The following is a 57,671-nucleotide window of genomic DNA, read 5'->3' on the forward strand; positions in this document are numbered from 1 at the left end:
GCCACGTCGCCGTTCCTGCCGCCCGGTACCGCGCCGCTCGTAGCGCTGCTGAGTATCGCAGTGACGATACCGTTCCGGGAGAAGGTTCGATGAATACCGCGTCGGTCTGGATCGGTATTGTCGTGTTCGCTTGCGGCTCTTACGCTTTGCGAGCAAGTGGCGTTCTGCTCCGCTCGCGGGTGAAGCTTTCGAGCTTTGCCGAGAAAACCCTCGATCGTGCTGTCGTGGTGCTGCTGCTTGCAGTGGTTGCGACATCGACGATCTTCACCGGGCATGACGTTGCGGGGCCGGCGCGGATGCTCGGCGTGGTGGCCGGAGGCATCTGCGCCTGGTTCAAGGCGCCGTTGGTACTAGTGGTGATTGTCGCGGCCGGCACTACTGCACTACTACGGCTGTCAGGAGTGTCGTAGAGCCGATTCTGTGCGCGTTGAATGTGTGGTCGAATTCAGGCGAGTGCGGATGCCGTCGATGAACAGGTCCAGGCCGAACTGGAAGCGCACTGTCGGATCGCCGTCGAGGAGGTCCTCGTCGGAACCGCCGCCGATCACCTCGGGGGAGTCGGGGGAAATGGGTGCTCGGGTAAGTGCCCCCATTTCTTCCATCTGCGCTCGGGACTGCTCGTCGACGGTGTGGCCGAGCACGTAGTACAGCAGGGCGTACGCCGCGAGTTGGGCATGCTCGCGTGATAGCCCGGATTCTTCGCCGGCGTGTACGAAGTGCTCGCGCACCTTGCTGCTTGTCATCCGCGAGGCGAAGGTGGCACTGACCAACTCGGCGCCGTCGCGGTGCGCCAGCAGGGCAGACCGAAGTCTGTGTGCCAGTTCGGAATACGCGTCTTGCCATGTCTCTGTGTCTACGGGAGTGTCGAGGTCTTCGAGGATCTTGTCGACGACCGCACCGAGCAAGGTCTGCTTGTTCGGGAAGTGCCAGTACAGGGCGCCGGGTTGGACACCCAGTGACGTTGCGAGCCTGCGCATCGTGAGGTCGGCAAGTCCGAACTCGTCGAGTATCGCCATGGCGCCGTCCAGCACGTCGCCGCGTCGCAACTGCACTTGTTGTTCCCCTCGTTTCGTCCCGCTGTGGGGCGCTCGCGATCGAATGTCGATCGGACCCGCCTTTGACAGTATTCCACCACGTCTCTAACGTGAACACCGTTCAACTTGTACGGTGTTCAATTTTGCTGGTTTCGAAGGAGACGTCTGTGACCCCGCCCCCGATTAGCACGGCCCCTGCGACGGTCGACATCCTCGACCAGGCGCGTGAGCAAGTTCTCGAAAGAGGAGTTGGCCTGACCGAAAGCCAGGTGCTCGACGTACTCCGACTCGACGACGACAGGCTCGAAGACCTGCTGGCTCTCGCCCACGATGTGCGTATGAAATGGTGTGGACCGGAGGTCGAGGTCGAGGGCATCATCAGCCTCAAGACGGGCGGTTGCCCCGAGGACTGCCATTTCTGCTCGCAGTCCGGACTCTTCCAGTCGCCGGTTCGCGCGGCCTGGTTGGACATCCCGAGCCTGGTGGAAGCTGCCAAGCAGACTGCGAAGTCGGGCGCTACCGAGTTCTGCATCGTGGCCGCCGTCCGCGGACCTGACGCCCGGTTGCTCGCTCAGGTAGCCGCAGGTATCGAGGCGATCCGCAATGAGGTCGACATCCAGATCGCCTGCTCGCTCGGCATGCTGACCCAGGAACAGGTCGACCAACTGGCCGCCATGGGTGTGCACCGGTACAACCACAACTTGGAGACCTCGAAGTCGCATTTCCCGAACGTCGTGACCACACACTCGTGGGAAGAGCGGTGGAACACGCTTCGGATGGTTCGCGAAGCAGGCATGGAAGTGTGCTGCGGCGGAATCCTCGGTATGGGTGAATCATTGGAGCAGCGCGCAGAATTTGCCGCGAACTTGGCTGAACTCGAGCCGGACGAGGTCCCGCTCAACTTCCTCAACCCGCGTCCCGGCACCCCCTTCGGGGATCTGGATGTGCTGCCCGCCAGCGAGGCGCTCAAGTCCGTGGCGGCATTCCGTCTCGCGCTGCCCCGCACGATCCTGCGCTTCGCGGGTGGACGCGAGATCACTCTCGGCGATCTGGGTGCCAAGCAGGGCATCCTCGGCGGAATCAACGCCGTCATCGTCGGCAACTACCTGACCACCCTCGGGCGTCCCGCCGAGAAGGATCTGGATTTGTTGGTGGATCTGCAGATGCCGATCAAAGCACTGAACGACACTCTGTGAGCACTCCGGTGACCGAGGAGCGGTACAACCCGTTCACCGGGCGTCGGATCGTCGACGGTGTCGACGATCCGACGCCGACTGCGGCGTCGATGGGGCTAGAGCCGCCTCGCTTCTGCGAGCAGTGCGGGCGCCGCATGATCGTTCAGGTCAGCCCTGACGGATGGTGGGCGAAATGCTCCCGACACGGTGTCGTCGACTCGATCGACGCCGCCCGCAGGTAGCGTCACTCTGTGTGATCTCTCTTCGGCAGACTCGTCTGCGCACCGCGATCGTGATCGCCGCAACCACTGCGGGCGTGAGCGTGCTCGTCGGTGTGGTGTGGGCGTTCTTGGCTCCGGCCGAGCATCTGTTGGTGGTGTCCGAGGGGCGCGGCGTCGCGTTGACGGGTGAGAGCCTCCATCAGTTCGACGCGAGTGCTGTGTTCATCTGGCTGGCACTGATCGTCGGTGTGCTGTCGGCAGTAGCGGCGTGGTTGGCGCGTCTGAGTCGAGGCCCGTATGCCCTGGGCGGGTTGATAGTCGGCTCGGCGGCAGGTGCCGGACTGATGGCACTCGTGGGTTCGGGCGTGACAAATCTGCGTTTCCCCACCGCCGACAATCCGGCGGTCGGGGAGATCATCGCGCGTGCACCGAACATCGGCACCTTGCTCGTGCTTCTGTTTCAGCCGCTTGCGGCGTGCGTCGTGACTTTGGTTCTGGCAGTGCTCAATCCGTACGACGACCTCGGTGTGGGGGACCACCCGGAATCTGGGGATCCGGAATCCGGGGATCCGGCCACCGAGGCCGAACAGACCGACGACGAGGTCCAGCCGAAACTCCCGTAGCCGTTGCTTCTATACAGCCGTTGCTTCTATACAGCCGACGCTTCTCTATACCGCCGACGTCGACGGGCGGTTCGCTGCGGACTTCATTCGCACGTCACCCAACAGTCGACCCGAAATCAACGCTCCCAACCGGCGGGTTGCGAACCGAGTGCTGATCGAGGACACCCAATTCGGCAAACCTGATACGACTGTCGGCGGTGCGTTGCGTCGATCCAGTGCCCGGAAAGCTGTATCCACCACCTGAGTTGCCGTCTGCATGCGCCCGACCGCAGCATCTTCGGAGCCGACGACGTCGAAGAACTCGGTTCGTGTCGGGCCGGGGCACACCGCCAATACGGTCAATCCGCTGCCGCGAGCTTCTGCCCAGAGTGCTTCGGTGAAGTTGAGTACAAAAGCCTTGGACGCGCCGTAGACGGCCATGCCAGGGGTCGGCTGGAACGACGCCGTGCTCGCGATGTTGACGAGCGCTCCGCGTCCGCCCAGGAGATCGGGCAGGAAGGTGTGCGTCAGTTCGACCAGTGTGGCGATGTTGAGCTGAATTTCGGACGTGACGCGCTCGAGATCTTCGTCCACGAATGCTCCGTGTGTTCCGAAACCGGCGTTGTTGATCAGCGAGGTGACGGTGATGCCACGGTTTGTCAGCTCCTGGTGCAGTGTTGCGCCGACGCCGGGCGCCGCCAGGTCGGCAGGCAGAACTGTGACTGTGATGCCGTGGGCGACGCGGAGTTCGGTAGCGAGGGCTTCGAGGCGATCTGCCCGCCTGGCGACGAGAACCAGATTTGCACCGCGAGCGGCGAAGCGGTGAGCGAATTCCACTCCGAGCCCAGCGCTGGCTCCGGTGATGAGGACGGTGGTTCCGGCTACGTCGATGGCCATGGTGGCTCCTTCGGTTCGGGTGATCCCAAATGTAGGCACTGACACCATAGTTGTCAATGACAACATTTTGATATGGTGCCACCATGCCCGCCCACGAACAGCCGTACCACCACGGCAGCCTGCGACAGGAACTCCTGGCGTCGGCTGAAGCGACCCTCGAGCGAGATGGCGTCGACAAGTTGTCGCTGCGGCAGCTTGCGCGCGAGGCGGGCGTGAGTCACGCGGCCCCTGGCAAGCATTTTCGCGACCGTCAGGCTTTGCTCGATGCCTTGGCTGAAAGCGGATTCCATCGGATGACCGGTGCACTCGAGCGAGCAGTTTCGGAGGCGCCGCCGACCGCGAGAGCCCGGTTCTCCTCGCTCGCCAACGCCTATGTGGATTATGCGCTCGAGCATCCGGGCCTGTTGTCTCTGATGTACAGCAACAAGCATGCACCCGGTGCGGCCGAGACTGTCGTGAACGCGGGGCACGCGACGATGGATCTGACCGTTCGGCTCGTATCGGAAGCGCAGGCTGCGGGTGACATTGCCGCCGGCGATCCGGAAAGTATTGCGCTGGTTGCCTTTGCGACGTTCCATGGCGTCGCGACGCTGGCCGCGGGCGGAATGTTGGGCGACGTGCCGGTCGGCGATGTGGTGAACGCGGCCTCGACGGTCTTCTGGGCGGGATTGTCTCGATCTGCCTGATGTGTGGGCGCGCGCGGAATCCCCAGAGTTCTCACAGAACCAACACAAGGGAGCCACAAGATTGCGGACTTACATGGGAGTCAAGAAGTTTGATTCCGAGTGGAGGTTTCGCAATGAGCGTTTCGGAGATCGCCCCGAACAGGGGAGTTGTACTTGTCACGGACATCGGATTCGAGCACGGTGCGCGTATCGCCACCGAGTTTCTCGACGCCGGTTGGAGCGTGGCGGTCACCGCGCGGACGGTGACAGAATTGGTGCGCATCATGGCGGGAAAACCGACCCATCGCTTCTTTGCGATAGTCGCTGATCCGACGGATCGTTGGCAGGCCGATCGGATTCTCGATCGGGTGACGACGCGGTTCGGCGCAATCAATCGGGTCATCGATCCGGCCGGCGCGGTGACCTCGGCGTGGCTGCAACGCGGAAGTTTCGAAGCCGTTGCCTGAGAACCTGATCGACGTCAGCTCGGGGGACGCAGTGCAGCGAATTCGTCGGTGACTCGCAAGGTGGAGTCGGTGAAGCGGTACAGGGCGGGTGGGCGTCCGCCCGACTTGCCGGACGGTGCGGTGTTGCCGGTGGGAGTCAGTACGCCTCGGCGACCCAGTACGCGTTGCAAGTTGGTTGCGTCGACTTGGTAACCGAGTGCAGCGCAGTAGATTTCACGCAGTGTCGACATCGCGAACTCTTCGGGAGCCAGCCCGAATGCGATGTTGGTGTAGGAGAGTTTTGCAGCCAGTCGATTACGCGCGTGCCGTACGACGGTTCCGTGGTCGAACGACATCTCCGGCAACTTCGAAACAGGGTGCCAGGCCGTGTCGGGTGGAAGTTGTGGGTCGGCGCTGAGGGGAACGAGTCCGAGGAAGGTCGACGCGATGCGGCGCGGGCCCGGCACTCGTTGTGGATCACTGAAGACGGAGAGTTGCTCGAGGTGGGCGACCTTTCGTAGGTCGACCTTCTCGGCGAGGAGTCGTCGAGCGGAGGTCGTCAGGTCCTCGTCGTCGCGCAAAGTGCCCCCGGGCAGTGACCATGTGCCTTTCTGTGGGTTGAGTGCGCGCTGCCACAGCAGCACGGCCAACTCTTCGCGCCCTTGTGGGCAGTGATCGCCGTCACCTGCGGCGATGCTTGCGGGGAAGGTGCGAACTTGGAACACCGCTGCAAGCACTTCGTGGGTGGTGTTACTATTGGGCACGTTTTCGATCCTAAGTCGAAAACCTCGAATACGGAAATCCGGGCCAGCCCGTCCGGATTTGAACTGGGTGACGAGCCCGGGTTCACGGTGAAGGAGAACGCCATGACGACCACGACGTTATGGGAGGGATCGGCCTCGCAGATTCACGACGGCCCCGGCGGATACAACGGAGTCGAAGCGACCCCCGAGTGGGCCGCTGAGATCAAACGTCTGGCTCGCGAACGCGGCGCGACGATTCTTGCGCACAACTACCAGCTGCCTGCGATTCAGGACGTCGCCGATCATGTCGGCGACTCCCTGGCGCTTTCGCGAATCGCTGCCGAGGCGCCCGAGGACACGATTGTCTTCTGCGGTGTGCACTTCATGGCCGAGACCGCGAAGATCCTGTCGCCGTCCAAGACGGTGCTGATCCCGGACGAGCGTGCCGGCTGCTCTCTGGCCGACTCGATCAATGCCGAGCAGCTTCGTGAGTGGAAGGCCGACAACCCGAACGCGCTGGTGGTCTCGTACGTGAACACGACGGCAGAGGTGAAGGGTCTCACCGACATCTGCTGCACGTCGTCCAATGCCGTCGACGTGGTCAACTCGATTGATCCCGACCGGGAAGTTCTCTTCCTCCCGGACCAGTTCCTCGGAGCTCACGTCAAGCGCGTCACAGGCCGCACCAACATGCAGATCTGGGCCGGTGAATGCCACGTTCACGCGGGTATCAACGGTGACGAGTTGACGGCGAAGTCCAAGGCTCACCCCGATGCCGAGCTTTTTGTGCACCCTGAATGCGGTTGCGCTACTTCGGCTCTGTACCTCGCCGGTGAAGGCGCGGTCCCCGCAGACAAGGTCAAGATCCTCTCCACCGGCGGAATGCTCGACGCTGCCCGCGTCACCAAGAGCAAGCAGGTTCTGGTCGCCACCGAGATCGGGATGCTGCACCAGTTGCGCAAGGCAGCGCCCGACGTCGATTTCCAGGCCGTCAACGACCGCGCGTCGTGCCCGTACATGAAGATGATCACGCCTGCCGCGTTGCTTCGCTGCCTTCTCGAGGGCAAGGACGAGGTCCACGTCGATCTCGAGATGGCCAAGCGTGCACAGAAATCGGTGCAGCGCATGATCGAGATCGGTAATCCGGGCGGCGGCGAGTGACCAGCCCTGCCGGGCGTTTCGCCTGGGAGGCTCATGCCGACCTGGTCGTCGTGGGAGGCGGTGTCGCGGGCCTCACCGCTGCGCGCACCGCTTCTCTGCGGGGGCTGAAAGTACTCACGGTCAGCAAGGGTGGTCCGACGGACACCTCGACTCAGTACGCGCAGGGCGGCATCGCAGTCGTCGACGATCTGAATACGGATTCCGTCGAGTCGCACGTTGCAGATACGTGTGAGGCCGGCGTCGGCTTGTGCGACGAGGAAGCCGTCTATTCCATCGTCGAAGCTGGTCACGACGCAGTTGCGGCGCTGGCCGCGTTGGGCGCGGTCTTCGATCGCGGGCGAGACGGCGAGGTGTCGCGCACCCGCGAGGGTGGGCACAGCACGCGTCGGATCATCCATGCGGGCGGCGACGCCACGGGCGCGGAAGTGCAGCGGGCTCTCAACGCTGCCGGCCTCCCCGTTCTGTTCGGTGCAGCGGCAGTCCAGGTGGTGACCAACCGGCGCGGGGTGTGTGGACTCATTGTCTCCTCGCCGGAAGGGCTCGGAGTGATCCATGCGCCCGCGGTACTGCTCGCTACCGGTGGACTCGGTCAGCTGTATGCCTGCAGTACAAATCCGCCCGGCGCAACTGCCGACGGAATCGCGTTGGCGCTCGAAGCAGGTGCGGCAATTGCGGATCTGGAATTCGTTCAGTTCCATCCGACGGTCCTCTTCACTCCGGGTGGAGTAGGTCGCCGGCCCTTGATCAGTGAGGCGGTCCGCGGCGAAGGTGCGATTCTTGTCGACACCAACGGCGATTCGGTCACCGCAGGTGTTCATCCGCTGGGTGATCTCGCCCCGCGTGACGTGGTCTCGCGCGCAATCGCAGCACGCCTACGAGATCTCGGCACCGATCACGTCTACCTCGACGCCCGCAAGCTCGACGGCTTCGATTCGCGGTTCCCGACGATCACCGCATCCTGTCTCGAAGCGGGCATCGATCCACGCACCCAACTCATTCCGGTCGCTCCGGCCGCGCACTACTCGTGCGGTGGAGTCGCCACCGACGTCCATGGACGAACGGGAGTGCCTGGACTCTACGCAGCCGGCGAAGTGGCTCGCACGGGATTGCACGGCGCGAATCGTCTTGCGTCCAACAGCCTTCTCGAGGGTTTGGTGGTCGGGGAGCGTGCCGGAATCGCAGCTGCCGAGCGTCGAGAGGTTCATGCCGAAGTGGTCAACGTGGTGCGCAAGCCGATGCCAATCCTCCCACGAGAGACTGTGCAGTCCGTCATGACAGCACACGCGTCGGTGGTTCGCGACGGAGGCGGTCTCCAGACTGCGCGAGCCGCGCTTGCCGACGCCGATCAGACAGTGGCGGTGGCTGCTGGGGACCTCGAAGACGCGGCGCTCACACTGACCGCGACAGCGTTGGTCGATGTAGCCGTGGCACGAACCGAGAGCCGAGGCTGTCACACCCGCACCGACTATCCTGAAACAGATCCGAATCAGCGTCGCAGCACTCGGATCAAGATGAGTGCCGATGGAGCGCTCGAAATACCAGACATGTTGTTGACAGGAGTTCATTGATGACCGAGCAGAAGATCCTGCCCGCGCCGCTCGACCGTGACGAACTGCTCACGTTGGTCAGGCTCGCTCTGGACGAGGATCTGCGCTATGGCCCCGATATCACTTCTACCGCAACGGTTCCCGCCGATGCGGTCGCGAAGGCCTCGGTCGTCTCACGCTCCTCGGGTACTGTCGCCGGCATCGACGTCGGACTGCTTGTTCTCGACGAGGTGATCGGCGCGGGTAACTACGAGGTCGTTGATCGGGTGGCCGACGGAACTCGGGTTGCGCCAGGTCAATCGGTGCTCACCGTCGTCGCGCCCACCCGCGGCCTTCTCACCGCAGAGCGGACGATGCTCAACCTCGTCTGCCATCTCTCGGGAATCGCCACGGCGACGTCGCAGTGGGTCGACGCCATCGCCGGCACTCATGCCAAAGTGCGGGACAGCCGAAAGACACTGCCCGGACTACGTTCTCTGCAGAAATATGCAGTCCACGTGGGCGGAGGCGTCAACCACCGCATGGGATTGGGTGACGCGGCGTTGATCAAGGACAACCACGTTGCCGCTGCCGGTTCGGTGGTCGCAGCACTTCGTGCGGTCCGTGAGCTCGCGCCGGACATCGAGTGCGAAGTCGAGGTCGACAACCTCACTCAGCTCGACCAGGTGCTGGCGGAGAACGTGGAACTTGTTCTGCTGGACAACTTCCCGCTGTGGCAGACGCAGATCGCGGTCCAACGCCGAGACGCTGTTGCCCCCGAAACCAAGCTCGAGTCATCCGGTGGTCTCACCATCGACGTTGCCGCAGAGTACGCCCGAACCGGCGTCGACTACCTCGCTGTAGGTGCCTTGACACACTCGGTGACAGTGCTCGACCTCGGGCTCGACATGTAGGTGCCGCTATTGCTCGGCGTCCAGCATTTGCGGGACGGCCGAGCGAAGCGCGCTTGTCACGGTTGCGACCGCCGGGTGAGCGTCGGAGCCGGCTCGGTGTGCAATCTTGGTCCTTCGTCGAATGGGCATCGGCGTCAGGCGCACTCCGAGTGGCGGATGGATTGCTCCGAGTTCCGGGACCAGCGAAACGCCCTGCCCTGCAGCGACGAGGGCGAGAACGGTGGCGAACTCGTCGATGTGGTGTCGCACTTTCGGGGTGAACCCGGCCGCTTGGCACGCGCGAATGGTCATTGCATGACAAGCAGTTCCGGGGATCGCAGTAATCCAGTGCTGCTCCACGCAGTCGGTCAGCGCGGTAATGGTGCTGTCGGGATCTGTAGCGGTGTCGTTCGACGCCAGATAGACCGATTCGCTGCACAGAGGCAACGCTGTCAGGCCCGGTTCGCTGGGACGAGGGACGAAGTCGTAGTCGTGAATCAACGCCAAGTCCAGATTCCCAGCTCGTAGGGCGTCGGCGACGTCCGCTGGGTCGATCTCCGAAACCATCGGTTCCAACCCGGGATGCTCGCGAGAGAGGGCGATCAATGCCGGCGGGAGGATCGCCCGTGCGGCGGTCGGGAACGTTCCGATGCGCAGCGGCCCCGCCAGTCCACGACGCGCGTCGACCAATTCACCCGACGCCTGCTCTAGGCGTTGCAGGATGACTTCGGCATGACGTGCGAGGTTCTCACCGGCCGGCGTGAGGCGGACGCGACGGCCTGTTCGTTCCAGCAGCGGCACGCCGGCTTCACGTTCGAGGACGGCCAATTGCTGCGACACCGCGGAGGGACTGAACGACAGCGCCTCGGCAACGGCAACGATGGTTCCGCGCAGCGCTAGTTCGCGCAATAGCTTCAGTCGACGAACATCGAGCATTAGCTCAGCTTACGCTCGACGATGGAAATGCGAACTAGACCTACAAGGTCTGTTCGGTGAGGCTGAGTTCTATGACTACGACTCGAGTTGACCTGGCCGGAATCCATGTACCACTGATCACGCCCTTCGAGAGCGACGGTCGTATTGCAACCGACGCACTCGAACAGCTTGCGCACCAGGCCCTCTCCGAAGGTGCGGTCGGACTCGTTGCGCTGGGGACTACAGCGGAAACCGCAACCCTCACCGAGCAAGAGAGAGTGACCGTTCTGGATATCTGTGCGAGCGTGTGCCGTGCGAGAGGTGCGACGTTGATCGTGGGCGCGGGTAGCAACGACACGGCGGGCAGTGCGCAGGCGCTCGGGAGGCTGACTCGGTGGCCTGACGTCTCGGCGGCCTTGGTGCCGGTTCCCTCCTTCACGAGGCCGTCGAAAGCCGGTGTGGTGGCGCATTTCGCGCATCTGCAGTCGTCGAGCCGCGTGCCGCTGATCGTCTATCACGTGCCGTACCGAACTGCGTGCGATCTGGACAGCGGCACTTTGCGGGAGCTGGGTGATTTGCCCGGGGTTGTTGGTGTGAAGTATGCCGCGGGCGGTATCGACGCAGCTGCCGTCGAACTCTTCGCGGATCTTCCGGACGACTTCGCCGTGCTGGCGGGGGATGATCTGTTTCTCGCGCCGCTTCTGGCCTTGGGTGCGTCAGGCGGAATCTTGGCGTCCGCTCATCTGTCGACCGCCGAGTTCGTGCGCCTGGTGAAGGCTTGGGACAGTGGAGATGTGGACAGTGTTCGCGATCTTGGACGACGGTTGTCGACGCTGTCAGGAGCTCTCTTTTCCGAATCGAACCCGACTGTCATCAAGGGCGTGTTGCATGCATTGGGGCAGATTCCGACTCCCCATGTGAGACTGCCGATGCTACCTGCGAGTGACGAATCGGTAGCGCGGGCGCTCGAGGTCTACCACTCTTGACTCGAACGGGTGTTCGAGTATTCTTGGGGGTGGGGATCGGGGGATTCAATGAGTGTCTTGTTGTCGGATGTGGTGTCTGGTTCTGCGGTGGGGTTGCGCGGACGTCTGTGGCGGTTGTCTGCTTCTGAGTTGCGTGCGGTTGCGGTGTCGGCGAGTGCGGAGATTCTGCGTCTCGAGGCTGTTCGTGTGGCGGTGGTGGACGAGTTGTCGTTGCGGCCGGATGATCAGGTGATTGCCAGCCGCGGGGTGGGTTGCTGGTTGGCGGCAAACACGATGCTGCAGGTTCGGGACGGGAAGAAGATCGCCGCCCTGGGTGCTGCGCTACGACCGTTTCCGGCGGTGACTGCCCGGTTCGATGTCGGGGACTGCTCCTTCGATCATGCCGTGTTGATCGTGGCGTTCTGCGAATCACCACCAAAGGGCATGCCGGAGGAGGCGCTCCCTCGCTGTATCGATTTGTTGTTGGCTGCGGCATCCGGTGTGGAGGCGACAACGACGAAGGTGCGGTACGTGATCGCGACTTTGGAGCGAGTGTTCGAATCGGATGAGATTCCGCCCGCCGAGGATGTGGATCGGAATGAGTTGCGGATCGCGTCGACGTTGAATGGTCGGGTGGTGGTGCGCGGGGATTTCGCTGCTCTCACCGGGGAAATGTTGTTGTCGGCGTTGTCGAATCTGACGATGCCCACCCCGGCACCCGATGGAACCCCGGATTCTCGGTCGGCGGCGAAGCGGACGGCGGACGGGTTCACCGAACTGATTCGCCGTTACCTCGACTGCGCGAAAACCGGTGTCGATGGTGGCCAGCGTCCGCATGTGAACGTGCACATCAACGCGCGTGATTTGGCGGAGCATCGGGATTGCGCCGCCGCACCCGCGCCCGATGGTGTTGCTGTGGCTGTGGCTGTGTCGGATCTCGATGTCGGGCACATGCCCTGGCTGGGGCCGCTGTCGGTATCGCAGACCAGACTCCTCAGTTGCGACTGTTTCCTGTCGACTGTTCTGCTCGACGGTCACGGGGCGCCGTTGGGTGCGAAACCCGGGAAACGGTTGGTCTCTGCGGAGCAGCGAGTGGCGTTGATCGCCCGGGACAAAGGTTGCGCGTTCCCCGGCTGCATGTGCGTGCCCGCGTGGACGGATGCGCACCATATTCGGCACTGGGCGAACGGCGGGCTGACGGTGATGAACAACCTTGTCCTGCTGTGCCGTTCGCATCATCGGTTGATGCACCGGAAATCCGGGTTCGTCGGGAAGTGGGTGATCCGCATCGGCGCCGACAACAAACCGTGGTTCATCCCGCCGTCCTCGATCGACCCGCAGCAGCATCCGCGACCGGCGAACACATTCAAAACCTGACTGAGTGGTGACACCCGTTCAGGCACACAACTTCACGCCGATAGGCTTCAACTCGGAGAAACACCCGGGTTGGGGCCTGGAGGCCGTGTGTTGTGAACGGCTGCAGATATGGGGGAGGTCATATGGTTGTGGACGTTGTGCAAGCGGTCGAGAGCGATGGGCCGGAGATTCTGGCGCTGCGGCACGCGGCAGAAGACTGGTTGGCAGAACGCGGAATCATCCAGTGGCGCCCACGTGAAGTGTCTGTCGAGCAGGTCGGGCAGCAGATTTCGAGAGGGGAGTTCTTTGTTGCGCGAGATCGGGCGCAGTCGAGGATTGTCGGCGCCCTGCGGTTGATCTGGTCAGACCCCGTGGTCTGGCCCGATTCGAACGAGCCTGCCGGCTACGTGCACGGATTGGTTATCGATCGAGAATTCTCGGGCACCTCGTTGGGCGAACGCTTACTCGTCTGGGCCCATCGACGGTCCGCGGAGGAGGGCGCGCAGTACTTGCGGCTCGATTGTGTCGAAACGAACGTGCGGTTGCGCCGCTACTACCGAGACGCGGGTTTCGCCGAGGTAGGGCGTCGTGACTTCGGAGATGCTGTCGACAACGGTTGGTTCAGCGTCGTGCTGTTCGAGCGTTCCCTGACCTGATTCATTCACAGCAACTTTCCAGCCGGCTCCCAGTACCGCCGGGGTTGAAAGCGCGATCGTTGGCAGGACAGTAACTCGTGAAGGGACTTCCTGATGACCGCCGTTCTGCATCCGGCCCCGCCTCAGCGGCCGGCACCAACTGCCCATCGAGCCGAGCCCTCGCCGTCGTGGTTCCGCACTCGCCGTACAGGATTGGCGCTGACGGTCCTGTTGGCAGCAACGGCGGTCTTGTATTTGTGGAATCTGACCGCGAGTGGCTACGCCAATACCTTCTACGCTGCGGCGGCGCAGGCCGGCTCCCAGAATTGGAAAGCGTGGTTCTTCGGTTCCCTCGATACCTCGAATTTCATCACTGTCGACAAACCGCCCGCTTCATTGTGGGTCATGGGTCTGTCCGGACGAATCTTCGGATTTTCGAGTGCCAGCCTTCTTGTTCCGCAGGCGTTGATGGGCGTCGGATCGGTTGCGCTCGTGTATGCGGCCGTCAAACGAGTGGCGACGCCGACTGCGGGTCTTGTGGCGGGAGCTGTGTTGGCAGCTACGCCCGCTGCCGCCCTGATGTTCAAGTTCGACAATCCCGATGCATTGCTTGTCCTGCTCATGACTCTCGCCGGCTACTTCGTGATTCGCGCCATGTGCACGGCGGTGGGTCGACGAGCCGCAATGTGGGTGGCGCTCGCAGGAGTCGCGCTGGGCTTCGCTTTTCTCACCAAGATGTTGCAAGGGCTGATGGTGTTGCCTGCATTTGGTGCCGCGTATTTGATTGCCGGACAGGTGCGCTTGCGGACTCGCCTGTTCCACCTGGTGATCGGTGCTGCGTCCGTTGTCATATCGGCTGGGTGGTGGGTGTTGGCAGTGTGGCTGTGGCCCGCTGATTCTCGCCCGTACATCGGCGGATCGACCAACAACAGCGTCATGGACTTGGTACTGGGATACAACGGATTGGGTCGACTTTTCGGGAACACCGGTGGCGGAATGTCCGGTGGTAGTAGTGGAATGGCTGGTGGCAGTGCAGGTTCCAGCTTTGGGGGAAGTGCCGGACTCGATCGGCTGTTCGGCAGCGAGATGGGTATCCAGATTTCCTGGCTGATTCCTGCGGCACTGATCGCGTTGGTGTTCGGACTCCTCGCCCGTGGGCGTGCACCGCGCACAGATCTTCTCCGTGCGTCGTTGATCCTGTGGGGTGGTTGGTTTCTCGCTACCGGCCTGATCTTCAGCTACATGTCCGGAACGATCCACCCCTATTACACAGTTGCGCTGACGCCTGCTGTTGCGGGGATGATCGGCGTCGGTGGATACGCCCTGTGGTTGGTGCGTGCCCGCTGGATCGGACGCTGCGGCTTGGCAGCGATGATGCTGGCCGCAGGAATTTGGAGCTGGGTGTTGTTGCACCGCAATGCCGAATGGCTGCCGATGCTGAAGTGGATTCTGTTGGCGGGCACTGTCGTCGGCGCGATCCTGGTTCTGGTGGAAGCCAAGGGTCGATTTCGCAAGCTCGCTGTCGCTGGATTGATCATCGGTTCGTTGGCAGGGATAACCGGTTCGGCGTCTTACGCGATTGCCACTGCCGCTACAGCGCATGGTGGGTCCATCCCGACGGCAGGACCAACCGGCGCCGTGTCCGACTCCGGAATGGGCGGGGGAGGAGGCATGGGTGGGGGCCAAGGGCAGGGAGACGGTGGGGCTCTGCCGAACTCTGATGACGCGAGCAGTAATCCGACGGCGAGTGGGCCAGGAACAACGAGTGGGCCAGGAACAAGCAGTGGTAGCGAAAGTACTTCCGAGTTGACGGCAATGTTGGTCAATGCGGGCACCACGTGGTCGGCCGCGACCAACGGATCGCAAAGCGCAGCAACCTACGAGTTGGCCAGCGATACTGCGGTGATGGCGATCGGCGGTTGGAGTTCTGATCCCGCACCGACGCTGGACCAGTTCATCGAGTACGTGGCAGACGGCGAGATCCACTATTACATCGCCAGTGGCCAGGGCGGAAGCCCGAAAGACAGCCAAGGCGGGGACAGTACGTCGAGTGCTATTCAGGAATGGGTCGAAGCGAATTTCACGTCGACAACGGTGGGAAATTCCACGATCTACGACCTCAGCGGGTATGTCGGATAGCGACGTAGTTGTTGTCGTAGGCAATGATCGAGAAATGTCTGGGCGCACCGCACACGAGTCGAACCGTCGCCGCGAACAATGGACCTGGCGCGACGGGCTGGTGATCGTCTCGATCGTCGCATTGGGAACTGTTGTCGCAGCGGTGACGAACGAGGGCACGGGCACGTCGATTCCCGGCTGCGAGTCGGTGGAATCGCCAGGTCCGCCGGTGCGCATCAACTACGGTTTTACCGGTGAGCCCGGTTATGACGACCCGGACTATCCATGGTTCTCGGGACCGAAGGCCACCGCCATGAGCGACGCACTACTCGAATCGTTGCCTTCCGATGTCGACGTTGCATTTGCGAGTCCATCGAAATCGCTCGAGTTCGCGCCGATCCAGAATTACCGTGGCGTTTCGTTTCCCGACGGGGTCGACCCGATCGAGTTCAGCGGTTCGACGTCGGCGAAGGGAACCTTGACTCGCGTCGGGCGGACTGCGGATATCTCGGTTCAGGTTCGTGCATGGGATCAGCCGGTGCCACTGTGCCTGGAGGGGCTGGTGGATCGGCGGGAGTATCTCGCGAACGGAACGGTACTCGACATCGCAGATTTCGAGGACCGAGCAGATTTCGAAGACAAAGACGGTTCGGCAGTCGGGGGCGAGCGCGGTGTAGTCGCGTATCTCGGTGACGGATCCAGAGTTGTTGCGAGCATCGACACGTCGACCGGCACTTCGACGGATACTGGTCCGCTTTTGACGATGGACGAACTGATCGCGGTCGCGACAGCGCCCGGGCTCGCTGTGACACAGCCGGTCCCAGACTCGACGCCGCCGCCGATGGCATCCTGCTACACCGATTCCGTGAATGCCGGTCCACCTGCGACGCGCATGGATATCGACCGACTGAATCAGTTGCTCGATGCACGTTGGAAGGATCTCGGCGCAGAAGAGGTCACTTTGGAACGCCCGCTCGGTTCGCTGGTTCCGGATGACTACGGACGGGGAGGGGCGTGCGAACGAATCGTCGTCTCGACATCGGACGGCCGCGGTGATGTCGAAATATCGATTGGTACGGCCGTCCCGGAACCAGGCGCGATCCTGACGTTGCCCAACGCCACCACGGTGACTCGCCTGGTCGATCCCGATGGCTCGGGCGATGATACGGTCCGGGTTGTTCACCCCTCCGGCGAAACAGTAGTGGTGACCCAGTTCGTGACATCGGCTGGCTCCACATCGGCGTCGCCTTTGACGATCGAACAGCTCGAGTTCATCGCAACCACTCCAGGGCTGATGATTTCGGCTCGGTGACGGTGGTGCTGGCACAATAGTGACGAATCGTTCGTACCCAGTTTGTTCGTATCCAGACCTCGGAGGCTCAACGAATGGGCGATGCCAGCCCTGCTCGCGGTGACGACTTCTCCACGTGGTTCATCGACCAGTTCTCCGTGTACTGGCAGTCCGGTGGTGGAGCTCGCATCGAGGGACGCATTGCGGGCTATTTGTTGATCAGCGAGTCGCCAGGGGTCAGTGCCGAAGAGTTGGCGCAGGCACTGGGCGCCAGTCGCGGATCGGTGTCCACTTACATTCGCCGGTTGATCGACCGGGGGTTCGTCAAGCTCACGCGCAAGCCTCGGGATCGGACTCACTACTACGTCATGGATTCCGACGTGTGGGGCGGATTCCTCGAAACAGAGCACGTGTATCTCGAGAATCAACGCAAACTCGCGACTGAAGCACTGCAGTACGCAAATCCCAACGGCCCCGCCTACATTCGTGTCCTCAACATGCGCGATTACATGGGGTGGATCATCGACAATCGAATGTTGAGTAGCGAGTGGATGCGATTTAAAGCCCAACGCGACGGCAAGAAGCCCGCATCCGAATAGGACGCGGGCTTCTCGATCGCGCGATGCTGATCTACATCACTTGTTCAGCTTTGCGATTGACTCGTCGATCATCGGCACGTAGCGCTCGAGCGACCAGGGCACGGTCAGCGGGTTGATCATCGAGGAACCGGTGACGAAGGGCTGCTCGGTCGGAGCGATGACAGTTCCCCGAGTCACAGCGGGGATGGCCTGGTAGGCCGGCTGCGCTTCGATCTCGGCCCGATTGGCCGGGTCCGAGTAGAAGGTGAAGAGCAGGTCGGACTTGTCGAGGAGGTTTGCGTTCTCGAGGCCGATGACGGCGGAGTCTGTTCCTTCAGATTCCGTCAAGGTGTAGACGACGGGATCCACCTGCAAGCCGAGTGCGCGGACCATGGCCACGCGCTGCTCTTCGGCGAAGAAGACGCCGAGGGTTCCTGGACCCGTGTTGTAGATGAAGGAGAAGCTGACGTCGGCGTAGTTCGGATGTGCTGCAGTCGATTCCGCGAACTGCGACTTGATCTTGTCGATTTCGGCTGTCGCCTTCTCGGATTCGCCCATGGCTTTGCCGATGACGTTGATTTGCTCTTCCCACGTGATGGTCCACGGGCTTTCGGCGTAGGCGACGGTCGGCGCGAACGCGTTCAGAGAGTCGAACTGCTGCTGGGTGATGCCGGACCAGGGGGCGAGGATCAGGTCGGGCTCGAGAGCGATGATCGCTTCGATGTTGAGGTCGGTGCCGCCGGTGAACTGCTCTGGCAGTTCGCCACCCTGCTTCGTGACCGCTTCGTGCACCCACGGCAGATATCCGGTGTCGTCGCTGCCCCATGCGTACTTTTCGACGCCGACGGGGATCGTGCCGAGCGCGATCACGGTCTCCGCCGACCCCATACCGAGAGTCACGATTCGCTCGGGCTTTTCGGTGATGACGGCGTTTCCGAGCGCACTTTCGATGGTGACGGTTTCGAAGTCGCTGCTGCTCGATTCGGTTGCGGTGTCGTTGTTACTGCATCCGCCGATTACCAGGGCGGCAATGACCAATCCGCTCAGGGCCACAGTTCGGCGAAGTGAGCGCACACGGGCGTATCGCATGGGGAACCTTCCGTTGTCGATGCGCCGAGGAGTGAGACTCCGACGGATCGCAGCCGACGGCCGGTTCCAGGCGCGTCAGGAAGCATAGGCTAGCCTTTGCCAAAGTTTCAAATCTCTTGAAAGTTCACGAGGCGGCAAACGCCGACATGACAGGGGGATCCGTCGGCGTTTGCCGGTCAGGCTCAGCAGGTAGGCACGTCGACCGTGATCTTCGGCTCGTCGACCAGCGGCTGGACAGGGACACGGGCTTCGCCCTCGGCTGTGGGCTCGGTCAGATCGAACTTCAGCTCTACGGTCTGCCCTCGCGGAATGACGGCCCTTGTCATGAATGCCGGGTGGCCCTGTTCGGTTCCGTTGACGGCAAACGAAATCTGCCCGCCCACGGAGACTGCGTCGAGTTTGGCGCCGGTCGTTGCCAGCAGTGTGACTGCAGCCACGTTGGTGCCCTTGGGTAGTCGTCCGGGGTTGTCGACGATCCCGCTGACATATTCGGTCAGGTCGGCGTCGGGCGCGTTGTTTGTCAGTCGAACGGTGACCGTTGTCTTTCGGGTGTCGCCGGTGCACGTCTGGGCTGTGTAGGCGATTTCTCGTGTGAGGTAGTAGTCGAGCTTGTTACCGGCTTGGTTGTTGATCACCACACCGGCGTACGGAGCGGCATCATCGGGAATGGTGTGCCCGAGGACGGTGTCGGCGAGAACCGATTGTTCGTCGGGGTGAGAGCTCCACACGGCGATTCTGCCCTCGCTGACGCCCTTGCCCAGAGCTTCCAGCAGTGCGCTCGGCGACTTGATGTTCCCGGTCATCTTCTCCACGACACGAGCTGCGATTGTCTGCAGATACTGCTTTCGTGCCTTGTTGTCGGAAGGGAAGCGAGCGTACGCAGTCGACTCGGTCAGTTCCACGACGTTGTCGGCGGTGACCGACTCTCCGTCGGGCATCTTGATCGGTCCTACCGCTTCGAGGATGTAACTCAGGGCGATCGGATCGGTCGCTATCGCACCGTCGACCATCTCACCCCCGGACTCCTGTGACCACAGGGACTGCCAGATCTGCGCTGCGTAGGGAAAGTGCGAGCTGAGGTTGCTGTTGCGAGAATCGGTGGTCGGGCGACTGTTTCCGTACAGCTGGTTGAAGTCAGGACCAAGGTCTATCGGTTGATTGTCCAGTGTTAGTTCGGAGTTGGGGGAGAGCGTGTCCACCCGTGCGGCGCCGTTGTCGACTCGGACGATGCCGTATCCACCCAACAGACCGCCGGTTCCTCGGGCTTCGGCATTGGTCTGGAAACCGATGAAGTAATTGCGCGGTCCGTCGGTGCCGAGCATCGCCGGTGCGATGCGCGCCGCGGTGGCGGTGTTCGTCAGGAGGGTAGCCAGTTCGCTTGTCTGCGACTGCAATTCTGCTCTGGCATCGTTAACTCGGCCCAGGTACTTCGATTCGCGAACTTCCTGTGCCTGCGACGACAGCAATTCCGCGGCGATAGCTGTTTCGGCCAATTTCGGTTCCGCTTCGCGTAACGGTGCGAGTGCCAAGCGTCCACCAGGCTGGACCAATTCCGTTGGTGCGAGTGGAGTTCCGACAGTGACAGCGGGACCGAGAACGTCACGCGTGAGTCCCTGAACGACCTCGGTCATCTGACGCGTCGTGTCGAAGGGCGACCCGATGACCGGAATTGCGGCGGCGATGTTCCAGGGGAGTGAATGGGTGTTGTCGTACGCTGCGGATGCATTTCGATCGGCTTCCGCCGCGGTGGACTCTGCGACCCCGGTATCCCCGGCCAGAAGTGCACTCTTCGCCGATTGTGCATGGTCGCGAGATGCTTCAAGGTTGTCTTTCGCCTCGTATGCCGTGTACCCGAGCCAGGCCACGAAACCGCCCACCACCAGTGCCGTTCCCGTGATTGCGAGTGCAGTTCGACGGCCTCCCGGCAGTGTGACCGTCCTCTTCGGTTCGCGCTCCGGGCCCCTCGGTGGGATGGTGTTGGAGCCGCTCGGTTCAGCCCCGGAATCGTCGTCGGACTTTGGTCCCACCGTGTCGTTGTTCATCCGCTGAAGCTCCTGACGTTTGAGTGCGTGAAAGCTGCGTCGACATGTCTAGCAGTGTTGGCCCAGTGGTGAAAACTTAGACGAGACAGTAGGGTTCGGTTCGGCCGTTCGTGGTGTTCGCTCCCATGGATTCACGTGATCAGCCATCGAATGTTCGTGAAAAACAAGGCTGGTGAAATGTGAGGTGACGGGTTGAGTGCTTTTCCGTTGTCTCGGGCTCAGCTCGCGCTGTGGTTTGCGCAGCAACTGAGTCCGTCAACTCCGTTCGTGGTGGCTCAGTACGTGGAGCTACGAGGGCCGGTTGACGTCGACGCTCTGATCGAGGCAACGAACACGGCATGTCATGAATTGGAGTCGCCGTTCGTTCGCCTCGTCGCCACTGATGCCGAGCCGGCGCAAATTGTCGATCACTCGATCGTCGACGATCTCGCATACCTCGACTTACGCAGCGACGACGACCCGGTTCAGCGCGCGAACGAGTGGATGACAGCGGAATACTCACGGCCACTTGACGTGATGTCTGACCGCCTGATCTCGGCGACTTTGCTTCATCTGGCAGACGATCACTATTTCTGGTACTCGCACGCCCATCATCTCGTGCTCGACGGACATGCGGCGATGACACTCACCGCGCGGGTGGCCGAGCGCTATTCGCATCTGGTTCATGGCAAGACGCTGACTCCGTTCGGTGGTGTCGGGGTCCGTGCACTGCACGACCTCGACGTCGACTACCGATCCTCGTCGCGGTATCGATCGGACAAGCAGTACTGGACGGAGATGTCCGAAGGCCTGCCCCGCCCGGTTCGCCTCACCGACGGCGCCGGCCTGACGTCCATGCCGCAGCACATGATGGTGCGGACACTGAATCCAACTCTTGCAAAACATCTTTCGAATGTAGCGACCGAGTGGACTACGTCCGAGGTGGCGGTCCTCGTCGGTGCATTCGCGTCCTATCTCGGTCGCATGACTGATTCCGATGACGTAGTCCTCAGCTTGCCGGTGTCCGGCCGCACCACGGCGACGTCGAAACGTTCAGGTGGGATGCTGTCCAACATCGTGCCTGTTCGTGCGCAACTCGAACGGGATCTGTCGCCACAAGAACTGGTGCGTCAGATCTCGGTTCAGATGACCGGTGCACTACGCCACCAGCGATTCCGCTACGAGGACATGGGCTTCCAGGAGGGTCAGGGCAGATCCCGTGAGGCGGCGGGCCCGGCCGTGAACGTCATGATGTTTCACGAAGCCATTCGGCTCGGCGACGTCGTCGGCGAATTTCACGTCCTCACATCCGGACCCACCGAAGATCTGTTCTTCAGCATTTATCCGTCGATCGCGGGGGAGAACGTTCGCCTGTCCTTCGAAGCCAATCCACGCCTCTACAGCGAACGTGACCTGGCGATGCATCATCGTCAGTTCGTTCGGTTTCTCGAGGGATTCCTCGACTCGGCTACCCGTGCGCTCGGTGACCTCCGCATCCTCTCGACGGACGAAGCGAAGGATCTGGTCCCCGCGCTAGGTCCGCGGACGGACGGATTCGCGACGCTCGATTCGGTCGTCAGAGGCGGCGCAGGGCAGGGGAGCGCCGTCGCGATCCGCGAGCAAGGTGTGGACGTCACTTACGACCAGCTCGGCGCTCGCGCGGATGCACTGTGCGCCTTGCTCGTGGAGAACGGCGTCGGACGAGGTGACGTCGTCGGGATCCTCACCGAGCGCTCGACCGATTCCGTAGTTGCATTTCATGCAGTAGTGCGGGCTGGTGCTGCCCTTCTTTTCGTGGATCCTCAAACACCCTCCGAGCGTGTCGCTTTCATTCTCGACGACGCCGACGTGTCCGTTGTGGTCGGTGGCGAACTCGTGAACGTGCCGGCTTGGGTCTGCGTCGTCGACCCCAGGGAAGACGAGACCGTCGAAGGGCCGGCGAATCGACGCGTGGGGGCGGGTTCATCTATCGCCGACCTGTCTCTGGACGACACCGCCTACGTGGTCTACACGTCGGGGTCGACCGGACGGCCGAAGGGCGTCGCGGTCACGCACCGAGGCATTGCGCCGTTGCTGCGTTCTCACGCCAGGCGACTGAACATCGATAGTTCCTCCCGCGTCGCGCTCCTGGCAGCTACCTCGTTCGACGTGTCGATCCTCGAGATTCTGCTTGCTCACGGCTGCGGCGCGACCGCCGTGATCGTTCCTCCCGGATTGATCGGCGGAGTGGACCTCGAAGACTATCTGCGGCTCGAGGGTGTCACGCACCTGATCTCGACACCATCGGTTCCGCTGACGATGGATCCTCGGAAACTGCCGGATCTTCGAGTGTTGAACGTCGGCGGCGAGCGACCGCCGGTGGCGCTCGTGGATGTGTGGTCGAGTCATGTCGACATCGTGAATTCGTACGGACCCAGTGAAGCGACCGTCGCGGCATTCATGAGCGAGCCACTCGAGCCTGGCGGTGATACTCCGATCGGGCGTCCGATCGACGGCGTTGCCGCTGTGGTGTTGGATTCGTGGTTGCGACCGACTCCGGTCGGCGCCGCGGGCGAGCTGTACGTGATGGGACCAGGACTGGCGCGCGGGTACCTTTCCCCGACGCTGACCTCGGAGCGTTTCGTAGCGGCGCCCTTTGGTGCCACTGGTGCCGGCGAGCGCATGTACCGCACCGGGGACGTCGTGCGATGGAACGATGCCGGTCAGCTCGAGTTCTTGGGCCGCTCTGATCAACAAGTCAAGATCCGTGGAGTACGCGTTGAACTGGGCGAGATCGAGGCTGTGCTCCTGTCGACTCCCGGTGTTGCGCAAGCAGCGGTGGTCGAGCGATCCGGGTCGCTTGCGGCGTACGTGACTGCGGCCGAAGGTGAGGACGGCACTGCTCATCTATTGAGTCAGAAGGCGGTCCGCGAACATCTGGCTTCACTACTTCCACGTTCGATGCTTCCGGGTTCGGTGACGATTCTGGCAGCGTTGCCCGTCACGAGCCATGGAAAGACGGACCGTTCAGCGCTTCCTGAACCGACATGGTCCGCGGTCGCCGAGCAGCACTCGACCGTGCACCGTCCGATCGAGTACGACGAGGAATTGATTGCCTCGGTGATGGCCGAGGTCCTGGGCGTCGGAGTTCTCGGAACGCACTCCGACTTGTTCGCCTGGGGCGGTAGTTCCCTCGACGCCGTGTATGTTGCAGCGCGCGTGAGTTCTGCACTCGGTAGACGAGTTGGTGTCAGGGACGTGTTCGGCGCCCCGACTCCGGCGCGTCTGGCCCAGAAGATTCGTGAGGACCGGGCGGAATGGGTGGTGGAGCCCGAGCGCATTTCGGACGAGGTCACCGTCGAAATCGCTCCGGCGCAACAACGTCTATGGCTGCTCAACCGTCGCGATCCCCAGTCGTCGGCGTACAACATCGCGTTCGAGGTCGCGTTCAGTGGTGCACTGGATACAGAGGCGATGAGGGCGGCGGTAGCCGACCTGACCGATCGCCATCTCGTCTTGCGTACCGTGTTCTCGTTCGAACAGAATCACGACACGTGGCCGATCCAAGTTGCGACCGCGACTCCGGTGACTCTGATCGAGGTTCCGTCCGAGGAATACGATACTGCGTCAGCGGAATTGGTTGCGGCAGGTTTCGACCTGGAGACCGATGCACCGCTTCGTTTGATCCTCACCTCCGGCAGCGATGCCGACCACCGCTTGACCGTGGTTGCGCATCACATAGCCTTGGACGGCCTTTCGTTCGCCACGATCGTTTCTGACCTGATCTCCGCGTACGACGCTCGCGCCGACGGGCGGTCGCCGATCTGGCCTTCGCCCGCGCTCGACTACCGTGACTATTCCGCTTGGCACAGAACCGTTCTCGGTGATCCTGCGGATCCACAGAGCTTGGCAGGTCGCCAGCTGGAATTCTGGTCCGACGCACTCGCCGGCGTTGATCCGGCTCTTGCGCTTCCCGTGGACAGATCCCGCCGGCCGGACCTAGCGTCGTCGGCTCGGGACGTGACTTTCGAATTGCCCTCGCCCGTCCACGCGGCGCTCAACGAGATCGCTCGAGCGCATCACTGCACAACCTTCATGGTGTTGCACGCCTGCCTTGCGATTGCGCTGAGCAAGATCACCGGTGCGTCCGATGTGGTCATCGGAACCCCGACGTCCGGCCGAACACACCCTTCGTTCGACGGCGCCGTCGGTATGTTCGTCGGGACCGTGGCGCTGCGAACGCTCCTTCGCGGCGGAGACACCTTCGGTGAGTTCTTGAGTCGGGTACGCGAGGCTGACGTGGCAGCTTTGTCCAATGCCGACGTCCCGTTCGACTGGGTGGTCGACCGCGCGGTCGGTGGGGCCGCAGGCGACAAGAATTCCTTCCTCAGAGTGGTTCTCGCTGTCGATCCCGTAGCACCGGATTCCGAGATCGCGGTGGGAACTTTGACGGCCCACGGCACTCCGCTACCTCCCGCGCACCCTCGCTTCGACCTCGAAGTGACTGTGCGCGAAGATCGTACGATTGACGGCGACGCGAGCGGTATTCGCGGCACTTTCCGATATGCCGCCGATCTGTTCGATGCGGGCACCGTGCAGAGCTGGGTCGAGCGACTGCGTCGAGTATGTGACTCGATTACCGAGAACTCGTCAATCATGCTGCGCGACATCGATGTTCTCAGCGTTGCGGAGCGCGAAGAATTGCTGGCTTGGGTGCCGGGGCCTTCGATTGTCGCGCAGTCGCTGCCCGACCTCTTCGGGGCCGTCGCAGCCCGGCATCCGAATGCAATCGCGGTGTCGAGTGGCGATACTCGCGTCACCTATGAAGAGGTGCGAGTTCGTTCGGAGGGCCTTGCCGCCGTATTGATCGATCGAGGAATTGGAGTCGGGGATCGCGTGGCGGTCGCCCTGCCTCGATCGGTCGACCTCGTCGTAGCCATCATCGCCGTCGTTCGCGCGGGCGCTGCGTACGTCCCGATCGACTTGCAGTATCCCGACGCTCGCATCCACTACGTACTTGCCGATGCAGGCCCGAAAGCGATTGTGTCGACGGACGAATCAGCTGGGCGGTTCGTTGGGTCCGAGCAAGCTGTCGTCCTCGTCAACGAGACGACTGAAGCGACGGCCGGTTGGCCTGTTCCACAGTCGGAGGCCGCCGCCTACGTGATCTACACGTCCGGATCGACCGGAGCGCCCAAAGGTGTGGTGGTGACTCACGACAACGTGTTGGCTCTGCTGGCCTCGACTCGCGAGATCTTCGACTTCGGCGACGAAGACGTGTGGTCGATGTTTCATTCGCACTCATTCGACTTCTCGGTCTGGGAGATGTGGGGTGCGTTGACCACTGGCGGATCCCTGGTGATCGTAGACGGTGACGTCGCGCGCTCTCCCGAAAGATTCGCGGATCTGATTGTGCGGGAGAAAGTCACCGTTCTGAATCAGACCCCGGCCGCCTTCTATGCGTTGGCGGAAGTTACGCCGGAAATGCTGCTTCCGCTCCGGACGATTGTTTTCGGCGGCGATCGCCTCGACGTCGGGCGCGTGCAGGGTTGGTTCGATCGGCACCCGGACGTGCGGGGTGTCAATATGTTCGGAATCACCGAAACCACGGTCCATGTAACCAATTTCGATCTCATCTCCGGTAACGAGACTGTCTCGCCGATCGGGTCCCCACTACCAGGGTTTCGCAGCTACGTGCTCGACGCGTCGTTGAAGCCCGTCCCGCCGGGATCTGTCGGCGAACTGTACGTTGCCGGTCCGCAGGTGGCCGAAGGCTACTTGGGTCAACCAGGGATGACGTCTTCCCGATTTGTGTCTGAACCCGGATTCGAAGGATCGCGGATGTACCGCAGCGGCGATCTGGTCCGTCGGCGAGCCGGTCGACTCGAATATGTTCGCCGCGCCGACGGTCAGATGGCCCTGCGCGGTTACCGCGTCGAACCGGGCGAGGTCGAATCCGCGCTGTTGGCTCACACGTCGGTGGAGCAGGCCACGGTGGTGGTGAGAGAACTCGACAGTGGGCCGACTTTGGTCGGTTACATCACCCCTGAGAACGGACACGACCTCGACGGTGTGTTGCGGACTGCTCGTTCGTTGTTGCCCGCACATATGGTCCCGTCGGCTTTGATGCCGCTTGCGTCATTGCCGGTCACGATCAACGGCAAGATCGACCGAGCATCACTGCCGGACCCGACGTCGCAAGTGCAGCCGTCTCGGCAGTCGCGAGACTTCTTCGCTCAGACAGTTGCAGCCATTCTGAGCGATTTGATGGAAGTTCCGCATATAGATCCGGTCCGGAATCTCTTCGATCAAGGGGCCAATTCCTTGATCGCCACTCGTCTTTCGTCGCGCCTGAACTCCGCTTTGGGCTGCAACCTCGACGTCCGCGATGTGTTCGAGCACCCATTCGTCGATCAGCTCGCCGGCATCGCTGCTGCCCGAATCGGCGCGGGGCAAGCGTCTCCGTTGTCTTTGGTACCTCGTCTGACTTTGGTACCGCGCCCAGGCACTGCGGAGGTGCAGCTGTCGGCTTCCCAACACCGAATGTGGATTCTGAATCAGTTGGATACAGAATCCTCCGGCTACAACATTCCGATCGTGTTGCGCCTGACGGGTGAATTGGACGTAGCTGCAGCCGGACTGGCAATTCACGACCTGATCGACCGTCATCGCACTCTGCGGACCGTATATCCGGTTGTCGGCGAGCGTCCGGTTCAGACGGTGCTCGTCGCCGAGGATGCGCTTCCGCTGTTTCAACTCGAGGCACTCGCCGGCGACGACACCGAGAATCGTGTTGCAGAACTGGTGGGTTCGGGCTTCGATGTCACCGTGGATCCGCCCGTACGTGCGGCACTTCTCCAGCTTTCGCCTGACGAGTTCATCCTGGCTGTTGTTATCCATCACATTGCCGCCGATGCTCGATCGCTCGAGTTGTTGGTACGTGACTTCACGGCGGCGTACATCGCTCGCTCGGCCCAGCAAGCTCCGACGTGGTCGCCGCTCGCGCTCGAATACTCCGATTACAGCGCATGGCAACGGGAATCGGGGATTCCCGAGACGGTATCCAGCTACTGGAAGCAGGCTCTCGAAGGCCTTCCCGAGCAGGTGACGCTACCCCTGGACCGTCCGCGTTCGACGTCCGCCCGCGCGTCGAGCTGCCGGGTAGAGATCTGGGGTTCGGTACGGACGGGCCTTCAAGCACTCGCACGATCGAACAACGGAACCATGTTCATGGTTGTCCACGCTGCACTCGCGGCGCTGCTGGCGAGGTACAACGGCAGCAATGACGTAGCTGTCGGCACTGTTGTGTCCGGACGCGTCACACCCGAACTCGACGAGCTGGTCGGCATGTTTGCCGGCACGATTGTTCTTCGGACCGAAGTCGATCCGTCGAAGTCGTTCGGCCGGTTGGTCGAGCAGGTTCGTCAGCGAGACGTAGCGGCGTTCGCACACGCAGAGATGCCTTTCGAATCGCTGGTTGATCTGATCGACCCACCGCGATCGCGTTCGCGACATCCGTTCTTCCAGGTGGCGCTCTCGTTCCAGACAACTCATTCCGCCGCGTGGTCTATACCGGGGTTGTCCGTCACTCAGATCTCGCCCGATGTCAGGCAAGCAAATTTCGATCTGCAGCTCAACGTCACGGACGAGGGGATCGGGGGCGGTCTCGGTCTCGAATTCGTGTACAACGCTGATCTATTCGATGATCTGACGGTATCGAGCTTTGCGGGTCGGTTCGAGCACCTCCTGAATCAAGTGTCTGTCGACCCCAATGTCGCGGTAGGGCGAATCGACCTGTTGACGAGTGCGGAGCGAGCTCTTCTCGTCCCCGCACACGGCGCGGTCGACCGGCCCGATGCATCTCGGTGTTCCGGTACGACGCTTGCCTCGATGCTGCGATACGGCGTCGAATTCGCTCCGGATGCCGTGGCGGTCGAAGCTGAGGGCAACACACTCACTTACCGAGACCTCGATGCGCAGTCGGACGTCGCAGCCGACGAGTTGCGCTCCGGGGGAGTCGGAGTGGACCACGTCGTTGCCTGGACTGCCGATCGGACCATAGCGTCGATCGTGCGATTGTGGGCGATCGCGAAGGTCGGTGCGGCTCCGGCATTGGTGGACCCGGAACAGCCGCAGGCGCGAGTACGCGATGTCCTCGAAGCGCTGGGCGACGGCGCGGTCTGCGGCCTCGACGCCGGTGGTGAGCAGGACGCAGACCGGGCCCGACGTCATTCCGAGAACCTTGCGGCCTACGTAGTTTTCACGTCAGGAACGACTGGAACCCCGAAGGCCGTGGTGGTGACCAACGGCGGGCTCGGTGTGATCGCCCAGGACCTGCCCGGTCGATTCTCGGCTGGTCCAGGTTCGCGCGTATTCCATCGCGGAGCGCCAGGGTTCGACATGACGTTGCTCGAGGTGCTCATCGCGAGTGCGTCCGGGGCGACGCTCGTTCTGGCGAAGGACGACCAACTGTTCGGCTCGGGACTTGCATCAGCACTGAGGCGCGAGCGAATTACTCATCTGTGCGCCACACCTACTGTCGTCGCCTCGATCGGCGATCCGTCGCTGCCGGACCTTGCAACGGTGATGTTCGGGGGCGAGCGACTCGGCGGTGCGTTGGCGAAGCGCTGGCAAGCCGGACGCAGAGTGATCAACGGATACGGACCTGCCGAGTCCGCGATGTATTCGCTTGCTACCGAACCACTGTCGATCGAACACCTGTCAGCTGACACTCACGACGGATCCGTCGGGTATCCACTGGCCGGGGTCGACGCCGTCGTGCTCGATGATCGACTCGAACCGGTGCCGCCGGGAGTCGCAGGCGAACTGTATCTCTCCGGTCGAATGCTCGCGCGCGGTTACGCCGGCCAACCGGCCCGAACCGCGGAACGATTCGTGGCAACCAGTTCAGGAGCCCGGATGTACCGGACCGGCGATCTGGTGATGTGGAAGCCGGAAAGCCCCAAATCCGAAGGCAATACGTATCGCCTGCATTATCTCGGCCGAACCGACGTGCAGGTGAAGGTCAACGGCGTCCGGATCGAACCGGGTGAGATCGAGGCAGTCATTCAGTCTGTCGCGAACGTCGATTTCTGCGTCGCCGGGGTTCGGTCGGCCCAGGGTGGAAGTCCTCTGTTGGTCGCCTACGTGCGAAGCTCGGATGCCGAACGAGTTGACACGGGTCAACTTCGCGCCGCTGTCGCAGAAGTCCTTCCGACGTACATGGTTCCGCATGTCATCGTCGAAATCGAGGGCGCGCTTCCGATGCGGAACGGCAAGGTCGACTTCGCCCGTCTCCCGGCGCCGACACTGGATGCTTCCCGTGCACAGGGGCCGGCCACCGCCACAGAACGCCTTGTTGCCGAAGCTTTTACTTCGGTGCTCGGCGGGAATGAGGACGACCGCGACGCAGACTTCTTCTCGCTCGGCGGCAACTCGCTGTCGGCCGCGGAGGTTACCTCGCTCTTGAGTAGTTCCCTTGGGCTGGTTGTTCCGCTCCGGACCGTATTCGAGCATCCAACAGTTGCGGCGTTGGCGGCCCGGATCGATTCGCTCGAGCAGAGTGGCCCGGCGACCGATGTTGTCCGACTGGAACCGCGGCGCGACCCCACGCCCGCACCTCTGTCACGGAACCAGCGTGCGATGTGGGTACTGAACCAGCGGAACACGTCGAGCGGTGCGTACAACCTGCCGATCTGCATCGAGATCGACGGTGAACTCGACGTGCCCGCGCTGCGTCACGCAGCGACGGATCTTGTCGGCCGTCATGACGTCCTCAGAACCCGGTATCCGGGCACTCCACCGGTTCAGGTCGTGGATCCTCCGACCCCCCTGACAATGGAAACGCGACTGGTCGCCGACATCGAGGTCGAGGTGCTGCTGCGAGAGTTCGGCTCGCGCGGTTTCGATGTAGCGGCAGACCTGCCGGTGCGCTGGATGCTGCTCCAGGTGTCACCGGTCAGGCACATTCTGGCAGTGAGCTTTCATCACATCGCAGTCGACGGGGTGTCGATGCGAACGGTGGTCGGCGACCTGCTGACCGCTTACGGCAAGCGACGAGCTGGACTGGATCCGCAATGGTCTCCGCTGCCGATCCAGTACGGGGATTTTGCCGCGTGGGAGGCACCACGTGACGTTTCCCCTGTCGTCGAGGAGTTCTGGCGCCGAACGCTGGACGGTGTGACATCTGTGTCGCCGCTGACGGTGGATCACTCTGATGGCGGGCCGGATTCCGTAGCGCAGCGAGTGAACTTCGTGATTCCAGCCGTCATCACCTCGGCACTGCAGGCGCGAGCCGATCGATTGAAGGTCTCGCTGTTTGCGGTGGTTCATGCGGCGTTGTCCGTGGTGCTTGCCAAGCTGAGTGGAAATCCCGATGTCGTGATCGCGACAGCTGTCGACGGACGGCGTACGCCTGAGCTCGACGGCGTGGTCGGCATGTTCGTGGATACGGTGCCTCTTCGCCTTCGGATCGACGGGGACGTGCCGGTCGACCTTCTGTTGGGTGCAGCTTTCGATGCGGATGTGGCAGCATTCGAAAACAGCTCTGTTCCTGCCGAATTGGTTGGTGAGCTGCTCGGCGGACGAACTCCCCAGATTGCGCTGGGTCTGCAGAACTTCGCGATCCCTGCCGTGGAGGTGGCCGGTCTCACGATTGAGGCTCGCGAAATCGAGACCGCGACAACGAAGTTCCCCATGCACGTCTCGCTCGCACCCGCTGTCGACGGATCATTGACCGGAGCGCTCATCTATGCCGCGAGCGCGTTCGATCCTTCGAGCGCCGACGCGGTTGCTCGACAACTGTCGAGAGTGCTCACCTCGATGGCCGAGGATGTGCCAGTACTCGTTTCGGATCTCGCGGTGGGCGCGGCGCCCAGTTGGACTGCTGTCGAGGTCGATTCGTCCCGGACGCTGACCCAGATTTTCGCCGCCACAGCGGCGCGATTCCCTGACAACATTGCTCTCGACGACGGGCAGCGCACGGTGACGTATGCCGAACTCGACTCTGCCTCGGATGCCCAAGCCTGGGAACTGGTGGCTCGGGGCGCAGGACCGGGTGCCGTGTACGAGATTCCGGCGGTACGGACTATCGCGTACCTGGTCCGAATGTTGGCGATCTCGAAAACGGGCGCGGCATTCGTGCCGATCGACCCCGACCTGCCGCCGGCACGGCTGAAGCAACTGCGCACAGTGCTCTCCGACCGCAGCCCCGTTCCCGGTCGGCAGTATCCGGATTCAGTCGCGTACGTCGTTCACACGTCCGGGTCGACTGGTGAACCGAAAGGCGTTGCAGTCACCCACCGAGGTCTGGGCCTTCTTACCGACGACGCAATCCGGAAGTACGGCGTGACTTCGGACTCGGTTGTGCTGCACGGTTACAAACCGACGTTCGATGCGGCGATTCTCGAGATGATGTTGGCGATCGGTGCCGGGGCTACCTTGGCGGTCGCTCCTCGGGAGGCTTTCGGCGGAAGGGCACTCGAAGAATTCGTCGCAGAACGCGGCGTCACTCACATGTTGTCCACTCCGGCCGTACTCGACACCATGGCTCCGGAGCGGTTCGACTCGTTGGAGGTGGTGGCAGTCGGTGGCGATGTGCTCTCACCTTCCACCGCGCGTGCATGGAGTCGCCGCGCGCGAATGCTCAACGCATACGGACCGACGGAATGCACGGTGGTCACGACCGTCGCCGAGGTGGATCATCGGGTCACCATCGGAGTTCCGCTCGCCGGAATCGGTGCAGAGGTACTGGATACGCGACTGCGTCCGGTGCCGTGGGCCGGGATCGGTGAGTTGTACGTCAGCGGGCCCGGGCTTGCGATGGGCTATGCCGGAGATCCCGCCGGCACCGCCAGCTCGTTCGTCGCAGCACCAGGTGGACGCCGCCGTTATCGGACCGGTGATCTGGTTCACCGCCGCACCGATGACACGCTCGGATTCGTCGGACGCTCCGACCGTCAGATGAGCGTGCGAGGAATCCGCGTCGAGCCCGCCGAAATCGAATCAGCTCTGCGGCGGTGCACGGGCGTCGAGGCTGCGGCGGTTGTCCTCGTCGACGAGATCGCCGTTGCGTGCGCGGTTGGCGATGGTGTGGAGGCGGATCAGCTGACAATCGAGTTGGCCGCGATGTTGCCTGCGTATCTGATGCCCGGCCGCGTGGTCGTGTTGGAGTCGATCCCGCTGACGACAAACGGAAAACTGGACGCAGATGCGTTGCGGCGCCATGTGTTCGAGAGCCAGGCGCCCGATGCAGCAGTGACGGTTTCGGAGGAACTCGTCACCGCTGTCATGTCGGAACACGTGTCCGGAAGTTTCGGCGCTCTGCACGACCTGTTCGAATCAGGTGGTGATTCGTTGGCCGCGGCAGCGGTGGCAGGTCGACTCGCCTCGATCTTCGCGCGGGACGTGCCTGTTCGCGCCGTCTTCGACAATCCGTCGCCGCGAGCGATGTCTCAGTGGCTGTCGGCGAGCGCGTCCGATGGCAAGCGCCGCGAACTGACTCGACGTGATTCCGGTATGCCGGCGCCGCTGGCGCCCTCGCAACAACGACTTTGGCTGATCAATCAGCTTCAGCCGGAATCGACTGCGTACAACCTGACCTTTGCAGCGGTCCTGGCAGACGACATCGATCGTTCGGTTTTGAGCAGCGCCCTCGGTGACGTCGTCGATCACCATGCCGTGTTGCGAACTGTGTTTGTTCCGGGTGAACTCGGTCCACAACAGGTTGAAAGAGACTCTGTTGCAGTCGATCTCACCGCTGAGTGCGTCGACGATATCCGTGCGAGCGCTTCGGCCTTCGCGACTGTGCCGTTCGATCTCGAACGAGATGTTCCGTTCCGTGTGCGTGTGTTCAGCGAAAATGCAGGAGCCGATTCTGCAGGATTGACTGTCCTGGTACTGGTTGTTCACCACATCGCAATCGACGGTGCGTCGATGGGCCCGATCCTTGCCGATTTCGCGGCAGCCTTCGAGGCGAGGGTGCGCGGAAGGGAATGGGATCGCTCCGCCGGCGGGATCAGCTACGGCGACTACAGTCTCTGGGCGAGAGAGAGCTTGGGCGATCCGGAGGATCTTCTGAGCGTGGCGCATCGGCAACTCGACTACTGGTCGAACGCACTTGGTGGCGTCGAGGATGTGTTGGCTCTACCCGTCGACAACCCCCGGAGTCCGGTGTCTTCACGATCCGACGAGATGGTGACGGAAGTCCTCGATGGTGCCACCTATGACGCGTTGTCGGCGTTGGCTCGTTCGCATGGCGTTACGGTATTCATGGTTGTCCACAGCGTGATTGCCGTGCTGCTCGCTCGCGAGTGCGTCACGGACGACGTCGTGGTGGGAGCAGCTGTGAGTCTGCGGAACGATCCGGCGCTGCTGAGCGTGGCCGGCATGATGGTGGGTACTGTCGCATTGCGCACGAGGATCAACTCCTCCGACCGCTTCGCTGCTGTCCTGGACGAGGTTCGCCGTGTCGATCTGGAGGCAATGGCGAACGCGGACGTCTCGTTCGACGATGTAGTTGCGAAGGTCGATCCGCCGCGCAGGATGAACGAGCATCCCCTGTTCACGGTCATGCTGGCATATCGGCGAGCGCTCGACGTGCCGCAGATCGACGGCATCACCGTCTTCGACATCGACAAGACAGGGTCGTCGACCGGTTACGACTTGACGTGGGACCTGGTCGACACCGGTGACAGTCTGACGATTCGATTGCTGTATGCCACAGACAGATTCCGCGCGTCGACGGCGGAACTGTTCATGCAGCGGGTGACACGTATCGCCGAAGCAGTGACAGGTGAACCCGAGATCGTGGTCGGGGAGATCGAATTGCTGTCCGGTCTCGAACGCTCGGCGCTGACGGCTGCGAATCCTCGACACGTCGAACCGCTGACGATTGCGGACATTTTCGAACGCGCGCTGCGGCAGGCACCCGACGGCATCGCGCTGGAATTGAACGGCAGGCGCTGGACCTATCGCGACCTGCACGAGGAGTCGTCGCACTGGACTCGCGAGTTGGTGGTCCGAGGAATCGGACCCGATGACGTGGTGGCCGTTGCGCTCGGTCGCGGGCATCTGTGGATCGTTGCGCTGTGGGCGGTAGCGCGGGCAGGCGCAGCGTGGCTGTCGCTCGATCCGGCGCTGCCGACAGCGCGCCGACAGACGATGGTCGAGGAGTGCGGTTCGGTTGTCGGTTTGACAGCGCGAGGTGCATCCGAGAGTTTGCCGGACTCCGTCGAGTGGGTGGCGATGGATGAATCCTGCACTGCTGGTGGGGCTGTCGAGGTATCGGCAACGCCGGCTCATCCCGACAACCTCGCCTACGTCATCTACACGTCGGGTTCCACGGGAAGACCCAAGGGTGTCGAGGTTTCACACCGCGGCATCATGAACGTCTACACCGCGCACGCCGAGATCGCCGAGCTCGATCGTGGCCCCCGAGTCCTGCAATTGGCGTCGTCGACCTTCGACGCGTCGGTGATCGAGATTCTTCTGGCGGCGGCAGGGTGTGGAACGTTGATTCTGGCTCCTGACTTCGTCTACGGGGGAGAGGAACTCACGAATCTGCTGATCGCTGCCGACGTCACACGTCTGATCGTGACGCCAACGGTCCTGGCCACAGTCGATCCGGATGCAGTGCAACCGTTGATCGTCGAATCGATGGGGGAGCCGCTCTCTGCCCGCCTTGCGTCGGCGTGGTCACCCCGACATCGCATCGTCAACGGATACGGACCGACCGAATCAACGATCGCGGCATCGATTTCCGCGCGGATCACTGACGGGGACGTCACCGTCGGCACCCCGGTACCTGGCACGACGGCGTTTGTTCTCGATCAGAGGCTCCGACCGGTTCCGGATGGCGTTGCGGGAGAACTATTCCTCGCCGGCGAGAATGTGGCACGGGGGTACGTCGCCTCTCCGGGTCTGACTTCCGAGCGTTTTGTTGCCAATCCTTATGCGGTGGGGACTCGGATGTATCGCACGGGTGACCTCGTGCGTCGTAGGCGTCACGACCGAGCGCTCGAGTACCTGGGGCGCAACGACGCACAGGTGAAGGTGCGGGGTGTCCGCGTGGAACCGGCGGAGGTCGACGTGGCTCTGTCAAGCCATGGAGCAGTGACCTTCTCGGTTACCGTCGTCTCTGACGACGGGCACGGATCCGCTGAACTCCGGTCGTACGTAACGCTGGCGGAAAACGGTTCGGTGACGGAATCGGAGCTTCGCGGGTTTGTCTCCGGCCTGCTGCCGAAGCACCTGCTGCCTTCGTCGGTGACGGTGGTGGGAGTGGTCCCGCTGCTCGCTTCGGGGAAGATAGACGTAGCGGCACTTCCTGCTCCTTCGCCGCAGGTAGGGTCGAGTGTGGATCGACCCGTCTCGGATACCGAACGTCAAGTGGCACAGGCATTCGAGGGCGTGACCGGCGCGAAATCGGTGGGCCGCTACGACGACTTCTTCGAGCTCGGCGGGACATCCATGGGTGCAGTTCGAGTGGCTTCGCGCTTGCGTGAGACCCTGAACAGGGATTTCCCGGTTCAATGGATTTTCACCGATCGAACTGTGGCGGAGCTTGCCTCTCGGATGGATCTCGTTCATGCCGACGTCGTGGAGGGTGATTCGTTCCATTCGGATCCGCTGGACACGATCGTCATGTTGGGCGGCAATCCTGATGACCTAAGGCCGCCGTTGTTCTGTGTGCATCCGGTCAGCGGAATTGCCTGGTGCTACGTCGGACTCGTCGGTCAGCTCGAAGGTCGACGGGTATACGGCATCCAGGCAACGGGTGCAGGTGAGCTACCCGGCACGGTGGCGGAGTTGGCGTCGGGGTATGTCGATGCCGTACGGAATGTGCAGCCGTCGGGTGAATACCATCTACTGGGTTGGTCTGCCGGTGGAACGATCGCGCTCGAGATGGCGAGCCAACTCGAAGAGACGGGCGATCTGGTCGGTTCGGTTGTCATGCTCGACGCGCTGTTGCCGGAGATGATGCCATCGGTACAAGCGGCTCCGAAACCTTCCGAACTGTTTGCACAGATCGGACTAGCTGAGGTTGAAACTGAAACTGCAGCATTGACTTTCGTAGACGTTGCGGCAGAGATCCGAAGGCAGACCGGTATGGATTTCCTTTCCGATACGGTTCTCGAATCCGTAGTGGGGCGGGTTGAAAAACTGTCGCGAATCGTTCGGGACCACACGCCGCGGCGCTATTTCGGCTCAGTGGAATTGTTTGTGGCGCAGCATGATCTGCCTGAACATCGTCACCTGGTCGAAAAATGGTCCCAACTGGTGGGGCCGCTGCGGCCGTACCTGGTCGACTGCTCTCACGCGGAAATGTCGAGCATGGAGGCTTTGGCGAGTGTTGCGAAAGTCCTCGTCGACAATCCTGAAGGCGTCGAATCCGAAGCGGGGGAGAGCAATCATGCTGGGGTGCAGTAGATCTGCGGTGCCGGGACTTTGGTCCGGAGTTGGCACCCCCGGGGTCCCCATGCTTCCGTTCCACAAGTAGAACCCGTAGCATTTTCCTTGTGGCAGTTAGCCATTCAGAAACTATCTCCGGAGGATCGTATGTTGGGTTCCCTTTTTTCCATCAGCTCTGAAATCGGTGTCCCGTCCGTTGATGCGCTCTTCGAGGCTGCTCGGACCATCATCGGCGCGATCTTCGGCCTGAGCTGACACGTCGCAGCGACCTTCCCCCGCGGTGAAGAAAGTCCCTGTTCTCCGACAAGGAGAACAGGGACTTTCGTGCAGCGTGCCGGTGAGTGGTTGCGTGGCGGCGAGTTAGTGTCCTACCGGCCGTTCTGTAGATACGCGATGGCTATCAGCGATCCGACTTCGTCGTTCACGTCCTCGGTGCTGGTGAGCCCGATCTTGTGAGTCGACTGCCCGGGAGCTTTGGCCGGCACCAGAAGTTCGGAACCGGGGGCCTCGACAAAACGTAGTCCGAGGTCGACTCGGGCTTTGGTGGCCGCTGCGATGGCAGCAAATTGGCGAGCGCGAACAAAGGGCGTGTATGTTCCGCGGCCTTCGACTCGAACATCGGTTCCGAGCTCTTCGATCAGACGTCGGGCTGCATCGAAGATGGGTCGCAGTGCTGCCTTCGGGCCGCTGTACTGCTGGTCGATGTATTGCTCGACGGTCGGCTCCACCCATCCCGACTGTTTGGCAGTCTCGAATGCAATTGCCCACTGCGAGTTCTGCGGTACACCGTGCTCTGCTTTCAGCCACTTGCGGACTTCGTTCTGATCGAGCGGGTCGACCCCCGACGTCCGCACAGCCTCAACCCATTCTTCGAGTGTGCGTCCGGTACGGTCGCGCATGGACGAGGTGACTGCGGCCATCATGTCGGAGGGTTCCATGTGTCTGTTCTACCGGTTGCCGCTGTGCACGTGTAGCTCGCTCAGTCGATGCCGAGCATCGCCCTGAGCGCGTCTGCGCCGGTCACTTCGACGGGGTACGGCGGTGCGACAAAATCTTCGCGGCTGAGGGTGAAGAGTCGACGCACGGTCATTCGGCCGTCGGCAGCCAACTCCTCTACTGTGCCGTCGGTGCGGTACCCGACTTTGGTCGACACCGTGATCGAGGCGGGGTTGTCCGTGAACGCCGACGACACGACGCTGCGTGCGCCCAAAGAGTCGAATGCGAATGCGCAGATTGCCTGTCGGGCAAGAGTGCCGATGCCCCGGCCTTGGAACCCGCGCCCGATCCACGAGCCGGTTTCACCGGTACGACTTTTGGGAAAGTCCGTCGCGGCGAACGCCTGGCAGCCGACAATTTCTCCGTCGACGACAATGGCTGTTTCGAATTTCCAGTCGGCCGTGGTCATCGCTCCGCGGACCGACCAGTGGTATTGGATGAATCTTCGCGACACTTCGGTGGGAGTGCCCACCGTCCAGGGGACGAGAAACGGCATCTGTTCGGCAGGGTGAATGCCGGCTCGGACCAGCGCAGCGAGTTCGGGGAAATGGTCGTCGCGCACAGGGACCAAGGTGACGGGCCCACACGTGATCGTGACTCCGTACGGAGGCCAGATCTCTGTCAGTGGACCAACCATCGTCTTCAGGCTTTCGTTCGTGTACGAATCGGTTCACAGTCTGGCATGCCCGGCCCGTCCGAGTGAGCGACTTCTGGTCATCGAGATTCTTTTGCCCTCGCGGTACGGAGTCGTGACATTAGTGTGTGGACGGTGACTACAGACAAACCGGTACGTCTTCGTGAAGGTAGATCGCCTGACAGGCTTTCGCGCGGCGTGGTGGCCGGATACGCAGCGGGAAGTGTCGGCACGGGTGGATTCGGTGTGCTTCCAGGTCTGGTACTGGCGTACTACCTGACCGATACGCTCGGCGTGGCCGCGGCGCTCGCGTCGCTTGTGGTCATTGTCCCGAAAATCGCCGACGTTCTGATCGATCCGCTGATCGGGTCGATCAGCGATCGAAGCTCTCATCGAACTGGTACGCGAGTGCCACTCATGCTCGCAGGCGCTCTGGGACTGCCGTTGCTCTTCATTCTCACGTTCTCAGCCCCCGTGTCTGCGGGCCCCGGAGTCGGGGCGTTGTGGGTGCTCGTCTTCTTCCTGCTCGCGGCCAGTGCCTACAGCCTCTTTCAGGTGCCGTACATCGCGTTGCCGACCGAGTTGACCGGCGATTACCACGAACGCACTCGTTTGGTATCGGTTCGAATTGCGGTGTTGGCCCTGACAATTCTGGTCATCGGCGCTGGTGGACCGGAACTTCGCGACGCTGCCGGGGGCGGAGCACGCGGTTATCTGGTCATGGCGATCGGGGTGTCGGCGCTGATGTGTGGGGCAATGATCTGGGCAGTTCGCGGAGCGGCGCGCCACACGGTGACTCACGCGGACGCGCCGGTCGGATCGTTGCTCTCGCAGTACCGGGACGGGTTCGACGCGATACGACGTACCCGCGCGTTCCGATTGCTGGTCATCGTCTTCGTGCTCCAAGCACTTGCCACCGCTGTGATGTTGGCGGGTGCGCAATATCTGGCGACCTATGTGATGGGCAGCGAAGGGGCGCTCACCGGTCTGTTCGTTGCACTCGTCGGACCAGCTCTCGTCGTCATGCCGCTGTGGTACCGGTTCTCGCATCGGTACGGAAAGCTTCGCGGCTACGTCGTGTCCTCGGTTCTGTTTGTCGTCGCGACGGCGTTGTTGACCCTTGCGGCTGTCAACGCCGGTTCGTGGATCTACGGTGCCGTCGCCCTTGCCGGCGTCGGATATGCCGGCATGCAGGTTTTCCCGTTGGCGATGCTTCCTGACGTCATCGAGGACGACGCGCGAATCGGTGGACGCCAACGTGGTGGTTCGCTCAGTGGCATCTGGACAGCCTCGGAAACCGCAGGCCTTGCCCTGGGGCCCGCGGTGTTCTTGGGTGTACTCGCGGTGACCGGCTTCGTTTCGAAAACTGCGGGCGAGACTGTCGTGCAACCGGAATCAGCGCTGACCGGAATAGCCCTTGGCTTCTCGGTCGTCCCGGCGATCCTGGTTGCGATCAGCCTGGTCGTACTGCGGAATTACCGCACCGAACAAGAATCCACTCACGAGAACGTAGGTGAACGATGAGTTCCACTCAGGCCGAGGAACTTCAGGGCAAGTTCGTCGAGAGCACAAACCTCGAGAAGAGGGCGGCCGACATCTTGACTCGGCTGCGTTCGCTTCGTGAGCAGGACGCCCCGACGCACGGAGGCCGGGTTCTGTCGTACGTGTACGACAGCGGTCTCGCAGCCCTCGACGAGTTGGCAGCGGACGCAGCTCGATTGGTTCAGCCGGTCAACGGTCTCGACCCGACGGTGTTCCCGTCCACGGCGGTGATGGAGCGTGAGTTGGTTGCGTTCGCTCGCGAGTTCCTCCATGGAGCTTCAGACCCAGCCGCAGATACAGACACAGACACAGGCGCCGGAGGCGTAGTCGTCGGAAATGTCACCAGCGGCGGAACGGAGAGTTGTGTGTTGGCCGTCAAGGCAGCTCGCGACTTCCGCGGGCTCCCGCCGGGTGAGGGTTCGCTGGTTCTTCCGACCACCGCGCACGCCGCTTTCCACAAGGCAGCGCACCTACTCGGACTGGAACTCGTCCTGGTACCCGTAGATTCCACGTCGGGGCGCGTGGGCGCACAAGATATTGCGACGGCAGTTCGGAAGGACACGGTTCTGATCGTCGTCTCGGCGCCCAACTACCCGTTCGCGGCGCTCGACCCGATCGCCGACGTCGCGGAAGTTGCTCGTGCACATTCGATTCCACTACATGTCGACGCCTGCATCGGCGGGCTTGCGTTGCCGTGGTGGGGTGATCTGCCGCCCTGGGATTTCCAGGTGCCCGGTGTCACCAGCATGTCGGTCGACTTCCACAAGTACGGATACTCACCCAAGGGCGTCTCGGTCTTGCTGCACCGTGGGCGTGACCTGCATCGCAAGCAGTATTTCGGGCTCACGGACTGGCCGGGGTATCCGGTGGTCAATCCCACGCTTCTCGGTTCCAAATCCGTTGCTGCACTGGCCGGAGCGTGGGCGATTTCGCAAGTTCTCGGGCAATCCGGGTACGCCGAACTGGTGTCCCGTGCGCGGCGGGCCACCCGTGCGCTGATCGACACGGTCCAGGGCATCGACGGGCTTCGCGTCGTGGGCTCGCCGGTGGGGCCGCTGTTCGCGGTCGCCGCCGATGGTTCGGTGCCCCTCGAACGTCGAGTCGATCCGCATCGCTGGGTCAGCGCTGTCGGTGCCCGCGGCTTCGTCCTTCAAGGGCAGCCGGCGTCGACGCAGCCTGACGGAACTGTATTGCCTCGAACAACCCACCTCACCGTCACCCCGGTGACGGAGTCTGTGCTCGGCGAGTTGACCAATGCGCTCGTCCTCGGTGCCGACGACGTTCGCGGCTTGGCGGCAGCCGAGGCGCCGCCGGCACTGGCAGAGTTGGCCGGAGCATTCGAACGTGGCGATGTCACCGTCGCCGATGTTCTTGCGTTGCCCAGTGACGCTGTCGCGGCAGCTTTGAGGTCGGCGGGGCTGGATCCTCGGGGTTCTGCTGATTCTCCCTTGGACATGGCGGCCGTCCTCGCGGCAGTGGAATCGCTGCCACGTGAGGTGACTAAGAGACTGCTGGTGGAATTCCTCGCCGGGCTGGTGGAGCCCTGACACCGCTATGAATACCGAAACCTCGATGAATACCGAAACTGCGATGAACACTGCCCAAAACTCGGACAAATGGCGCGAAAGATTCGCGAATCGGGCGTAAGTTTTCTGTCATCGGCTAACCATCTTTTGTCGGAGGGGTTGATCTGTGACTGGTGCCGCGACCAAAATTTTGACGGTTTTCGAGGAAGTGATCGGGATTCCGCTTCCGGTTCGCGTGCGATGTTGGGACGGTTCGGAGGCAGGTCCGCCGGACGCCGCTGCGCGGGTACATTTCCGGAATCGGCGTGCCCTACGCCGAGTCCTGTACTCTCCCAACGAATTGGGACTGGCGAGGGCATACGTGTCCGGCGATCTGGACGTAGACGGCGATATCTTTGCGCTCCTCGATGTCCCGGATCTGGTCACGCGGCTCGGTGAGAATCGTTTGTCGGCGTTGCCGTTGCGCTCACTGGTGCGCGCCGCCGGTACTTTCGCCGGCTTGGGGGCGGTGGGTCCGCCGCCATCGCCTCCGTCGATCGAGATGCGTCGTAAGCGAGGCAAGCGGCACAGTAAATCACGCGATTCGGCCACGGTCTCCCATCACTACGACGTCGGGAACCGCTTCTACGAAATGTTTCTCGGGCCGAGCATGGTCTATTCGTGCGGGTACTGGCCGGAAGGGGTCGAATCCCTCGAAGCTGCTCAGTACGCGAAGCTGGATCTGATTTGCCGCAAGCTCGATCTGAAGCCGGGAATGCGACTGCTCGACGTCGGTTGTGGCTGGGGATCGATGGCACTGCACGCTGCCCAGAACTACGGCGTCGACGTCGTCGGAGTGTCACTGAGCAACGAGCAGGTCGAGTACGCCAAGGGACGAGTTGCCGACGCGGGTTTGGCCGATCGTATCGAGATTCGGGTGCAGGACTATCGCGACGTCGACGACGGCCCGTACGACGCGATTTCGAGCATCGGCATGTCCGAGCATGTGGGCCTGGCCAATTTGCCGAGGTACACGGCAAAACTCTTCGACCTGCTCGTGCCACAGGGTCGTCTGCTCAATCACGCCATCGCGGCGGTGAAGTCTTTGTCGGACAACGTCGATGACGGACGCAGTTTCATCGACAGGTACATCTTCCCGGACGGTGAGATCCTTCCGCTGAGCAAAACCATTGATGCGCTCGAACTTTCAGGTTTCGAGACGCGTGACAGCGAGGCGTTGCGCGAGCATTACGCCTTGACGCTGCGCGCGTGGGTACAGAACCTTCGCGAGAACTGGGACGCATCGGTCCTACAGGTCGGTGCTCCCCGCGTGCGTACCTGGTTGCTGTATCTCGCTGCCAGTGCCCTGGGTTTCGAGGAGCCGCACAGGCTTACGATTCATCAGGTCCTGGCCGTGAAACCAGGGGATCGGGGGGCCAGTGGCATGGCCCGCTCGCGTAGCAGTTGGTATCGATCGATTGAAGTCCCGCAGATCGAAACCGGTCCGCGCGTCGACTGAGGCCTATACGTTGGATTTCCATGAGCACCCGGAAGGTTGTCCTCGCGGCACTGAAGATTTCGGCCGTTGCGGTATCGGCGCTGTTGTCGACCTCGCTACTGTTCACACCGATATCGAACGCCGAACCTGTGAACGATTTCTACGACGCGATTCCGGGCGACGTCGGTGATCCGGGCTCGGTGATTCGGACGGAACCGCTGCCGCTGGCCGGTGCCGTCGGCGGAGTGCCTGGTGTGGGGACCCGGATCCTGTATTCGAGTACCGACACCCACGGATCCAATGTTGCTGTGTCGGGCTCATACCTGGAGCCGGCTGCCCCGTGGTCAGGCGCGGGCCCGCGCCCGACGGTCGTGATCGGTCCGGGCACGCAGGGCCAAGGTGATCAGTGCGCGCCGTCGAGGATGTTCCCCACTGCCGGTCAACTCCGCCTGGCGGAACCCAGGAATCCGTCGAACTACGGTGCCGGTGTGGACAGTTTCGGTGTCAACTACGAGTCAGCATTTGCTTTCGCATTCCTAGCCCATGGCGTTCGCGTGTTTGTCACCGACTACATCGGACTCGGAACACCCGGCATCCATACCTACGTCAATCGCGCCGAGGAAGCCCATGCGATGTTGGACGGTGCACGCGCTGCCCGAGCCTTGGCGAACACAGGAGAGGACGATCCGATAGCGCTGTGGGGCCATTCGCAGGGCGGCGGCGCCACTGCCGCTGCAACCGAACTGGCACCCGAATACGCGCCTGAGTTGAATCTGGCCGGGAGTTACGCGAGCGCGCCCCCGGCAGACCTGGCAAGCGTTCTGCGTCATATCGACGGTACCGGCCTGATGGCCGCGATCGGCTACACGATCAACGGCGTCCTCGACCGATATCCCGCCGCCCGAGAGCCGATCGAATCTCGACTCAACGAATACGGCCGGTCCGTGCTCGCCGACGTCGCCGGGCAATGCCTCATCGATTCCCGAACCAAGTACGGGAAGCAGTCGACGGCGTCGTGGACCACGGACGGCCGGCCACTTGCCGACGTGGTGGAATCGGTACCGGAGATCCAGCAGGTGATCGAGGAACAACGCATCGGGCGGCGAACCCCGGCCTCGCCGATTCTGGTCAACGGAGCGCTCAACGACGATTTCATCCCGTACGAGCAAACCCGGCGCCTGGTTCAGGACTGGTGCGCGCGCGGGGCCGAGGCGACGTTGTTCACCGACACCCTGCCTGCAGTGAATCCGGGGAGCGGTAACAATCACCTCGCGCCGGCCGTAGCGGACTTCGGTGTCGGATTGCAGTACGTGCTGGACAGATTCAACGGAAAGCCATTGGCCGGTGCGTGCAACGCCTGAGACACCTGCTTCTCGATTACCTTGCGGCGTAACCACCGTCTCACTGCGAACGGTGGTTGACTGAGCCCGTGAACGATCGATCGCACGACCTGCCGATCAACCCGGTTCCGCGGAGTGAGCTGGGTGCCGGGCCAGCGCTGAGAGTGTCGACAGGTCTGGTGCTCGGTGTCGCTGCAGGCGTCGTCACGGCGTTGGTCGGCTACCCCCGGTTCGCCTTCCTGATCGGCTGGGATGTCGCGGCGATGGTGTTCACGGTCTGGACGTGGATTCTGGTCTGGCCCTTCGATGCGACGCTCACCGCGAGCCACGCAACGCGGGAAGAACCGGCTCGCAACGTCGCACACCTGCTGATTCTCGGCGCTGCCGTCGCGAGCCTGGTCGGTATCGCGTTCCTGCTCTTGGCGGCACCCGACGGACATCACTACCAAGTCGTGGCGGCATCGGTTGCAGTAGGCAGCGTCGTGATCTCGTGGCTGGCGGTCCACACGCTGTTCGCCCTCGGCTATGCGCGGCTGTACTACTCGGGCCCCGACGGCGGAATCGATTTCAATCAGGAAGAACCGCCGCGGTACAGCGATTTCGCCTACGTGGCCTACACGGTCGGGATGAGCTTCGCGATTTCCGACACCAACTTGAAGTCGTCGGACATGCGCGCGATGGCGCTCGGCCACGCATTGCTGTCGTACCTCTTCGGTTCGGTGATCGTGGCGTCCGTCGTCAACTTGATTGCAGGCCTGTGACCGATCAAGCCGTGTGACCGATCAAGCTGCTGCACGCCCGATGCTCGAGAGGAAGCCGGCGGCTCCGAAGAACAGGCCGGCGAACACTCGATTGGTGGTTCGCTGCTGTTTGGGGGATCGCATCAGGGTGAGCACTCGTGCGGCCAGCCCGGTGTATCCGGTCATCACGATCACGTCGACTGCGCACATCGTGGCGGCGATGATCAGATACTGCGGAAGCAGCGGTGCCGACGGGTCCAGGAATTGTGGGAGCACTGCGAGCATGAAAACGACAGCCTTCGGGTTGCTCGCGTTCACGAGAAAACCGCGAAGCATCATCATCGGGCCGGAACTGCTCGCGGTTGCCTCGTCGGTCTCCACCTCGGTGGGCGCCGATCGCCACTGCCTGATTCCCAGGTAGACGAGGTATGCCACACCGAACCACTTGATCAAGGAAAAGGCCACGGTCGAACTGGCGAGAATTGCACCGACCCCGGCCGCGACAATTCCGATCTGCAGCAGCAATCCCAACTGCAGCCCGAAGATGTTCCAGTATCCGCGCCGCAAGCCGTAGGCAAGCCCTGACGACATCGACGCAATGGCGCCGGCCCCCGGTGACAGGCTGATCACCCAACTTGCTCCGAAGAACGCCAACCAGACGTGCCAACTCATGTCGAAAGTCCTTTGATCGGGGAATACTCCCGACAACCAGCACGCACGGGATCAGAAAAGTGTAGACGGACTGTCCTGCTCACTGCTCGCGACAGTGCAATGATCGGGAGATGACGTCGTATCCCGTACTCGACCTGACACCCGACGAATTACTGACCACAACGCGGACGGTTCGAAAGCGTCTGGATCTGACCCGTCCCGTGCCGTTGGACCTGGTGAAGGAATGCCTCCAGATCGCCCTGCAGGCGCCCTCCGGTTCGAATCGCCAGGGGTGGCAGTGGATGGTGGTGACCGATCCGGCACTGCGTGCAGCAGTCGGGCAGATCTACAAGGAAGTCACCGACGAGTACCTTGCTTCTCACGGTTCGGCGGCAAAACTCTTCGCCGATGATCCCGATCGCGCGCCGATCCAACAGCGAGTAGGCACCAGCGTCGCGTGGCTCGGTGAGCACATGGGCGAGGTGCCGGTTCTTCTCATTCCGTGCATCAAGGCGGGTAAGACGTTGCCGGAGGGGAACCAGGCCGGTCTGTGGGGTTCTCTACTCCCGGCCGCGTGGAGTTACGCTCTGGCCGCACGGGCACGTGGACTCGGTACGGCGTGGACGACATTGCACCTGCAGCGTGAAGCGGAAGTTGCCGAGCTGCTGGGTATTCCGGCCGGATTCCATCAGGCGGCGCTTATCCCGACGGCGTACTTCACCGGCGAGACGTTCAAACCCGCCGCCCGTGAACCGGTCGACAACGTGCTGCACGTGGACCGATGGTGAGCCTGATCTACTCGGCGATCTGCTCGATCGACGGGTATGTGGCTGATGAGCAGGGGAACTTCGACTGGGCGGTTCCCGACGCGCAGGTCCATTCGTTCGTCAACGAGCTCGAGAGGGGAGTCGGCACGTACCTGCTCGGGCGCCGGATGTACGAGACGATGATTCCCTGGGAGACGATGATTCCCTGGGAGACAACGGCACACGAGGACCTTCAAGGTACTTCCGCATCGGTAGGTTCTTCGGTGCCGGACGAGTTTGCCGGAATCGAGGCGGCGACAGTCGAGTTCGCTCAGATCTGGGGTGGCATCGATAAAATCGTGTACTCCACGACGCTGAACGAGGTGTCGACGGCGCGCACAACGATTTCCCGGGACTTCGACGCCGACGCCGTTCGTGCGCTCGAGAGCGAAGCGGTACAAGATATCTCGATCGGCGGGCCGACGATCGCTGCAAGTGCATTCGCGGCGGGGCTGGTCGACGAATGCCGACTGTTCGTCTGCCCGGTCAGCGTAGGAGGCGGATTGCCTGCCCTTCCGCGCGGGCGACTGGACCTGCAGCTGCTCGAAGAGAAAACCTTCGACGGCGGCGTCATCTATCTGCGGTACGCCGTCCGCTAAGCCGCGATCATCACCGCCGTGACTACTGCGAGTAGAGCGATGTAGGCGGCGGCATGGATCCGGTCCGGGATGGCGCCGACAATTCGCCGGCTCAGTGCAATCGCAGGTAGAGAGCCGGCCAGTAACGCGCAAACGGCGAGAAGGTCGATTGCGCCGACTCTGCCCGCTGACAGATCCGAGGCGGTGCTGTGCCCTGATGAGGCCGCGTACACCGCAGTCGCGACGACGGCGACAGGCAAGCTCAACGGGTTGGCGCTCGCGGCGGCGTCGGCCATCGGAACTCCGCCGCGACGCATCATCGGAACCGTCATGACGCTCCCGCCGACTCCGAGGAAACTTGCGACGGCGCCGATGCCTATCCCGACAGCGCGGACGCCGTGACGGTCAAGATGTTCTCGAGGTTCAGGTGGTGTCAGAAACCCTTGTCGCAGAAGGCTGTCGAGGATTGTGACCACGAGGTAGAGGACGAACAGAATCCGAACGGCGCCGTCGTCGACGTGACCTGCCGCAACCGCTCCGAGGCCTGCTCCGGCTGCGACGGGGCCCATCAGTGGTCTGATGTACTCCGCCCGAAGCCGTCCTGATTTCCTGAATGCGATTGTGGCACTGAGTGAATTGACCACCATCACTGCCGCCGAGGATGCGACGGCGACATGCATCGGATCGGTGACGTCCGCCCGAAGTGTGGATGCAGCGTAAACGACTGGGACGGTGACAAACCCGCCACCGAATCCGAACAGAACGGTAGTGACTCCGGTCAAGGCGCCGAAAGCGAGAAGGATGAGGGCGTAGTGAAGCACTTGATGAACGGTAGCGATTTCTCCGCTGGCGCACATTCGAAGGTTCGCCATGTTCCATTGTCAATCAGACACGGACTCGGTAGGTTCCTCCGGTGCGCAACATCTCGATCAACGACGTCGATCACTCACCTCGCGGTGTTCTCGCAATCGGAACCGACTACCCACCAGGTCACGTGCTGGCCGCCCACGAACATCGACGAGCCCAGTTTCTCTTCGCTGTGAACGGTGCGATGAACGTCGAAACCGATGACGGTGAGTGGACGGTTCTGCCGTCCAATGCGGTCATGATTCCCGCCGGTGTCGCTCATGCCGTGACAATGGACGGCGTCAGCACGCGAAGCCTCTACATCGAACCGTCCGCAGCGCCGTGGTTCCCGGTCAGGTGCCGAGTCGTCGCGGTGTCGTCGCTCCTGCGTGAGCTGCTCGTCGCTGCAGTCGAAATGGATGTCGAGCTGAACGTGGAGGACGACTTCCCCGCGCACGGACGCGGCGCCGCGGTATTTCAGCTGATCCTGCACGAACTTCGCGATCTTGCGCCCCTACCTGTGGAACTCCCGCTGCCTCGGCACCCGGGATTGCGGGCGTTGTGCACGCGGTATCTCGCCGGCCCGTCGATCCACGACTCGCCCACGCGGTGGGCCGAGCAACTCCACATCAGTGAACGAACACTGCACCGCTTGCTGATCTCGGAAACGGGGATGAGCGCGTCGTCGTGGATGCAGCGTGCCTGCATTCTTCACGCGCTCCCGAAACTCTCTGCCGGTGCCAGTGTGACAGCCGTTGCGGCTGAACTCGGATACTCGACGCCGGCTGCCTTCGCAGCGATGTGCACCCGAGTCTCGGGTGCACCGCCCAGTAGCTATCGGGCGCGCGTCACGACACAGACACCGGGATGATGTCGGCGACGACGTCGTGGATGAGACCGTCACGGACTTCGAAGGTTTCACGAATCTCCACGGTCATGAGGCGAGTGCCACCGATTCCCGCGTCGAGCAGATAGGTGGTCGAGACGATGTCCCCGGCTTCCGACATCTCGAGGTCTCGTACGCCCTGGATAACGCGGTATTGGATACCGTTTTCGAGGTCGGCGGACATCTGTGGTCCGGAGAACCCCGTCTTGAGTCCGGCTTCGACGCGCGTCGCATCCGGGGCGAAATGAACATCGGAAACGTCATGGGAGACCAGGGCGTCGATGTAGGCGCGTGCTTGCGCCTCGCGGGGTGAATCGGCCGGGTTGGGGGCTGCTGTCGCAGCGCCTCCGGCAACCAGGATCAGGGCAGCCGTGGCAGCGGCAGTTCCGGCGATATTTCGCAGTGTTCGCATGGGACATCCTAACGACGAGGTGTGGAGGAATTTCGGAAAACGGCCGTCATCGAGTAGCCGTACAGCTGCGGGGAGGATCGACGAGCGAGCAGAAAGCCGGGGCCATGACGGGCACGTAGTCGGCCCCGACGCCGTTCTCGTGAATGATCCGGCGGTAGGCGTCGACGCCGTCGGTCGGGATTCGCGCCGCAGTGGGATCGCCGAGAACATCGACCGTGTAGAGGCCGAATCGAGGTCGGTACGAACCCCATTCGTAGTTGTCGGTGATGGACCAGTAGTTGTAGCCGATCACGTCGGCACCGTCTTCTCGGGCGCGTTCCATCCAATAGATGTGATCGCGTAAGTGATTCGCGCGTGTGTAACCGTCGGTGCGCGGCGCTCCATTGTCGGTGGGCATGCCGTTCTCGACGATGTAGAGGGGGAGCTCCGGATACTTGTCCGAGTACCGCATCAATGCGTCGTAGAGGCCTTCGGGTTGTGGTGTGACGTTGTAGAACTCGTCGAGTGCGGCGTACGCGGCAGTCGGATTGTTCAGGGCCACACCGTAGTAGTAGTCGATCCCGAGAAAGTCGAGCTTGTCGCGCACCCGATCCGTGAATACCGAATCGATCGCCTCGGACACGCCGGGAATGAAGGAGAAATTACTGCTCACGCGGGCACCGGGATCGAGAACATGGATGCGGTCGTAGATCGCCCGGTGGACTCGGACCAATGAATCGAACATCGACGGTGCCTGGGTGAGTGCGATTCCGCCGTAGGTCAATTCACGCTGAACATACACAGTCGGCTCGTTGATCGTGATCCACAGCGCCCCGATTCCGGAGTACCGCTCGACTACCTTCTCTGCGTTGACCAGCCAATCGGCTTCCGTCTTCGGATTTGTCCAGCCGCCTTGATCGACAACCCATCCCGGATACACCCAGTGGTCGAGCGTGATCATCGGAGTCATGCCCCGCGCGCGGATGTGAGCCACCACGTCGTCGTAGTACGCGAATTCGGCCTCGTTCCAGCTCCCGGCGGCGGGCTGAACTCGCGCCCACTCGACGCCGAATCGGAAAACCTTCGATCCCAGATCGGCCGCCCGGTCGATGTCCTCGGCGTAGCGACGCCGGAAGTTGACCGAATCACCGATTTTGTCGTGGGTTCGTCCGGAATCGGAGTATCGAGACCAGTTGCTGTCCGGTGACGAACCTTCTGATTGGAATCCGGAGGTGGCAACGCCCCAGAGGAAGTCATCCGGTACCTCCGCCGAGGCGCGAGTGGGAAAGGCGAGCGCCCCGAGCAGGCACGTCAGTGCCATGAGTGCAGGCGTAATAGACCGTGACAGGGCTCCCATGCCTGGGAGACTAAGTCATACAAGTGTCCAGTCGCAGGCGTTTCGTCCGATCCGCCCGCGACTGGACCGTGTCACTCAGTGACCCAGCCGCTCAGAAATTCCGCTCAGAAAACCATGGTCATCGATCCCGGATTCCACGTCCCGGAGCGCTGAACGGTCGCTTCGTCGACCTGGGCAGGCACTGCACTCGGATCGATCGGTGTGTACTTCTCGATCGAACCCCAGTCGCGAGCCCAGTCGTTGTCGAGGTACGACGGAATGGTCTGAGCGGTCAGGAGCAGATCGATCCACCCCAACGGTCCACCGCCGTAGTGGTCCTGCCAGGCGCTGGTCACGAGCGCGCCGGAATGGTCGGGAAGGATCCGATACTCGGGGACCTCGGCGATACCGACCCGATGATCGAAGGGGCGTTGGCACGGGAATGCCAGTCCGACAGCCCAATCCAGCATGACGGGCGCCTGTGAACCGACGACGTCGTTGAGCTTCTGGGTCTTCGGAACCCGCGGCGGGGTGACGGCCACCCATTGGTCGGGCTTGCTGTCGTAGTCGCTGACGACAAGTCGAATGCTGTTGGCTTCGACGGGAATCTGGTCCAGCGGCACACGCAGGTTCCGCCATGAGGGTGCCGGACCGATGTCGAGAGGCGCGATCTTTCCGAGTGTTTCCACCGCGTCTGTTTCGGCATCGTCGACGCCACGCGCTGTTCCGTATTCGACCTCGACGTTCTGGCCGTAGGTGACGATTCCGTCCTTGTCGACCGACCGAACACGACCAGCGGTTGCAATCGAGATGATATCGCCGCGTGTGGCGTTCTCGCCCACGTCGGGGAGTTGGTACCAGTCGCTGGTCAGCGTGCCGGGGGAGGGCTGACCGTAACTACCCATGACGGGTGTTGTCGCCGGGTCGAGACCGAACGGTAACGCGACCGAACTGCCGTTGACCCCGGTCTGTCCGGCGCCTCCGCCGGTTCCGGCCGAGTTACCGGCGGTGTCCTCGGAGGTGTCGACGGTGTTCGCGCCGCCGGTAGCCGTGGCTTCCTTGTCTGCTCGAAGGTCGGAGGCGACGCCATTCGGATCGAATCCCGTAGCCCCACCGGCGGAGAGTGCTGTGGCGACGCTGCCCGAGAGGGGCGTCAGCATCGAGGCGTTCGGATCGGTCTCGAGCAGAACGTCGTTGGCGAGTCCGCAGTGTTGGCCGAGAACGGCGTCGACGTTTGCACGGCCCACCGAATAGGCCGGGTATTGGGTGATCGCGCCCTTGGCCATGGACAGCACCTCGAAGAGGACCATGGCACCTGCGGCAATCGTCAGTGGCGAGATGGCAAGCAGTCGAGCGTGCTTCGCGGACGGTTCCTTCCCGGCGGTGTACGGCTCACGGAAGAAGTACCACGCGGCGACGCCGAGCATCAGCACCGTCAGCCCGAGGAGGACGGTGCTCGCGCCGAGTCCGCTGATGGACACCGGCTTGTCCCACCACGGAACGCTGTAGCTGGACACGTAGTAATAGCTGTTGCTGCCGGTGAATGCGACAGCCAGGAGAAACAGTACGGCTGCCGCGAAGAGGGCCCGATTGCGCGGCGAGCGCAGGAGTTTTGTACCCACGGCGACCGCCGTCATCATCGCCAGAACGGCGGTGAGTCCGGCAAAGATTCCGAAGTGGTGCGTCCACTTGGTCGGCGAGAACATCAGCAGTGGCAGTGCGCCGATCGTCAGCCCCACGACGCGGCGTGACGGACCGGCGGCCAAGCCGGGAATCCGGCCGCCCTTGCGCAGCATCATCGCGGTGCAGACGCCAAGGCACAGAACCATGACGAACACACCGAATCTGCGAGTCAGAGAACCGTCGACGGAGATGTTGAAGAGGTATTGGTAGCGGAGGTACTCGTCGAACCAGGGCTGGTTCGGTGAGATCGAGTGGACGCGTTGCATCTCGATGACGGCGGCGAGGCTCTGATCGCCGAACGCGGGGATGAGGATCGACAGTCCGGCAGCTAGCAGTGGCCCGACGGCCGCGATGTAACCGGTGGTGCGGGCACGTTCGATGATGATGCGCATGATCGGGCGGATTCCGGCGATCAGTGCGGCGAAGCAGATGAGGCCGGAAGGCCCGGCGGTCAAGGTGAATCCGGCGATCAGAATCGCGACTGCGACCGGCAGAAGTCGTCTCGTCGCGACTGCGCGTTCGATCGAGCACCACGTCAGCAGGACGCCGAGAGCAACGATCGGTTCGGGGCGCAGTCCGTTGTTGAACGGAAGCCAGAACGCGAGGAAGACAAGCGCGCCGGTCCACAGGGCGAGCCGGTTTCCGCGAATTGCGGCTCCCAGTCGAGGCGCGACCTCGCGGCTGATGACGAGCCAGGTGATGATGCCTGCCAACAGAGCAGGCAGACGAACCCAGGGGCTTGCAGTGCTGACGTGCGCCAGGAGTCCGAGGATGTTGTAGTACGGCGTTCCGAACGGGGTCTCGGGGACCGCGAACCACCGGAAATAGTTGGACATGTAGCCCGATTGCTCGGAGGCCCTGGCCATCGTGAACTGGTAGCCGTCATCGGTGGTGGTAGCGCCGATGAAGTGCCAGAGCACCAGAGTTCCGACGACGACACCGTCGAGGACGGTGAACTTCCACCATCGGGCGGGCAGAAATTTGCGTGTGCCCCGGCCGTCGCGGTTGTCGAGGCGGTGCAGCGCGAAGAGGGACACGACAGCCGTGAGTGCCCCGAGAATCATGGCGAGAGTCTTGATCACCGACGGGCTCGACGTGAAGCGAGAGTCCGCCTCGATCGAGACGTTCAAACCGGCTGATGCCGAATCGAGGTCGCTGAAGACGCCGACTACCTGTGGTCGGCTGTCGCCCTCGATGACGCGCGGTTCGGAACCGGTGGCGCTGAAGGTGGTTCGGGTCGGCTCGGCGGCGAGCGTGAGTGCGCATCCAGTTTGTAGATCAGCAACGGGTGTCGAGAGCAGCACTTGATCGCGCAGGACAACGTCGACCTGAGCGGGAGCGTCGGCGGATTCGGGGGAGACAGTGGCAACAAATCCGTAGCGGCGCGCATCGGCGGCACCCGGGGGAGCCGTCGAGACGAGTGTTCCGCCGGTGGCGGCCAACTCGCTGATCGACGCGCACGGGATCGATGCCTCCATGCGCAGCGGTGTGTACGAGACCAATGGCGCCTCGACGCTTTTCGTCGACCCGGCCTGCGGCCAGTTGACGACGGCTGTGTCCTGCTCGATCGGCAGGAACGGCACTGATCCGCACAAAACTATGCCGAGGATCGATGCGACAATCGCAACGATCCGTGCTCGGTTCGGTCCGCTGGATCGCTGAGGGGTCGGCAAGGCCGGAGGTGCGGTCGTGGCCACGTCACTGTCTGTCACGACTTTGGACCCTAGCTGTGCGTGACGTGTTTGTTATAAAAGCGCGAGTAATGGGATGGTCGTGTTCCCGGTGCCGTTCCGCGGTGCGGGGGTTGTCGGCGATCGAGGCGGGGGTGCTGTGCACGAAGTTCACGAGTCCATTTCGTTGAGCCCACTTCTGCGGCGTTCGACGGCCGCATTGTGCGTCATCCTCGGAATTGTCCTGGTGATTGTCTGCGGGTTCGCGGCGATCGTGGAACACGACCCGGCGGGCTACGTCGGCGCCGTGTTGTCCGCGGTCCTGTCCTTCGGGTTGGCCGCGTACATGTGGAAGGTGCGCGTGATCATCACCACAGACGTCGAACGAGTGTCGATCGCGCTGTCTCCGGGGCTGCGTCAGGTATTTCGGTGGGACGAAGTTGTGTCTGCAACTGCAGTACATATCGGGATGGGCTCCGGAATCGGTTATCGAATGACCGGCCCAGGTATGCGGGTAATTCTCGCGTCACCCGGCGCCGGGGTCCGCTTTCGTCTGCACGACGGACGCGAAATCTCGGTGGCGACCGACCGAAGGGACGAGCTGATCGAACTCGCCCGGCGGCGGGCGCCGGACCTGCAGTGAGCGTCGCAGGTGGACCGGTGAAAAATGGGGTGCGCCTATCCTGGATAATTGACATCAGTTCTGTGTTTCAGGCGCGTTGTTCAGGCCTGTAATGCCGGACCGGTTTGCTGCCGCTTGCACAGGCACCCCGTTTGCGTACGAGAGGAACTCTCATGCTTGCCCGCACCGACCTGCGTGGTCGTACCCCATCCACGGCCGAACTTCGCGCCGCGCTTCCCCGAGGTGGAGTGGATGTGGACGCGGTGCTGCATCAGGTTCGCCCGATGGTCGAAGCTGTTCGTGATCGCGGGGCAGAAGCCGCCCTCGAGTTCGGCGAGAAGTTCGACGGCGTTCGTCCGGCTTCGGTTCGTGTACCCGCAGCCGAGCTCGAGCGCGCACTTCGTGAACTCGACCCCGCAGTCAAGGAAGCCCTCGAGGTTGCGATCGAGCGCACCCGCAAGGTGCACGCCGATCAGCGTCGCAAGGACACCGTCACCGAGGTCGTTCCGGGTGGCACGGTCACCGAGCGTTGGGTGCCGGTCGAGCGCGTCGGGCTGTACGTACCCGGCGGCAATGCCGTGTACCCGTCGAGCGTTGTCATGAACGTCGTGCCGGCTCAGACGGCCGGCGTCGGGTCGCTTGTTGTCGCCTCGCCGCCCCAAGCCGACTTCGGCGGATTGCCGCACCCGACCATTCTTGCCGCCGCAGCCATGCTCGGCGTCGACGAGGTGTGGGCCGTCGGCGGCGGGCAGGGCGTCGCCCTCCTTACCTACGGCGGAACCGACACCGATGGAACCGAGCTTGTCCCGGTCGACCTCATCACCGGTCCCGGCAACATCTACGTCACTGCGGCCAAGCGTCTGTGCCGCGGACTGGTCGGCATCGACGCAGAAGCCGGTCCCACCGAGATCGCGATCCTCGCCGACCACACCGCTGACCCGGTCCACGTTGCTGCCGACCTCATCAGTCAGGCCGAGCACGACGTGATGGCCGCCAGCGTTCTTGTCACGACCAGCGTCGAATTGGCCGACGCGGTCGACAAGGCTCTGGCTGCGCAGCTCGAGATCACCAAGCACCGCGAACGCGTCACCACGGCACTGACCGGCAGCCAGTCGGGCACGGTGCTGGTTTCTGATGTTTCCGCTGGTCTGCGCGTCGTCAACGCTTATGCGGCCGAGCACCTCGAGATTCAGACCGAGGACGCAACCGGTGTCGCAGCTCAGGTCACCAGCGCTGGTGCCGTGTTCGTCGGCCCATGGGCGCCGGTCAGCCTCGGCGACTACTGCGCAGGCTCCAACCACGTTCTGCCGACGGCCGGGTGTGCACGTCACTCCTCCGGTCTGAGCGTGCAGACCTTCTTGCGTGGGATCCACGTGATCGACTACTCCGAGTCGGCTCTGAAAGACGTTGCCGGACACGTCATCACGCTCGCCAACGCGGAGGACCTGCCCGCTCACGGCGAGGCTGTGCGTCTGCGATTCGAGGCTCTGCGATGAGTAGTGCTCCTGGAGAATCGATTACGGTCGACGCCCTTCCGATTCGCGAGAACCTGCGTGGAAAGTCGGCATACGGCGCACCGCAGTTGACGGTGCCGGTTCAGCTCAACACGAACGAGAACCCGCATCCGCCGACGCAGGCGCTCATCGACGATGTCGCCGAATCCGTGCGCGAAGCCGCGAAGGAACTGCACCGCTACCCCGACCGTGACGCTGTCGCGTTGCGGACGGATCTGGCGGCGTACCTGTCGAAGCAGACGGGTGTACCGGTCACCGTCGACAATCTGTGGGCGGCAAACGGATCGAATGAGATTCTGCAGCAGCTGTTGCAGGCCTTCGCAGGTCCGGGACGTAGCGCGATGGGTTTTGTGCCCTCGTACTCGATGCACCCGATCATCGCCGACGGTACCGATACCGAGTGGGTCGAGGTCTTCCGTCGGGACGACTTCGCACTCGACGTGGATGCTGCCGTCACAGTGATCGAGGAACGTCGACCGGACGTCGTGTTCGTGACCAGTCCCAACAACCCGACCGGACACAGCGTCGGTATTGCGGAACTACGACGCATCCTCGACGTGGCGCCGGGCATCGTGATCGTCGACGAGGCGTACGCGGAGTTCTCCGCTGCCCCCAGCGCGATGACGCTGATCGACGAGTTCCCGGCCAAGCTGGTTGTGACCCGCACCATGAGCAAGGCTTTCGCGTTTGCCGGTGGCCGACTCGGCTACCTCGCCGCCGCTCCCGCGTTCATCGACGCACTGTTGTTGGTGCGCTTGCCGTATCACCTCTCGGTGGTCACGCAAGCGGCGGCACGTGCCGCACTGCGTCACGCCGACGAGACCCTCGGCAGTGTCCACGCCTTGTCCGCCGAGCGTGATCGGGTGTCGAAGGCACTGGCGGACACCGGTTTCCGAGTGATTCCCAGTGACGCGAACTTCATCTTGTTCGGTCAGTTCACCGACAGCGCACAGGCGTGGAAGGAATACCTCGACCGCGGGGTTCTCATCCGCGACATCGGCATCCCCGGATATCTGCGGGCCACCGTGGGACTCGAAGCCGAGAACGACGCGTTCATCAAGGCCAGTGACGAAATCGCAGGCACCCAGCTGGTCGACACGAATTCAGGAGAGACGGCATGAGCGATCGCATCGCGCGGATCGAACGAACAACTCGGGAATCAAGCATCGTCGTCGAACTGAATCTGGACGGGACCGGCATCGTCGACGTCTCCACCGGCGTTCCGTTCTTCGACCACATGCTCAATGCCTTGGGTACGCACGCCAGCTTCGATCTGGACGTCAAGGCGAAGGGTGACGTCGAGATCGACGCCCACCACACCGTCGAGGACACCGCGATCGTTTTCGGCCAGGCGCTCGGCCAGGCTCTCGGCGACAAGAAGGGCATCCGTCGTTTCGGCGACGCTTTCATCCCGATGGACGAAACGTTGGCACACGCGTCGGTCGATGTCTCCGGTCGCCCGTACTGCGTGCACACCGGTGAGCCCGACTACATGGTGCATTCCGTCATCGGCGGGTACCCGGGTGTTCCGTATCACGCGGTGATCAACCGCCACGTGTTCGAGTCGATCGCATTGAATGCACGTATCGCACTGCACGTTCGGGTTCTGTACGGCCGCGATCAGCATCACATCACCGAAGCCGAGTACAAGGCCGTTGCGCGCGCTCTGCGTGAGGCGGTCGAGCCGGATCCGCGCGTGAGTGGCGTGCCGTC

General features: G+C 62.6%; 42 protein-coding genes (2 of these 42 cut by a window edge). 29 read left to right on the plus strand and 13 right to left on the minus strand.

The genetic code is table 11. The annotated features are described in order from the left end of the window. Together H351_RS15660 and H351_RS15665 are read left to right on the plus strand one after the other, a co-directional pair. Positions 1-93, plus strand: partial view of an AzlC family ABC transporter permease gene (locus H351_RS15660; protein WP_020908035.1) — the 3' end only. It extends 603 nt beyond the left edge of the window; the window shows 93 of its 696 coding nt (coding positions 604-696); its start codon lies beyond the left edge, outside the window; it ends in the stop codon at positions 91-93. Next, positions 90-410 carry an AzlD domain-containing protein gene (locus H351_RS15665; RefSeq protein WP_029255526.1) on the plus strand — a complete coding sequence of 107 codons (321 nt, stop codon included), beginning with the start codon at positions 90-92 and terminating at the stop codon, positions 408-410. Before H351_RS15660 ends, H351_RS15665 begins: the two co-directional genes overlap by 4 nt. Here H351_RS15665 and H351_RS15670 read toward each other — a convergent pair. Further along, on the minus strand, positions 396-1,052 hold the full coding sequence (locus H351_RS15670; protein ID WP_029255525.1) for a TetR/AcrR family transcriptional regulator C-terminal domain-containing protein: 657 nt from the start codon (positions 1,050-1,052) through the stop codon (positions 396-398). The two genes, H351_RS15665 and H351_RS15670, sit on opposite strands and share 15 nt — an antisense overlap. 164 nt (positions 1,053-1,216) lie before the next feature. Here H351_RS15670 and bioB point away from each other — a divergent pair, with 164 nt between their 5' ends. From bioB to H351_RS15685, 3 genes are read left to right on the plus strand one after another with little or no spacing between them, the layout of a single operon-like run. After that, positions 1,217-2,230, plus strand: coding sequence for a biotin synthase BioB (bioB, locus tag H351_RS15675; protein ID WP_024487821.1), 1,014 nt, complete (start codon positions 1,217-1,219; stop codon positions 2,228-2,230). Further along, entirely contained in the window at positions 2,227-2,451 is a 225-nt protein-coding gene (bsaP, locus tag H351_RS15680; protein WP_019748812.1) for a biotin synthase auxiliary protein BsaP, read from the plus strand. Before bioB ends, bsaP begins: the two co-directional genes overlap by 4 nt. 11 nt (positions 2,452-2,462) lie before the next feature. Then, complete coding sequence (locus H351_RS15685; RefSeq protein ID WP_020908031.1) at positions 2,463-3,053, plus strand: DUF2567 domain-containing protein; 591 nt, start codon at positions 2,463-2,465, stop codon at positions 3,051-3,053. Between the two features lie 45 nt (positions 3,054-3,098). Here the strand turns inward: H351_RS15685 and H351_RS15690 are convergent, their stop codons facing one another. Further along, complete coding sequence (locus H351_RS15690; RefSeq protein ID WP_020908030.1) at positions 3,099-3,929, minus strand: SDR family NAD(P)-dependent oxidoreductase; 831 nt, start codon at positions 3,927-3,929, stop codon at positions 3,099-3,101. A gap of 83 nt (positions 3,930-4,012) precedes the next feature. Here H351_RS15690 and H351_RS15695 point away from each other — a divergent pair, with 83 nt between their 5' ends. Both H351_RS15695 and H351_RS15700 read left to right on the plus strand, forming a co-directional pair. Continuing rightward, positions 4,013-4,615, plus strand: a complete 603-nt coding sequence (locus tag H351_RS15695; protein WP_020908029.1) for a TetR/AcrR family transcriptional regulator — start codon at positions 4,013-4,015, stop codon at positions 4,613-4,615. Positions 4,616-4,728: 113 nt separating this feature from the next. After that, positions 4,729-5,061 (plus strand): SDR family NAD(P)-dependent oxidoreductase, encoded by a 333-nt coding sequence (locus H351_RS15700; protein ID WP_029255524.1) that lies wholly within the window; start codon positions 4,729-4,731, stop codon positions 5,059-5,061. A 14-nt stretch (positions 5,062-5,075) separates the two neighbouring features. Here H351_RS15700 and H351_RS15705 read toward each other — a convergent pair whose 3' ends face one another. Next, a complete protein-coding gene (locus tag H351_RS15705) occupies positions 5,076-5,804 on the minus strand; it encodes an NUDIX hydrolase (RefSeq protein ID WP_007733069.1) in 729 nt (242 codons plus the stop codon). 102 nt (positions 5,805-5,906) lie between these two features. Here H351_RS15705 and nadA point away from each other — a divergent pair, with 102 nt between their 5' ends. From nadA to nadC, 3 genes are read left to right on the plus strand one after another with little or no spacing between them, the layout of a single operon-like run. Then, complete coding sequence (gene nadA, locus H351_RS15710; RefSeq protein WP_020908027.1) at positions 5,907-6,944, plus strand: quinolinate synthase NadA; 1,038 nt, start codon at positions 5,907-5,909, stop codon at positions 6,942-6,944. Further along, a complete protein-coding gene (locus H351_RS15715; protein ID WP_029255523.1) occupies positions 6,941-8,512 on the plus strand; it encodes an L-aspartate oxidase in 1,572 nt (523 codons plus the stop codon). Before nadA ends, H351_RS15715 begins: the two co-directional genes overlap by 4 nt. Further along, entirely contained in the window at positions 8,512-9,384 is an 873-nt protein-coding gene (nadC, locus tag H351_RS15720) for a carboxylating nicotinate-nucleotide diphosphorylase (protein WP_003941805.1), read from the plus strand. The genes H351_RS15715 and nadC overlap by 1 nt, the downstream gene beginning before the upstream one ends. Before the next feature lie 6 nt (positions 9,385-9,390). On the opposite strand, the gene H351_RS15725 is transcribed toward nadC, so the two are convergent. Further along, positions 9,391-10,299, minus strand: coding sequence for a LysR family transcriptional regulator (locus H351_RS15725; RefSeq protein WP_020908025.1), 909 nt, complete (start codon positions 10,297-10,299; stop codon positions 9,391-9,393). Between the two features lie 71 nt (positions 10,300-10,370). Between H351_RS15725 and H351_RS15730 the strand changes: the two genes are divergently transcribed. The 6 genes from H351_RS15730 to H351_RS15755 all read left to right on the plus strand — a co-directional run bounded on the left by H351_RS15730 (position 10,371) and on the right by H351_RS15755 (position 17,242). Then, positions 10,371-11,264, plus strand: coding sequence for a dihydrodipicolinate synthase family protein (locus H351_RS15730; protein WP_029255522.1), 894 nt, complete (start codon positions 10,371-10,373; stop codon positions 11,262-11,264). Between the two features lie 48 nt (positions 11,265-11,312). After that, on the plus strand, positions 11,313-12,620 hold the full coding sequence (locus tag H351_RS15735) for an HNH endonuclease signature motif containing protein (protein ID WP_059016345.1): 1,308 nt from the start codon (positions 11,313-11,315) through the stop codon (positions 12,618-12,620). 122 nt (positions 12,621-12,742) lie between these two features. Next, positions 12,743-13,255, plus strand: a complete 513-nt coding sequence (locus H351_RS15740) for a GNAT family N-acetyltransferase (protein ID WP_029255521.1) — start codon at positions 12,743-12,745, stop codon at positions 13,253-13,255. Between the two features lie 93 nt (positions 13,256-13,348). Continuing rightward, positions 13,349-15,373 carry an ArnT family glycosyltransferase gene (locus tag H351_RS15745; RefSeq protein WP_029255520.1) on the plus strand — a complete coding sequence of 675 codons (2,025 nt, stop codon included), beginning with the start codon at positions 13,349-13,351 and terminating at the stop codon, positions 15,371-15,373. A gap of 34 nt (positions 15,374-15,407) precedes the next feature. After that, positions 15,408-16,664, plus strand: coding sequence for a hypothetical protein (locus H351_RS15750; RefSeq protein WP_029255519.1), 1,257 nt, complete (start codon positions 15,408-15,410; stop codon positions 16,662-16,664). A gap of 74 nt (positions 16,665-16,738) precedes the next feature. Then, on the plus strand, positions 16,739-17,242 hold the full coding sequence (locus H351_RS15755; protein WP_020908019.1) for a GbsR/MarR family transcriptional regulator: 504 nt from the start codon (positions 16,739-16,741) through the stop codon (positions 17,240-17,242). Between the two features lie 36 nt (positions 17,243-17,278). On the opposite strand, the gene H351_RS15760 is transcribed toward H351_RS15755, so the two are convergent. Further along, entirely contained in the window at positions 17,279-18,310 is a 1,032-nt protein-coding gene (locus tag H351_RS15760; protein ID WP_029255518.1) for an iron-siderophore ABC transporter substrate-binding protein, read from the minus strand. A 182-nt stretch (positions 18,311-18,492) separates the two neighbouring features. Continuing rightward, positions 18,493-20,352 (minus strand): DUF4012 domain-containing protein, encoded by a 1,860-nt coding sequence (locus tag H351_RS15765; protein WP_029255517.1) that lies wholly within the window; start codon positions 20,350-20,352, stop codon positions 18,493-18,495. 192 nt (positions 20,353-20,544) lie between these two features. On the opposite strand from H351_RS15765, the gene H351_RS15770 reads away from it, so the two are divergent. Then, the gene (locus H351_RS15770; protein ID WP_029255516.1) at positions 20,545-36,738 is read left to right on the plus strand and encodes a non-ribosomal peptide synthetase; all 16,194 of its coding nucleotides are present in this window, start codon (positions 20,545-20,547) and stop codon (positions 36,736-36,738) included. 350 nt (positions 36,739-37,088) lie between these two features. On the opposite strand, the gene H351_RS15775 is transcribed toward H351_RS15770, so the two are convergent. Together H351_RS15775 and H351_RS15780 are read right to left on the minus strand one after the other, a co-directional pair. Beyond that, on the minus strand, positions 37,089-37,658 hold the full coding sequence (locus H351_RS15775) for a DUF5655 domain-containing protein (RefSeq protein WP_019748792.1): 570 nt from the start codon (positions 37,656-37,658) through the stop codon (positions 37,089-37,091). 41 nt (positions 37,659-37,699) lie between these two features. Further along, positions 37,700-38,353, minus strand: coding sequence for a GNAT family N-acetyltransferase (locus H351_RS15780; protein WP_029255515.1), 654 nt, complete (start codon positions 38,351-38,353; stop codon positions 37,700-37,702). 123 nt (positions 38,354-38,476) lie between these two features. Between H351_RS15780 and H351_RS15785 the strand changes: the two genes are divergently transcribed. The 5 genes from H351_RS15785 (at position 38,477) to H351_RS15805 (ending at position 44,996) form a co-directional block, all read left to right on the plus strand. Then, a complete protein-coding gene (locus tag H351_RS15785) occupies positions 38,477-39,874 on the plus strand; it encodes an MFS transporter (RefSeq protein ID WP_020969800.1) in 1,398 nt (465 codons plus the stop codon). Continuing rightward, on the plus strand, positions 39,871-41,439 hold the full coding sequence (locus tag H351_RS15790; RefSeq protein WP_029255514.1) for a pyridoxal phosphate-dependent decarboxylase family protein: 1,569 nt from the start codon (positions 39,871-39,873) through the stop codon (positions 41,437-41,439). The genes H351_RS15785 and H351_RS15790 overlap by 4 nt, the downstream gene beginning before the upstream one ends. 145 nt (positions 41,440-41,584) lie before the next feature. Further along, positions 41,585-42,916, plus strand: coding sequence for an SAM-dependent methyltransferase (locus H351_RS15795; RefSeq protein ID WP_029255513.1), 1,332 nt, complete (start codon positions 41,585-41,587; stop codon positions 42,914-42,916). 20 nt (positions 42,917-42,936) lie between these two features. Further along, positions 42,937-44,256: a lipase family protein gene (locus tag H351_RS15800; RefSeq protein ID WP_029255512.1), complete on the plus strand. Its 1,320-nt coding sequence runs from the start codon at positions 42,937-42,939 to the stop codon at positions 44,254-44,256. A 68-nt stretch (positions 44,257-44,324) separates the two neighbouring features. Then, positions 44,325-44,996 carry a DUF1345 domain-containing protein gene (locus H351_RS15805; protein ID WP_020908009.1) on the plus strand — a complete coding sequence of 224 codons (672 nt, stop codon included), beginning with the start codon at positions 44,325-44,327 and terminating at the stop codon, positions 44,994-44,996. Positions 44,997-45,017: 21 nt separating this feature from the next. On the opposite strand, the gene H351_RS15810 is transcribed toward H351_RS15805, so the two are convergent. Further along, the gene (locus tag H351_RS15810) at positions 45,018-45,647 is read right to left on the minus strand and encodes a LysE family transporter (protein ID WP_020908008.1); all 630 of its coding nucleotides are present in this window, start codon (positions 45,645-45,647) and stop codon (positions 45,018-45,020) included. A gap of 110 nt (positions 45,648-45,757) precedes the next feature. On the opposite strand from H351_RS15810, the gene H351_RS15815 reads away from it, so the two are divergent. Both H351_RS15815 and H351_RS15820 read left to right on the plus strand, forming a co-directional pair. Then, positions 45,758-46,414, plus strand: coding sequence for a nitroreductase family protein (locus H351_RS15815; RefSeq protein ID WP_003942413.1), 657 nt, complete (start codon positions 45,758-45,760; stop codon positions 46,412-46,414). Then, on the plus strand, positions 46,408-47,031 hold the full coding sequence (locus H351_RS15820) for a dihydrofolate reductase family protein (protein WP_029255511.1): 624 nt from the start codon (positions 46,408-46,410) through the stop codon (positions 47,029-47,031). Before H351_RS15815 ends, H351_RS15820 begins: the two co-directional genes overlap by 7 nt. On the opposite strand, the gene H351_RS15825 is transcribed toward H351_RS15820, so the two are convergent. Further along, entirely contained in the window at positions 47,028-47,831 is an 804-nt protein-coding gene (locus H351_RS15825) for a sulfite exporter TauE/SafE family protein (protein WP_037120385.1), read from the minus strand. The genes H351_RS15820 and H351_RS15825 overlap by 4 nt on opposite strands. Before the next feature lie 92 nt (positions 47,832-47,923). On the opposite strand from H351_RS15825, the gene H351_RS15830 reads away from it, so the two are divergent. Continuing rightward, positions 47,924-48,727, plus strand: coding sequence for an AraC family transcriptional regulator (locus H351_RS15830; protein WP_029255509.1), 804 nt, complete (start codon positions 47,924-47,926; stop codon positions 48,725-48,727). Here the strand turns inward: H351_RS15830 and H351_RS15835 are convergent. From H351_RS15835 to H351_RS15845, 3 genes are all read right to left on the minus strand, one after another. Beyond that, complete coding sequence (locus H351_RS15835; protein WP_003942394.1) at positions 48,705-49,154, minus strand: DUF8021 domain-containing protein; 450 nt, start codon at positions 49,152-49,154, stop codon at positions 48,705-48,707. The two genes, H351_RS15830 and H351_RS15835, sit on opposite strands and share 23 nt — an antisense overlap. 46 nt (positions 49,155-49,200) lie before the next feature. Next, entirely contained in the window at positions 49,201-50,454 is a 1,254-nt protein-coding gene (locus H351_RS15840; protein ID WP_029255508.1) for a glycoside hydrolase family 1 protein, read from the minus strand. Positions 50,455-50,594: 140 nt separating this feature from the next. Continuing rightward, entirely contained in the window at positions 50,595-53,864 is a 3,270-nt protein-coding gene (locus H351_RS15845; protein WP_420876461.1) for an arabinosyltransferase domain-containing protein, read from the minus strand. Between the two features lie 55 nt (positions 53,865-53,919). Here H351_RS15845 and H351_RS15850 point away from each other — a divergent pair, with 55 nt between their 5' ends. The 4 genes from H351_RS15850 to hisB form a co-directional block, all read left to right on the plus strand. Further along, a complete protein-coding gene (locus H351_RS15850) occupies positions 53,920-54,465 on the plus strand; it encodes a hypothetical protein (RefSeq protein WP_029255506.1) in 546 nt (181 codons plus the stop codon). Between the two features lie 152 nt (positions 54,466-54,617). After that, positions 54,618-55,940 (plus strand): histidinol dehydrogenase, encoded by a 1,323-nt coding sequence (hisD, locus tag H351_RS15855; RefSeq protein WP_020908000.1) that lies wholly within the window; start codon positions 54,618-54,620, stop codon positions 55,938-55,940. Then, positions 55,937-57,079, plus strand: coding sequence for a histidinol-phosphate transaminase (locus H351_RS15860; RefSeq protein ID WP_019748776.1), 1,143 nt, complete (start codon positions 55,937-55,939; stop codon positions 57,077-57,079). Before hisD ends, H351_RS15860 begins: the two co-directional genes overlap by 4 nt. Beyond that, on the plus strand, positions 57,076-57,671 hold the 5' portion of the coding sequence (gene hisB / locus H351_RS15865; RefSeq protein ID WP_003942383.1) for an imidazoleglycerol-phosphate dehydratase HisB. Its footprint extends 19 nt past the window's final position; 596 of the gene's 615 nt are visible here — the first part of the coding sequence; the start codon lies at positions 57,076-57,078; its stop codon lies beyond the right edge, outside the window. The genes H351_RS15860 and hisB overlap by 4 nt, the downstream gene beginning before the upstream one ends.

The sequence above is a fragment of the Rhodococcus erythropolis R138 genome, assembly GCF_000696675.2.
Classification (GTDB): Bacteria; Actinomycetota; Actinomycetes; order Mycobacteriales; family Mycobacteriaceae; genus Rhodococcus_F; species Rhodococcus_F erythropolis.

Excerpts from the sequence above, each read along its gene's own strand:
- H351_RS15665 (WP_029255526.1), top strand. The coding sequence starts at position 90 with ATGAATACCGCGTCGGTCTGGATCGGTATTGTCGTGTTCGCTTGCGGC.
- H351_RS15690 (WP_020908030.1), bottom strand. The coding sequence starts at position 3,929 with ATGGCCATCGACGTAGCCGGAACCACCGTCCTCATCACCGGAGCCAGC.
- H351_RS15695 (WP_020908029.1), top strand. The coding sequence starts at position 4,013 with ATGCCCGCCCACGAACAGCCGTACCACCACGGCAGCCTGCGACAGGAA.
- H351_RS15700 (WP_029255524.1), top strand. The coding sequence starts at position 4,729 with ATGAGCGTTTCGGAGATCGCCCCGAACAGGGGAGTTGTACTTGTCACG.
- nadA (WP_020908027.1), top strand. The coding sequence starts at position 5,907 with ATGACGACCACGACGTTATGGGAGGGATCGGCCTCGCAGATTCACGAC.
- nadC (WP_003941805.1), top strand. The coding sequence starts at position 8,512 with ATGACCGAGCAGAAGATCCTGCCCGCGCCGCTCGACCGTGACGAACTG.
- H351_RS15725 (WP_020908025.1), bottom strand. The coding sequence starts at position 10,299 with ATGCTCGATGTTCGTCGACTGAAGCTATTGCGCGAACTAGCGCTGCGC.
- H351_RS15730 (WP_029255522.1), top strand. The coding sequence starts at position 10,371 with ATGACTACGACTCGAGTTGACCTGGCCGGAATCCATGTACCACTGATC.
- H351_RS15735 (WP_059016345.1), top strand. The coding sequence starts at position 11,313 with ATGAGTGTCTTGTTGTCGGATGTGGTGTCTGGTTCTGCGGTGGGGTTG.
- H351_RS15740 (WP_029255521.1), top strand. The coding sequence starts at position 12,743 with ATGGTTGTGGACGTTGTGCAAGCGGTCGAGAGCGATGGGCCGGAGATT.
- H351_RS15745 (WP_029255520.1), top strand. The coding sequence starts at position 13,349 with ATGACCGCCGTTCTGCATCCGGCCCCGCCTCAGCGGCCGGCACCAACT.
- H351_RS15750 (WP_029255519.1), top strand. The coding sequence starts at position 15,408 with ATGTCTGGGCGCACCGCACACGAGTCGAACCGTCGCCGCGAACAATGG.
- H351_RS15755 (WP_020908019.1), top strand. The coding sequence starts at position 16,739 with ATGGGCGATGCCAGCCCTGCTCGCGGTGACGACTTCTCCACGTGGTTC.
- H351_RS15760 (WP_029255518.1), bottom strand. The coding sequence starts at position 18,310 with ATGCGATACGCCCGTGTGCGCTCACTTCGCCGAACTGTGGCCCTGAGC.
- H351_RS15765 (WP_029255517.1), bottom strand. The coding sequence starts at position 20,352 with ATGAACAACGACACGGTGGGACCAAAGTCCGACGACGATTCCGGGGCT.
- H351_RS15775 (WP_019748792.1), bottom strand. The coding sequence starts at position 37,658 with ATGGAACCCTCCGACATGATGGCCGCAGTCACCTCGTCCATGCGCGAC.
- H351_RS15780 (WP_029255515.1), bottom strand. The coding sequence starts at position 38,353 with ATGGTTGGTCCACTGACAGAGATCTGGCCTCCGTACGGAGTCACGATC.
- H351_RS15790 (WP_029255514.1), top strand. The coding sequence starts at position 39,871 with ATGAGTTCCACTCAGGCCGAGGAACTTCAGGGCAAGTTCGTCGAGAGC.
- H351_RS15800 (WP_029255512.1), top strand. The coding sequence starts at position 42,937 with ATGAGCACCCGGAAGGTTGTCCTCGCGGCACTGAAGATTTCGGCCGTT.
- H351_RS15810 (WP_020908008.1), bottom strand. The coding sequence starts at position 45,647 with ATGAGTTGGCACGTCTGGTTGGCGTTCTTCGGAGCAAGTTGGGTGATC.
- H351_RS15815 (WP_003942413.1), top strand. The coding sequence starts at position 45,758 with ATGACGTCGTATCCCGTACTCGACCTGACACCCGACGAATTACTGACC.
- H351_RS15820 (WP_029255511.1), top strand. The coding sequence starts at position 46,408 with ATGGTGAGCCTGATCTACTCGGCGATCTGCTCGATCGACGGGTATGTG.
- H351_RS15835 (WP_003942394.1), bottom strand. The coding sequence starts at position 49,154 with ATGCGAACACTGCGAAATATCGCCGGAACTGCCGCTGCCACGGCTGCC.
- H351_RS15840 (WP_029255508.1), bottom strand. The coding sequence starts at position 50,454 with ATGGCACTGACGTGCCTGCTCGGGGCGCTCGCCTTTCCCACTCGCGCC.
- H351_RS15850 (WP_029255506.1), top strand. The coding sequence starts at position 53,920 with ATGGTCGTGTTCCCGGTGCCGTTCCGCGGTGCGGGGGTTGTCGGCGAT.
- hisD (WP_020908000.1), top strand. The coding sequence starts at position 54,618 with ATGCTTGCCCGCACCGACCTGCGTGGTCGTACCCCATCCACGGCCGAA.
- H351_RS15860 (WP_019748776.1), top strand. The coding sequence starts at position 55,937 with ATGAGTAGTGCTCCTGGAGAATCGATTACGGTCGACGCCCTTCCGATT.